General features: G+C 73.1%; 39 protein-coding genes (2 of these 39 running past the window's edge). 22 read left to right on the top strand and 17 right to left on the bottom strand.

What is annotated here, in order from left to right; genetic code table 11:
• The 3 genes from WME96_RS11910 to WME96_RS11900 form a co-directional block, all read left to right on the top strand.
• On the top strand, nt 1-161 hold the 3' portion of the coding sequence (locus WME96_RS11910; RefSeq protein WP_437290269.1) for a rhomboid family intramembrane serine protease. It extends 766 nt beyond the left edge of the window; the window shows 161 of its 927 coding nt (coding positions 767-927); its start codon lies beyond the left edge, outside the window; it ends in the stop codon at nt 159-161.
• 144 nt (nt 162-305) lie between these two features.
• Nucleotides 306-1,010 carry a PA14 domain-containing protein gene (locus WME96_RS11905; protein WP_437290268.1) on the top strand — a complete coding sequence of 235 codons (705 nt, stop codon included), beginning with the start codon at nt 306-308 and terminating at the stop codon, nt 1,008-1,010.
• A gap of 125 nt (nt 1,011-1,135) precedes the next feature.
• Nucleotides 1,136-2,455, top strand: a complete 1,320-nt coding sequence (locus tag WME96_RS11900; RefSeq protein ID WP_437290267.1) for a GTP-binding protein — start codon at nt 1,136-1,138, stop codon at nt 2,453-2,455.
• Between the two features lie 27 nt (nt 2,456-2,482).
• Here WME96_RS11900 and rodA read toward each other — a convergent pair whose 3' ends face one another.
• From rodA to WME96_RS11860, 8 genes are all read right to left on the bottom strand, one after another.
• Nucleotides 2,483-3,616, bottom strand: coding sequence for a rod shape-determining protein RodA (rodA, locus tag WME96_RS11895; protein WP_437290266.1), 1,134 nt, complete (start codon nt 3,614-3,616; stop codon nt 2,483-2,485).
• Nucleotides 3,613-5,568: a penicillin-binding protein 2 gene (mrdA, locus tag WME96_RS11890; protein ID WP_433935566.1), complete on the bottom strand. Its 1,956-nt coding sequence runs from the start codon at nt 5,566-5,568 to the stop codon at nt 3,613-3,615. The genes rodA and mrdA overlap by 4 nt, the downstream gene beginning before the upstream one ends.
• Complete coding sequence (locus tag WME96_RS11885; RefSeq protein ID WP_061608177.1) at nt 5,565-6,089, bottom strand: hypothetical protein; 525 nt, start codon at nt 6,087-6,089, stop codon at nt 5,565-5,567. The genes mrdA and WME96_RS11885 overlap by 4 nt, the downstream gene beginning before the upstream one ends.
• Nucleotides 6,090-6,093: 4 nt before the next feature.
• The gene (mreC, locus tag WME96_RS11880; protein WP_433935565.1) at nt 6,094-6,951 is read right to left on the bottom strand and encodes a rod shape-determining protein MreC; all 858 of its coding nucleotides are present in this window, start codon (nt 6,949-6,951) and stop codon (nt 6,094-6,096) included.
• 147 nt (nt 6,952-7,098) lie between these two features.
• The gene (locus WME96_RS11875; RefSeq protein WP_437290265.1) at nt 7,099-8,133 is read right to left on the bottom strand and encodes a rod shape-determining protein; all 1,035 of its coding nucleotides are present in this window, start codon (nt 8,131-8,133) and stop codon (nt 7,099-7,101) included.
• Between the two features lie 114 nt (nt 8,134-8,247).
• Nucleotides 8,248-8,409: a 50S ribosomal protein L33 gene (rpmG, locus tag WME96_RS11870; RefSeq protein ID WP_061616520.1), complete on the bottom strand. Its 162-nt coding sequence runs from the start codon at nt 8,407-8,409 to the stop codon at nt 8,248-8,250.
• 193 nt (nt 8,410-8,602) lie between these two features.
• Nucleotides 8,603-9,646 carry an RNA recognition motif domain-containing protein gene (locus WME96_RS11865; RefSeq protein WP_437290264.1) on the bottom strand — a complete coding sequence of 348 codons (1,044 nt, stop codon included), beginning with the start codon at nt 9,644-9,646 and terminating at the stop codon, nt 8,603-8,605.
• Nucleotides 9,647-10,033: 387 nt separating this feature from the next.
• Nucleotides 10,034-11,005, bottom strand: a complete 972-nt coding sequence (locus WME96_RS11860; protein WP_437290263.1) for a prolipoprotein diacylglyceryl transferase — start codon at nt 11,003-11,005, stop codon at nt 10,034-10,036.
• Between the two features lie 227 nt (nt 11,006-11,232).
• Between WME96_RS11860 and WME96_RS11855 the strand changes: the two genes are divergently transcribed.
• The 5 genes from WME96_RS11855 to carB all read left to right on the top strand — a co-directional run bounded on the left by WME96_RS11855 (nt 11,233) and on the right by carB (nt 19,696).
• The gene (locus tag WME96_RS11855; protein WP_437290262.1) at nt 11,233-11,760 is read left to right on the top strand and encodes a MogA/MoaB family molybdenum cofactor biosynthesis protein; all 528 of its coding nucleotides are present in this window, start codon (nt 11,233-11,235) and stop codon (nt 11,758-11,760) included.
• Complete coding sequence (locus tag WME96_RS11850) at nt 11,757-12,974, top strand: molybdopterin molybdotransferase MoeA (RefSeq protein ID WP_437290261.1); 1,218 nt, start codon at nt 11,757-11,759, stop codon at nt 12,972-12,974. The genes WME96_RS11855 and WME96_RS11850 overlap by 4 nt, the downstream gene beginning before the upstream one ends.
• A gap of 205 nt (nt 12,975-13,179) precedes the next feature.
• Entirely contained in the window at nt 13,180-14,898 is a 1,719-nt protein-coding gene (locus WME96_RS11845; protein ID WP_437290260.1) for a carbamoyltransferase family protein, read from the top strand.
• Nucleotides 14,899-15,253: 355 nt separating this feature from the next.
• Entirely contained in the window at nt 15,254-16,420 is a 1,167-nt protein-coding gene (gene carA, locus WME96_RS11840; protein ID WP_437290259.1) for a glutamine-hydrolyzing carbamoyl-phosphate synthase small subunit, read from the top strand.
• Nucleotides 16,421-16,423: 3 nt separating this feature from the next.
• Nucleotides 16,424-19,696, top strand: a complete 3,273-nt coding sequence (gene carB, locus WME96_RS11835) for a carbamoyl-phosphate synthase (glutamine-hydrolyzing) large subunit (RefSeq protein ID WP_437290258.1) — start codon at nt 16,424-16,426, stop codon at nt 19,694-19,696.
• Between the two features lie 146 nt (nt 19,697-19,842).
• On the opposite strand, the gene WME96_RS11830 is transcribed toward carB, so the two are convergent.
• Nucleotides 19,843-21,015, bottom strand: coding sequence for a collagen-like protein (locus WME96_RS11830; RefSeq protein ID WP_437290257.1), 1,173 nt, complete (start codon nt 21,013-21,015; stop codon nt 19,843-19,845).
• An 800-nt stretch (nt 21,016-21,815) separates the two neighbouring features.
• On the opposite strand from WME96_RS11830, the gene WME96_RS11825 reads away from it, so the two are divergent.
• The gene (locus WME96_RS11825; protein WP_437290256.1) at nt 21,816-21,977 is read left to right on the top strand and encodes a hypothetical protein; all 162 of its coding nucleotides are present in this window, start codon (nt 21,816-21,818) and stop codon (nt 21,975-21,977) included.
• Between the two features lie 67 nt (nt 21,978-22,044).
• Here the strand turns inward: WME96_RS11825 and WME96_RS11820 are convergent, their stop codons facing one another.
• The 4 genes from WME96_RS11820 to WME96_RS11805 form a co-directional block, all read right to left on the bottom strand.
• Nucleotides 22,045-22,659: an HMA2 domain-containing protein gene (locus WME96_RS11820; protein WP_437290255.1), complete on the bottom strand. Its 615-nt coding sequence runs from the start codon at nt 22,657-22,659 to the stop codon at nt 22,045-22,047.
• Nucleotides 22,656-22,943, bottom strand: coding sequence for a hypothetical protein (locus WME96_RS11815; protein WP_437290254.1), 288 nt, complete (start codon nt 22,941-22,943; stop codon nt 22,656-22,658). Before WME96_RS11815 ends, WME96_RS11820 begins: the two co-directional genes overlap by 4 nt.
• Nucleotides 22,940-26,128, bottom strand: a complete 3,189-nt coding sequence (locus WME96_RS11810) for a cation-translocating P-type ATPase (RefSeq protein ID WP_437290253.1) — start codon at nt 26,126-26,128, stop codon at nt 22,940-22,942. Before WME96_RS11810 ends, WME96_RS11815 begins: the two co-directional genes overlap by 4 nt.
• 168 nt (nt 26,129-26,296) lie before the next feature.
• The gene (locus tag WME96_RS11805; protein ID WP_437290252.1) at nt 26,297-27,394 is read right to left on the bottom strand and encodes a polyprenyl synthetase family protein; all 1,098 of its coding nucleotides are present in this window, start codon (nt 27,392-27,394) and stop codon (nt 26,297-26,299) included.
• Between the two features lie 265 nt (nt 27,395-27,659).
• Here WME96_RS11805 and WME96_RS11800 point away from each other — a divergent pair, with 265 nt between their 5' ends.
• The 5 genes from WME96_RS11800 to WME96_RS11780 all read left to right on the top strand — a co-directional run bounded on the left by WME96_RS11800 (nt 27,660) and on the right by WME96_RS11780 (nt 34,754).
• Complete coding sequence (locus WME96_RS11800) at nt 27,660-28,052, top strand: hypothetical protein (protein WP_437290251.1); 393 nt, start codon at nt 27,660-27,662, stop codon at nt 28,050-28,052.
• Between the two features lie 184 nt (nt 28,053-28,236).
• A complete protein-coding gene (locus WME96_RS11795; protein ID WP_437290250.1) occupies nt 28,237-29,490 on the top strand; it encodes a TolC family protein in 1,254 nt (417 codons plus the stop codon).
• Nucleotides 29,487-30,842: an efflux RND transporter periplasmic adaptor subunit gene (locus WME96_RS11790; RefSeq protein ID WP_437290249.1), complete on the top strand. Its 1,356-nt coding sequence runs from the start codon at nt 29,487-29,489 to the stop codon at nt 30,840-30,842. Before WME96_RS11795 ends, WME96_RS11790 begins: the two co-directional genes overlap by 4 nt.
• A 14-nt stretch (nt 30,843-30,856) precedes the next feature.
• The gene (locus WME96_RS11785) at nt 30,857-34,084 is read left to right on the top strand and encodes an efflux RND transporter permease subunit (protein ID WP_437290248.1); all 3,228 of its coding nucleotides are present in this window, start codon (nt 30,857-30,859) and stop codon (nt 34,082-34,084) included.
• A 58-nt stretch (nt 34,085-34,142) separates the two neighbouring features.
• Complete coding sequence (locus WME96_RS11780) at nt 34,143-34,754, top strand: methyltransferase family protein (RefSeq protein WP_437290247.1); 612 nt, start codon at nt 34,143-34,145, stop codon at nt 34,752-34,754.
• Between the two features lie 16 nt (nt 34,755-34,770).
• Here the strand turns inward: WME96_RS11780 and WME96_RS11775 are convergent, their stop codons facing one another.
• The 4 genes from WME96_RS11775 to treY form a co-directional block, all read right to left on the bottom strand.
• Nucleotides 34,771-36,738: a sensor histidine kinase gene (locus tag WME96_RS11775; RefSeq protein WP_437290246.1), complete on the bottom strand. Its 1,968-nt coding sequence runs from the start codon at nt 36,736-36,738 to the stop codon at nt 34,771-34,773.
• A 301-nt stretch (nt 36,739-37,039) separates the two neighbouring features.
• The gene (tsaA, locus tag WME96_RS11770) at nt 37,040-37,849 is read right to left on the bottom strand and encodes a tRNA (N6-threonylcarbamoyladenosine(37)-N6)-methyltransferase TrmO (protein WP_437290245.1); all 810 of its coding nucleotides are present in this window, start codon (nt 37,847-37,849) and stop codon (nt 37,040-37,042) included.
• A 94-nt stretch (nt 37,850-37,943) separates the two neighbouring features.
• Complete coding sequence (gene treZ, locus WME96_RS11765) at nt 37,944-39,773, bottom strand: malto-oligosyltrehalose trehalohydrolase (protein WP_437290244.1); 1,830 nt, start codon at nt 39,771-39,773, stop codon at nt 37,944-37,946.
• A gap of 1 nt (nt 39,774) precedes the next feature.
• Nucleotides 39,775-43,005 (bottom strand): malto-oligosyltrehalose synthase, encoded by a 3,231-nt coding sequence (treY, locus tag WME96_RS11760; protein WP_437290243.1) that lies wholly within the window; start codon nt 43,003-43,005, stop codon nt 39,775-39,777.
• 349 nt (nt 43,006-43,354) lie between these two features.
• Between treY and WME96_RS11755 the strand changes: the two genes are divergently transcribed.
• The 8 genes from WME96_RS11755 to WME96_RS11720 form a co-directional block, all read left to right on the top strand.
• Nucleotides 43,355-44,905: a RecQ family ATP-dependent DNA helicase gene (locus WME96_RS11755; RefSeq protein ID WP_437290242.1), complete on the top strand. Its 1,551-nt coding sequence runs from the start codon at nt 43,355-43,357 to the stop codon at nt 44,903-44,905.
• 227 nt (nt 44,906-45,132) lie between these two features.
• Entirely contained in the window at nt 45,133-46,194 is a 1,062-nt protein-coding gene (locus WME96_RS11750; RefSeq protein ID WP_437290241.1) for a sigma 54-interacting transcriptional regulator, read from the top strand.
• A 118-nt stretch (nt 46,195-46,312) separates the two neighbouring features.
• Nucleotides 46,313-48,286, top strand: a complete 1,974-nt coding sequence (locus tag WME96_RS11745) for a carbamoyltransferase C-terminal domain-containing protein (protein ID WP_437290240.1) — start codon at nt 46,313-46,315, stop codon at nt 48,284-48,286.
• A gap of 63 nt (nt 48,287-48,349) precedes the next feature.
• Nucleotides 48,350-49,612, top strand: coding sequence for an acyl-CoA dehydrogenase family protein (locus WME96_RS11740; RefSeq protein ID WP_437290239.1), 1,263 nt, complete (start codon nt 48,350-48,352; stop codon nt 49,610-49,612).
• Nucleotides 49,606-51,609, top strand: a complete 2,004-nt coding sequence (locus tag WME96_RS11735) for a carbamoyltransferase family protein (RefSeq protein ID WP_437290238.1) — start codon at nt 49,606-49,608, stop codon at nt 51,607-51,609. Before WME96_RS11740 ends, WME96_RS11735 begins: the two co-directional genes overlap by 7 nt.
• Nucleotides 51,610-51,680: 71 nt before the next feature.
• Nucleotides 51,681-52,646: a 2,3-diaminopropionate biosynthesis protein SbnA gene (gene sbnA, locus WME96_RS11730; RefSeq protein ID WP_437290237.1), complete on the top strand. Its 966-nt coding sequence runs from the start codon at nt 51,681-51,683 to the stop codon at nt 52,644-52,646.
• Between the two features lie 15 nt (nt 52,647-52,661).
• Nucleotides 52,662-53,651 (top strand): 2,3-diaminopropionate biosynthesis protein SbnB, encoded by a 990-nt coding sequence (gene sbnB / locus WME96_RS11725; RefSeq protein WP_437290236.1) that lies wholly within the window; start codon nt 52,662-52,664, stop codon nt 53,649-53,651.
• 58 nt (nt 53,652-53,709) lie between these two features.
• Nucleotides 53,710-57,671, top strand: the 5' portion of a protein-coding gene (locus tag WME96_RS11720) for an amino acid adenylation domain-containing protein (protein WP_437290235.1). 8,512 nt of this gene lie beyond the right edge of the window; only the first 3,962 of its 12,474 coding nucleotides appear in the window; its start codon is at nt 53,710-53,712; its stop codon lies beyond the right edge, outside the window.

Here is a 57,671-nt window from a genome sequence, read left to right as displayed (position 1 = left end):
ACGAGGGTGTGGTGAACGCCGGCGCGCTCGCCGGCGTGCTCGCCTGCGTCGCCGCGCTCGCCCTCGCCCAGCGCTCGCCGATCTGGCGCGCCACCGAGTCGCTCGAGGGGCTCTCGGAGCTGGATCCCCCCGGGATCGAGCAGCGCCTCGAGCAGCCCTGAGACCCGGTCGGCCGGGTCGCGCGCGCGGGCGGGCTCGGGGCGTGGCGCGACGCTGATTGCCGCGCCCTGCCCGAACGTCTAAGCGGCATCCTCGCATTCACGTGGGGGGCGGGCCCGTCCGTCCGTTCCCTCCCAGGAGACGTCATGGTCCGAACCTCATCGCGCATCGCCTCGTGCGTGCTCGCCGCGTCGCTCCTCGGCGGCTGCCATGTCACCATCCAGAGCGGCGAGCGGCCGACGGAGGCCTCGCCGCCGCCCCCGCCGCCCCCCGCCAAGACGGCCTCCCGGGGGCGCAAGCCGGCGAAGCCCGACCCGGAGCCGGCGCGCCGCAAGCAGCCGAAGTGGCGCCTGCCCGCGAGCAACGCGCCGCGCATCACCGCCCCGAACGCCTTCGGCAACGGGGAGGGCGGCGCCTTCCGGGGGCTCGCGTACGTGATCCCCGAGAACACGAAGAAGGTCCCGAGCTTCGACGGGCTCGTGCCGTTCGCGATGCTCTTCACGGACAAGTTCGAGGTGAAATCGCAGGCGTTCTCCGGCGGCTTCCCGGGCGCGCTCGTGCAGAACGAGTGGTTCGCCCTCCGGTTCGAGGGCGAGTTCCAGGTGCCGAAGGAGGGCGTGTACCAGTTCCGGCTCACCTCGGACGACGGCGCGATCCTCTACGTGGACGACAAGCGCGTGGTCGCGAACGACGGCATCCACACGGCGAAGACCGAGGACGGCGAGACGCAGCTCGCCGAGGGGACGCACCGGCTGCGGCTCGACTACTTCCAGGCGGCGCGGGGCACTGTCGCGCTGATGCTCCAGATGGGACAGAAGGACAAGTTCGAGCCGCTCGTCGGCCTCCGCTGACGACACGCGGCGCGCGGCCGCCTGGAGCGCGGGCCACGCGGCCCCGGGGGGCGCCGCGCTCCGGCGTGCGCGCGCGCACGCTCCGGCGCCCTCGATCCCCTTTTCGTGTATCGTCGCCGCCGCCCATGGCGTCGGTGAACCCACTGTCGCGCGAGCTCGTATTCAAGATCGTCTATTACGGGCCCGGTCTGGGCGGCAAGACGACCACGCTGGAATACCTGCACGCCACGGCGAAGCCGGAGTACCGCGGCAAGCTCGTGTCCCTCGCGACGCCGGTCGACCGGACGCTCTACTTCGACTTCCTGCCGGTCCGGCTCCCCCAGCTCCGCGGGATGAACGTGCGGCTCCAGCTCTTCACGGTGCCGGGGCAGGTCTACTTCAACGCGACCCGCAAGCTGGTGCTCACGGGCGCCGACGGCATCGTCTTCGTGAGCGACTCGCAGGCCGTCCGGGCCGACGCAAACATGGAAAGCCTGGAAAACCTGCGCGACAACCTCGCCGAGCAGGGGCGAGAGCTGCGGCAGGTCCCGCTCATCTTCCAGCACAACAAGCGGGATCTGCCCGATCTCCTCCCGCTGGACGACCTCGACGCGATGCTGAACCCGTTCCGCGTGTTCTCGCTGGCCACCTCGGCGAAGACGGGGCTCGGCCTGTACGAGGGGCTGGAGGAGATCAGCGCCGCCGTCCTGCGCGCGTTCGAGAGCCGGCTGCCCGACGCGATGGGGAGCGGGCTCGGCGGGTTCGACGCCATCGAGGGCGGGCTCGTCACGGCCCTGCGCGACGCGTCGCCGCCGCCGTCGGCGCCGCTCGACGCGGTGATCTCGCGCCTCGCGCCGCCCAGCAAGCCGTGGTCGACGATGCCCCCGGACTCGACGATCGGCGACCCGAGCGAGGGCGAGGCCGCTCCCGGCGCGACCGGGCTGGCGAGCCTCGGGGTCGCGCAGCGCAGCGCCGGAGGGCCGCGCAGCGCCGGCGTCCGGGAGCCGGCTAGCCGCGAGATACCGTCGTCGCTGCGGCTCGCGGCGCGGCGGCTGGCCGCGTCGGCGGAGGCGCCGGCGACCGCGCGCGCGGACGGCCCGTCCGCGGCGACGAGGCACCTCGCGCAGCCGGGCCTGTCGTTCGTGGCGCTGTGGCCGACCGCCGAGCGCGAGGTGGTCGCGGAGATCGAGGCGGCCATCGCCGCGGAGCGGTACGCCGTGGCGGTCGCGCGCTGCGACGCGATCGTCACGGAGATCTTCGACAGGGCCGCGGAGCTCGCGGGCGCGAGGGAGGCGTCGCGCGACCCCGCGGCCGTGCCGGCGCTGCTCGGCCTCGACGGGCGCCGCTACCTCGGGTTCCGCGCCGCGGTCCGGAGGGCCCGCGCCGGCGGCGAGGTCACCGAGCGCGACGCGCTCAAGGCGTTCGCCTTCGTCATCGACGCGCGCCTCGCCGAGAGCGCGGTCTGACGTGGCCGGGGGGCGCGCCCCCCGAGCTCACAGGCGATCGAGCGAGGCGACGCCGGAGTAGCGGCGCATCGACACGCTCATGAGCAGCGCGATCGCGACCATCACCGTGGTGACGCTCGATCCGCCGTAGGAGAACAGGGGCAGCGTGACACCGACGACCGGCAGCACGCCCGACGTCATGCCGAGGTTGATGACCGCGTGCCAGAAGATGATCGCCGCGCAGCCGACCCCGAGCACCGCGCCGAAGCGGTCCTTGGCCATCGACGCGATGCGGATGCCCCACACGACCAGGAACGCGTAGAGGCACACGAGGACCACGCACCCGACGAATCCCCACTCCTCGGCGAAGACCGGGAACGGGAAGTCGGTGAACTGATCCGGCAGGAAGAGGAACTGGTTCTGGGTGCCCCTCAGATACCCGTTGCCGAACAGGCCGCCGTTGCCGATCGCCACGCGCGAGTGGTGGGCGTGCCAGCCGCGGTGCAGGAGGTCCTCCTCGGGGTGGAGGAACACGAGCACGCGGGCGCGCTGGTAGTCGAGCAGCACGTACTCCCAGACGATCGGGATCGCGATGACGATGGACACGACGAACAGCGCCGCGCTCCGCCAGCGCACGCGCGTGACCGCCGCGATCGTCAGGAAGACGAAGACGAGGATGAGCGCCGTCCCGAGGTCGGGCTGCTTGAGCACGAGGAGCGCGGGCACCGCGGTCAGCGCGGCCGGGATCGCCAGGTCGCGCAGGGTGCGGCCCTCGTTGCGCGGGTCGTCGTGCAGGTACTTCGCCAGCGCGATGACCAGGAACACCTTCATGAACTCGCTGGGCTGGAAGCGGAAGGCGCCGAACTCGATCCACCGCGCGGAGCCGCGCACGTCGCGCGCGAGCACGAAGACGAGCGCGAGCGAGAAGACGCCGAACGTGTAGAGCACGTACCCGAGGCGCTCGAGGTGCCGGTAGTCGATCGCGATCAGCACGCCGCCGATGATGCCGCCCATGAACAGCCAGTAGACCTGGCTGATGTAGAGCTCCGCGCGCGATCCCGAGTAGACGCTCGTCGCGCTGTAGAGGTTGACGACGCCGAGCACCGCGATCGACACCGCGGCGATGAAGAGCGGCCAGTCGAAGTGGTCGCGATCGCGAGAGAGAGAGTCGCCCCGGATCATGGCGTGCGCCCCGACGCGGCGGGCGCGCGGCCCGCGCTGCTCTTGCCCGCGCGGGGCCCCTCGTTCGGGCCGCCGCGCCGCTCCTTCGCGAGCTCCTGGTACGCGCGCACGACCTCGAAGGCGACCGGCGCCGCGTGCTTGCCGCCGGCGCCGCCGTGCTCGACCAGCACGACGACGGCCACCTCGGGCGCGCGCGCCGGCGCATAGCCGGCGAACCAGGCGTGCTCACGGTTGAAGTACCAGACCCGCTCGGCCTCGACGCCGCGGGTGAGCCGGTGCGAGACCTGCGCGGTCCCCGTCTTGCCCGCCATCTCGACGCCGGCGACGCGCGCCTTGAAGGCGGTGCCGCCCTCCTCGTTCACGCCGGCGACCATCGCCTTGTGCACGAGGGTGAGGTTCTCCGGGCGGATGTCGATCTGGCGGCGGACGCGCGGCGTGAACTCCTGCACGACCGTGCCGGCGCTCGTCTCGACGGCCCGCACGATCTGCGGCTGGTAGAGCGTGCCCCCGTTCGCGAGCGCGGCGTACGCGAGCGCGAGCTGGAGCACGGTGACCGTCGTCGCGCCCTGGCCGATCGCCGCGTTCAGGCCGAAGCCGAGGCGGAACTGGCCCTTGTTCCGGAGCGTCATCCACGCCCGGGTCGGCATCCTGCCGCCCGCCTCGGCGTTGATGCCGAGCCCCGTGCGCGCGCCGAGCCCGTAGCGCTGTCCCATCTCGGCGATGACGTCCATGCCGACGCCGTACTCCGCCGCGAGCCGGTAGAAGAAGACGTTGCACGACTCGGCGATCGCCTTCTGCATCGCGACCGGGCCGTGCACGTGCGTGCACCGGAAGGTGCGCTTGCCGAACGTGAGGGCGCCCCGGCAGCGCGTGGACTGGCGCGGATCGATGAGCCCCTTCTCGAGCGCCGCCAGCGCGGTGAACGGCTTGAACGTCGAGCCGGGCGGGTACGCGCCGGAGAGCGTCTTGTCGAGCGCGGGCTTCAGCGGATCGGAGTAGAGCCGCCGGAAGGCGTCGCGGATGACCTGCTTGCCCGAGCCGCCCGAGAGGGCGTTCGGGTTGTAGCCGGGCTTCGAGTAGAGCCCGAGGATCCGCCCGGTGCGCACGTCGATGACCGCAACGCCGCCGGCGAGCTCGCCGCGCATCGCCTTGTCGATCGCCTTCTGGATGTCGGCGTCGAGCGTGAGCCGGAGGTCGCGCCCGGGGATCGGGTCGACCCGCCGCGGCTCCTCGATGATCCCGTCGCCGCCCGCCCGGCGCCGCCCCTTGGCGTCGACGAGCACCTTCTCCCAGCCGCGCGTGCCGCGGAGGTAGCTCTCCCACGCGCGCTCGATCCCGGTGACGCCGATGCGATCGCCCTCGATGTAGCCGACGCTCCGGAGCGCCGCGAGCCGCTCGGCGTCCACCTCGGCCATGTAGCCGAGGACGTGCGAGCCGACCTCCTCGTAGGGGTAGTAGCGCACCGGGACCGGCACCACGTCGACGCCCGGCAGCTCGGCGTCGTGCGTCGCCAGCGTCGCCACCGCATCGCGAGAGATGTCCTCCTTCAGCAGGATCTGCTGGCTCTTGCGCGGGCCGTCGTCGGCGCGGATCGCGGTGATGAGCGCCTCGAGCCGGGCGCGCTCCTCGATCCCGACGCCGAGGTACTCGACGAGCTTCGGCCAGGTCGTCTCCATGTCGAGGCGCCGCGGGACGACGTACACGTTGTACGAGGGGCGGCTCGCCGCGAGCACCTTGCCGTTCTTGTCCCGGATGATGCCGCGCGTGGTGGCGAGCGTCACCCGGCGCACGATGTTCTCCCGGGCGACGGCCTTGTTCTCGTCGGCCTCGAGGATCTGGAGGTAGAACATGCGCCCGATGAGCACCATGAAGCCGACGACCATGCCGAGCGCGATCCACCGGAAGCGCCGGCGGAACTCGCTCACGTCGGAGCGCTGGACGAGCAGGCTCACCGCGGGCTCTCCCCCGGCCGCGGGACGTTGATCGTCGCCTGGTGCACGCGCTCGGCCAGCCGGAAGACGAACGGCGCGAAGATCGCCGTCGACACCGCGTGCGGGGCGACGAGCAGGGCGAGCGCGCGCGGGCGCGCCGCGTCGCCCCCGAAGATGGCGGTGAGGATCACGATGAGCACCCCCTCGACGAGGCCGAAGACGAAGGCCAGCGCGATCTTGGTGAGCAGCGTCTGCGCGGCGAGCCGGACGCCGGCCGCCCGCGACACGACGAAGGTCGCGACGGTGATGAAGGTGAACAGGCCGACCGGCGCGCCGGCGAAGAGATCGAGCAGGTACCCGAGCAAGAACGCGAGCGCGGCGCCGCGCGCGATCGAGTACTCGTGCACCCCCATGAACACGACGAGCGGCAGGAGCAGGCTCGGCGTGGAGCCCGGGATGTTCAGCTTGCCGATCAGCCGGAACAGGTTCGACTGAACGATCAGGAGGGCGGCCCCCATGAACAGGAACGCGGAATTCCTCATCGCGTCACCTGCGCTGCGCCTGCGGCGGCGTCTCCTCCGGCGGCGTCGTCGTCACGATGAGCACCTCCTCCAGGCGGGAGAAATCGACCGCCGGCGCGACGTACACCTGCTGGTAGATGCCGAAGTCGCGGCGGACGACCTGCGTCACGGTCCCGACCGGGATCCCCTTCGGGAAGCGCCGGCCGACGCCGCTCGTCACGAGGAGGTCGCCGACCTCGATCTCGTCGGTGCGCTGCACGTACTCCACGCTGCACGAGTACTTGGTCTCGTCGCCGGTGCCGCGCACGAAGCCGCGCGCGCCGGTGCGCTCGACGACCACATCGACGCCGCTGCCGCCGTCGACGACGAGCCGCACGTCGACCGTATCGCCGGCGCTCTTCAGCGTCGTGCCGACCACGCCGTCCGCGGAGAGGACCGGCAGGTTGGAGCCGATGTCCCGCGCCTCGCGATCGAGCGTGACCCGCACCACGCGGAAGAAATCGTTGGTGCTCTTGCCGACGACCTGCGCGCTGACGACGTCCGTGCGGAGGCTCTGGCGCAGGTCGAGCAGCCTGCGCAGGCGACGGTTCTCCTCCTCGAGCGCCTCGAGCTTGCGGACGCGCTCGCGCATGCGCGCGATCTGGGAGGCCTGCCTGGCGTTGTCCTCCTTGACGTCGACCAGGTAGATGTAATCGCCCCAGAGGTTCGAGATGCCGCGCGCCAGCGTCGCGGCCGCGTACTGGATCGGCGCGGCGATGCCGATGATGATCCGGTCGGCCCCCGTGTTCTGCTTCGGGTCGCGCATGCTGGCGCGCAGGAACCAGAACGGCACCGCGAGCGCCAGCAGCACGATCACGAAGTCGCGGTAGCGTTTGAGGTTCACCGTGGCTCCCGGACCCAGGTAGTACGAGGCGCCCCGCGAGGCCACCCCTGTCGACGCCGCGCGCGGCGCCCACGCCGAGGAGGCGCGCGCCGCGCGCCCCAAGAGAGCCCCGCCGGCAAGCTCACGGGCGGGGGACGAGACGGACGATCAGCTGATCGTGACCTCTTTCAGGAGCTCGAGGTGATCGAGCGCCTTGCCGCTGCCGAGCACCACGGCGCTGATCGGGTCGTCGCACACCATGACGGGCAGCCCCGTCTCCTCGCGGAGGAGCACGTCGAGGTTCTTGAGGAGCGAGCCGCCGCCGGTGAGCACGATGCCCTTGTCGACGATGTCGGCCGCGAGCTCCGGCGGCGTGCGCTCCAGGGCGATGAGCACGGCGTCCACGATCGCGTTCGTCGGCTCGCTCAGCGAGTCGCGGATCTCGTCGGAGTTGACCACGACCGTCTTGGGGATGCCCGCGACCATGTCGCGCCCCTTGACCTCCATCGTGAGCTGCTGCTCGAGCGGGTACGCGTTGCCGATCGTGATCTTGATGCGCTCCGCGGTCTGCTCGCCGATGGCCATGTTGTACTTGCGCTTCATGTAGGCAATGATCGACTCGTCCATCTTGTCGCCGCCGACGCGCACGCTCTGCGAGTAGACGATGCCGGCGAGGGAGATCACGGCGACCTCGGTCGTGCCGCCGCCGATGTCGACGACCATGTTGCCGCTCGGCTCGGTGATCGGCAGCCCGGCGCCGATCGCCGCCGCCATGGGCTCCTCGATCAGGTAGACCTCGCGGGCCCCGGCGCCCTCGGCGCTCTCCTTCACGGCCCGCTTCTCGACCTCGGTGATGCCGAACGGGACGCAGATGATGATGCGCGGCTTGACGAGCGTGCGGCGGTTGTGCGCGCGCGCGATGAAGTACCGGAGCATCGCCTCGGTGATCTCGAAGTCGGCGATGACGCCGTCGCGCAGCGGCCTCACCGCCTGGATGTTGCCGGGGGTGCGCCCGAGCATCTCCTTCGCCTCGCGGCCGACGGCGAGCACCTTCTTGCCGCCGCGAGCATCGCGCTGCACGGCGACCACGGAGGGCTCGCACGACACGATCCCCTTGCCCTTCACGTAGATGAGCGTGGTGGCGGTGCCGAGATCGATCGCGAGATCGTTCGAGAACAGGCCGTAGAGCCAGTCGAAGATCATCGCTGCGTCCTAGAGATGAACAAGGTTAAGCCGAGCACCGCGAGGTGCGCAGACGCCTGACCCGAGGCCCACACGCGCGGGCCTCGGCGGCAGCAGCCAGCGGCGCAACGTGGCCTAGCCCTTCGAGATCTTGCCCTCTTTGTGCTCGGTGTGCTTGCGCTCGGTCGGGCAGAACTTCTTGATGACGAACTTGTCCGTCATCGTCCGCTTGTTCTTCGTCGTGTGGTAGTTCGCGCGGCCGCAGGTGCCGCACGTGAGCTTGATGATGTCGCGCATCGGAGGTCTCCGCGGACAGGGCCGGCCTGTTTCCACAGACGGCCCTGGTTGAACCCAGGCGGGGCAGCACGGAAAGCGCTGGCACCGCACCCGGCGGGGTACCAGAGGACGTGAGCGGGGTCAGCGACGCCCGACCGCCCGTCTGGAGGGCGCCTACCCTACGGGAAACGGTGCAGTTGTCAACCGGGAGAGCTCATTCGTCGTCCCAGTCGTCGCGGCCGCGATCCCAGTTCTTGTTGTTGCTGCGACGGCCACCGCCGCCGGCGCCACCACCGCCCCCGGGAGGGCCATCGCCGTCGTGAGCGCCGCGCCGCCGGCGATCGTCGAAGGTCTTGCGCGCAGGGGGCGGGGGCGCGCCGCCACCACCACCGCCGAAGCCGCCGCCGCCACCACCGCCGAAGCCGCCGCCGCCACCACCGCCGAAGCCGCCGCCACCACCGCCGAAGCCGCCGCCGCCGCCGAAGCCGCCCGGGCGCTCCTCGCGCGCCGGACGCTCGCCCTTCGGATGAGCGAGGTTGACGACCAGCCGACGGCCGCGCACGTCGACGCCGCGCAGCGCATCGATCGCGGCGCGCGCCGCCTCTGCGCTGGCCATCGTCACGAAGCCGAAGCCGCGCTTGCGACCGTCAGGGTCCATCGGGAGGTGGACCCGCACCACCGGCCCGGCGCCCGTCGAGCCGATGAGGCCCTCGACCTCCTCGACGCTCGCGTCGTAGGGCAGGTTGCCGACGTAGAGGGTGCGATCCGGCGCTGCGGCAGGGCCGCCGCCCATACCGCCGCCCGGGCCGCCGCCCGGAGCGCCGCCCGGACCGCCGCCGGGGCCCATGGGGCGACCTTCGCGTCGCGGCGGCTCGGCCTGGAAGGGCCGGACCGAGATCGACTTGCCGCCCTGAAATGAACCGTCAAGCGACTCGCGCGCGGCGTTGGCTTCGCCGGTCGTCGAGAGCGTGACGAAGCCGAACCCGCGCGGACGACCTGTCGCGCGATCTTTCGGAAGACTGACCTCGACGACGTTGCCGCCGGTGGCCTCGAAGAGTTGCCGCAAAACGTCTTCGGTGATGGAGTCGGGCAAGCCCGCCACGAACAACTTACGCGAATCTTCAGCCATTGTAGAAAAACCTGGGGTTGGCCCCTGCGTTCCCTCTTTTTTGGTCCACTCGCTCCGTGATCGATGTCGATGATGCGGAGCCTTTCGCGAGCGCGCCTCGTTCGACCCGTCCTTCGGCGGAAGGGGCAACCGAGCTCAATCGAGCGAAGGTCGGCGGGCCGACCCTCTGGTGCAAACTCCACCCCACGATATCTAGTGCCCCAGGCGCGTCAAGGGACCCGCCGCGGGCGAGCGAGCCAAATGCAGGCCCTGACGGAGCGCTCCCGACCCCCGCACCCCGAGGTGCGGGTCCGCGGGCGGGGGTCTCAGGGGGACTCAGCGCATGCCGCCCCCGTCGCCTCCGTCGCAGGCGGGCGGCGCGAAACCACGGGCAAACAGCGCGAAAACCCCGGCTGGAAGGCAAGGACGGAGCGGCCCAGCGGCGACCGGCGCATCAGGTCATTACCTGATGTCGAACTACCCGACACGACCGCGGGACGACGGCGCCCCGACCCCGGAAAACCCGGCAGGGGCGGGCTACCGTCCGGCCCGGGCGCGAGGAGCACGCGGCTCCTCGGCCCCGTCGTCCGCGTCGTCCGCGTCGTCCGTGTCGTCCGCGTCGTCATCCGCGACGCGCGGACCGCCGCTGAGCGGCCCTGCCCCGGCGCTCGACGCCTCGCCGCGCGCCGCCATCCGCAGGAAATACAGGCCCACCGCGAGCAGCCCGAAGCAGGCCCACTGCGCCGGGGTGAGGCCGCCGTAGCGCGGATCGCCGCCGAGCACCGTGCCCTCGCGCTCGCGCAGGAAGTCGAGGCCGAACCGCACCGGCGCGTACGCGGTGCACATCACGCCGGTGTAGAACCCGAGCGGGCGATGGGGGTTCCTGCGCCAGAGCACCGCGAACGCGATCGCGAGGGGGATCGTGAGCAAGCACTCGTAGAGGCCGAGATCGAACCGGCCGACGTATCCGTTCCCGAGCGGATATCGGACCGCGAACCACGCGTCGGAGAGGCGGCCCGGGTGATCGTGGACCGACGCGCAGCCGGCGCGCCCGAACACCCACGCGAGCGGGAAGGCGCTGTTCACGACCTCGCAGTACGGCAGGATCTTCTCGCGGCGATAGAAGCGCCACGAGGCAGCGCCGATCAGGGCGCCGGTGAAGCCGCCGAAGCTCGACAGGCCGTCCCAGAGCGCGAAGAGGTAGAGCGGATCGCGCGCGACCCGATGCGGGTGATAGAAGATCGCATCGAAGACGTGCCCGCCGATGAAGCCGGCCGCCACGACCCAGAAGATGAACTCGCTCATCTTCTTCTCGTCCAGCCGCCGCTCGCGCGCGTGCCGCGTCGCGACCACGGCGCCGATGTAAACGCCGAGCGCCACCAGCGTGCCGAACGGCTTGATCGAGGGCGGCTTGGCCGGATCGATGTACTGGCCCACGATCGGGATGTGCTCCAGGAACGAGAGCGGGATCTCGGGGAGCTGGATGTAAGGGATCAGGGGGCCGGACACGCCGCTCCCCTAGCGCAGCGGCGCCGCGAAAGCCATCCACCGTCGAGGGCAGCCGCGCCGATCCCCGGTTCGCGGCGCGCCGCTGACGCGCGACCGCGGCCTGCGCCGGCGAGCACAAGGCCGCGCGCGCCCGCGCGGACGCTGCGCGCGGACAGGCCAGGCCCGGCGGTCGGGCCGACGTCATCAAGTGTTCGCCAACGGCCGGCGAGCGGCGTAGATCTCGCCGCATGAGCCGCTCCACCGTGCGCGTCGCGACGCTGACGCTCAGTGATACCCGGACCCTCGAGGACGACGAGGGAGGAAAGCTCCTCGGCGCGCTCCTGACGAGCGCCGGCTTCGCCGTGACGTCCCACGCCGTCCTGCGCGAGGAGCCCGAGCTCCTGCGCGCGGCGATCGAGCAGATCGCGAGCGCAGGATCGGCCGACGCGATCGTCACCACCGGCGGCACGGGGATCGCGCCGCGCGACAGGACCTTCGAGGCGCTGGCGCCGCTCTTCGACAAGACGCTCGACGGCTTCGGCGAGGCGTTCCGACGCCTGAGCTGGGACGCCATCGGGCCGAACGCCATCCTGTCTCGCGCGGCCGCGGGCGTCGTGCGCGGGCTCGTCGTGATCGCGCTGCCGGGCAGCCCGAAGGCGGTGGAGCTCGCGGTGACACAGCTCATCGGCCCCGTCCTCGCGCACGCGGTCGCGCTCGCGTCCGGCAAGGGCGGTCACCACCACCGGCACGCGCAGGAAAGGGAGCAACGCGGATGATCCCCTTCGAAGAGGCGCTCGCGCGGCTGCTCGCGACCGCGGTTCCGGTCGGCCCCGAGCGGGTGTCGCTCGACGACGCGGCCGGGCGCGTGCTCGCCGAGGACATCGCCGCCGCCGACGCGATGCCCGCGTTCGATTACAGCGCGATGGACGGCTACGCCGTGGCGTCGGCCGATCTCGCGGGCAGCGGGCCCTTCACGCTCCCCGTGCGCGGCGAGAGCGCGGCCGGGCGGCCGCTGCCGGCGCTCGACCCGGGCACGGCGTGCCGGATCTTCACCGGCGCGCGGCTGCCGCCCGGCTCGGACGCGATCGTGCCGCAGGAGGACGTCGCGCGGAGCGGCGACGAGATCACCGTGAGGGAGGCGCCGCGCGCGGGCGCCTGGGTGCGGCGCAGGGGCGCGGACCTCGCGCAGGGCGCCGTCGCGCTGCGCCGCGGCGCGCGCCTCACGCCGGGGAAGGTCGCGCTCGCGGCCGCGCTCGATCGCCCGAGCGTGCTCGTCGCGCGCCGGCCCGTGGTCACGGTGCTCTGCTCCGGTGACGAGCTGCGCGCCCCCGGCTCGCCCGGCCCCGCCGGAACGGTCGCGGAGTCGAACAGCTACTTCGTGGCCGCGACCGCGCGCGCTGCGGGCGCGGCGGTCCGCATCGCGCCCTTCGTCCCGGACGACGCGGCGCGCGCCGCGGAGGCGGTGTCGACGGCGCTGCGCGGGTCGGATCTCGTGGTGACCGTCGGGGGCGTGAGCGTCGGCGACCACGATGTGGTCCGGCCTGCCCTCGAGGCCGCGGGCGTGACGCTCGACTTCTGGCGCGTCGCGATCAAGCCGGGCAAGCCGCTCGCGGTGGGCCGCGCCGAGCTCTCGCGGGGCGGCGCGGTGCACGTGCTCGGCTTGCCGGGCAACCCGGCCTCCGCCTCGCTCACGTTCGTCCTCTTCGGCGTGCCGCTGCTCCGCGCCCTCCAGGACGACGCGGCGCCGCTGCCGCCGCGCGTGGTCGTCCGCGCGGCCAGCGCGCTGCGGCGTCAGACAGGGCGCGCCGAGTTCCTCCGCGCCCGCCTCGAGATCTCCGGCGGCGAGCTCGTCGCGCGCATCTCCGCGAACCAGGCGTCCGGCGCGGTCACGAGCTTCGCCGAGGCCGACGCGCTGATCATCGTGCCGGCCGACCAGGATCGCATCGACGACGGCGACCGCCTCCAGGCCATCCGCCTCGCCGAGATCTGACCGCGCGCACGCGCGTTCACACGCGCACGCGCGTTCGCACGCCCCGCGCTGCATCGTCGCCTTGCAGAGCAGCGCGCGTTTTTATCTCACGAACGCAGCTTTGATCTCGTGTCAGCGCGTCATGCGGGACGGCAGATGACCGCGCGGCGCGCGCGAGATGGCTCGCCTTGACCCTCGCGCGCGGGCACCAGAAGATGGCCTTCGCATGCTCATCCTCGGGATCAACGCCTACCACGGTGATGCGTCGGCCGCGCTCCTCGTCGACGGGCAGCTCGTCGCGGCGGCGGAGGAGGAGCGGTTCAGCAGGATCAAGCACTGCGCGGGGTTCCCGCGGCTCGCTGTCGAGTACTGCCTCAGCGCCGCGGGCGCGCGCGTCGAGGACATCGACCACATCGCGATCGGCCGCGACACGAGGGCGCACCTCGGCGACAAGCTCCTCTACGCGCTGACGCGGCGCTCCCCCGCCGGGATCCTCAAGGGGTCCTTCAGCGCGAGCGATCCGAAGGTGCACCTCGGCGCCGCGCTCGGCATCGACCCGAAGCGCATCCGCGCCGCGTCGCACAGCGTCGAGCACCACCGCGCGCACCTCGCGTCCGCGTTCTTCCCCTCGGGCTTCGACGACGCGGCGGTCGTGTCGATCGACGCCTTCGGCGACTTCGTCAGCACGATGTGGGCGCGCGGCCGCGGCAACAAGCTGGAGATCCTCCGGCACGTCGGCTTCCCGCACTCGCTCGGGCTGTTCTACTCGGCGCTGACGCAGTACCTCGGGTTCCCCAAGTTCGGCGACGAGTACAAGGTCATGGGGCTGTCGGCCCACGGCCAGCCCGAGCTGCTCGACAAGCTCCGGCAGGTGGTGCGCGTCAAGGAGGGGGCCTTCGAGCTCGGGCTCGAGTACTTCCAGCACCACACGAAGGGCATCGCGATGACGTGGGAGGGCGAGCCCCGCTACGGCGCCATCCACTCCGAGCGCCTGGTCGACCTGCTCGGACCCGCCCGCAGCCCGAAGAGCCGGATGGAGGACCGCTTCAAGGCGGTCGCCGCGTCGACGCAGGCGGTGTTCGAGGAGGTCTACTTCGAGCTGCTCGCGACGGCGAAGCACCTCACCGGCTCGCCGCGGCTCGCGCTCGCGGGCGGCTGCGCCTACAACTGCGTGGCCGCCGGGAAGATCCGGCCGAAGGGGCTGTTCGACGACGTCTTCATCCAGCCCGCGGCCGGCGACGCCGGCACCTCGTTCGGCGCGGCGCTCTACGTCTACCACCACACGCTCGACAACCCGCGCCGCTTCCAGCAGACGCACAGCTACTTCGGCCCTGCCTTCTCGCAGGAGGCGATCGAGGAGCTGCTCCGGCAGGAGCAGGTCGCGTTCGAGACCCTCCCCGACGAGGACCTGATCCCCCGCGTCGCCAGGGCGCTCGGCGACGGCAAGGTGGTCGGCTGGTTTCAGGGGCGGATGGAGTTCGGCCCGCGCGCGCTCGGCAACCGCAGCATCCTCTGCGACCCGCGGCGGCAGGACACCAAGGACATCATGAACGAGCGGATCAAGCGCCGCGAGATGTTCCGCCCGTTCGCGCCGGCGCTCCCCCTCGAGCGCGTGGGCGACTACTTCGAGCAGACCTCGCCCGACCCGTTCATGGTCAAGGTCTCCAGGATCAAGCCCGAGCGCCGCGCCGAGATCCCCGCCGTGACCCACGTCGACGGCACCGGCCGGCTCCAGACGGTCACCGCCCAGGAGAACCCGCGCTACCACGCGCTCCTCCACGAGTTCGGCCGGCTGACCGGCACGCCCGTCCTCCTGAACACGTCGTTCAACGCGAGCGAGCCGATCGTTTGCACCCCAAAGGAAGCGCTGGACTGCTTCCTCCGGACGAAGATGGACGTGCTCGTCCTCGAGCGGGCGTACCTCGAGCGCGCGCAGGTCGCCTAGGCGGCGCCGCGCGGGCCGACGAGCTCGTGAAAATCACTGCGGAAACGGCCGGGAAAGCTCAGGCGATAATTCCTGGTTGACGTGGAGCGAGGGGACGGCAAATGGGCGTCCCCGGCATGTGGAAGAACGGGACGGCGGGCGCCATGCCCACCTCGACGGAATGCCGGAGCGAGCGGGTCCGGCATCCAGGGGTGCTTGAACGCCCAGCCTCGAGCATGATGCCGGCCCGCCGCGCGGCGCGCGCGCGGACCTGCTCACCCACGGGCCCACGGCGCGGCACGCGCCCGAGGCCTCCCCTGCGTAACGGTCCGCGCCGCGGCGGCCGAGGCGGTCAATGAGGATGGATGCGAATCGGATGAAGCTCGTACTCGAAGACGGCACGACCATGACGGGCCGGTGCTTCGGCGCCCCGCGCGCGGTGAGCGGCGAGGTCGTCTTCAACACCGGCATGACGGGGTACGTCGAGACGCTCACGGACCCCTCTTACAGAGGCCAGATCCTCGCGATCACGTACCCGCTCGTGGGCAACTACGGCGTGCCCGCGCCGCGGCAGGCAGGCAGCGTCGACGGGCCCTACGAGGCCGACCGGATCCAGGTGCAAGGGCTCGTCGTGCAGAGCTACGTCGAGCGCTACAGCCACCACGCCGCGGTCCGCTCCCTCGGCGCCTGGCTCGCCAGCGAGGGGATCCCGGCGATCACGGGGATCGACACGCGGACGCTCACGCGGCGGCTCCGCGAGGCCGGCACCATGAAGGGCTGGCTGTTCCCGGCCGAGATGGACCTGGAGCGGGTGAAGCGCTCGGCCGAGGCGGTGGACATGCGCGAGGAGGTGTTCCGCCTCGTGTCGCCCCGCGAGCCGATCACCTACGAGGGCGGCCCCCTGAAGGTGCTGCTGATCGACGCGGGCGCGAAGGACAACATCGTCCGCTCGCTCCTCCAGCGCGGGGTCACCGTCATCCGCGCGCCCTTCCACGCGCCCATCGCCGAGCTCGCCGAGGCCGCCGACGGCGTCCTCATCGGCAACGGTCCCGGCGACCCCAAGGACCTCGGCCAGCTCGTCGCCGCGGTGCGCGGCCTGCTCGGCACGTACACCAAGCCGATCTTCGGCATCTGCCTCGGCAACCAGATCCTGGCGCTCGCGGCCGGCGGCGACACCTACAAGCTGCCGTACGGCCACCGCGGCGTGAACCAGCCGGTGCAGGACCTCCTGAGCCGCCGCTGTTACGTCACGAGCCAGAACCACGGGTACGCGGTGAAGCACGAGTCGCTCCCCCCCGAGTGGGAGCCGTGGTTCATCAACATCAACGACGGCACCAACGAGGGCATCCGCTCTCGGCTGCGCCCCTTCTTCAGCGTCCAGTTCCACCCCGAGGCGACGCCCGGGCCCGAGGACGCCGGGTACCTCTTCGACGACTTCCTGCGCCTCTGCGGCGCGATGAAGGGGTCGGCCGATTCGCGATTCAAGACCGCAGGGACCGCCACCGCGGAACCCCGCGCCACCCCCACCGCAGGAAGGAGCTGAGCCATGTACGGCGCCTATCTCCCCAAGAAACCCCGGCGCGTCCTCGTGCTCGGCTCCGGCGCGCTCCAGATCGGTCAGGCCGGCGAGTTCGACTACTCGGGGTCGCAGGCGATCAAGGCCCTCAAGGAAGAGGGGATCGCCACCGTCCTCGTGAACCCCAACATCGCCACGATCCAGACGAGCGAGGGGCTCGCCGATCGCATCCACCTCAGCGCGGTCACGCCGGAGTTCGTCGAGCGGATCATCGTGAAGGAGGAGGTCGACGCGATCGCCCTCTCCTTCGGCGGCCAGACGGCGCTCAACTGCGGGCTCGAGCTCCACGACGCCGGGATCCTCGACAAGTACGGAGTGCGGGTGCTCGGGACGCCGATCAAGGCGATCCGCGACACCGAGGACCGGCGCCTCTTCATCGACCGCCTCGACGAGATCGGCGTGAAGACGGCCCGGAGCCGCGCGTGCCGCACCCCGGCCGAGGCCATGGCCGCGGCGCGCGAGATCGGCTTCCCGGTGATGCTGCGCGGCGGTTACGCGCTCGGCGGCAAGGGCAGCGGCATCGTCGAGAGCGAGCGCGACCTCGACGACGCCGTGCGGCGCGGCTTCGCCGGCGGCGTGCCCCAGGTGCTCGTCGAGGAGTGCCTCCGCGGCTGGAAGGAGATCGAATACGAGGTCGTCCGCGACGGGCGCGACAACTGCATCACCGTCTGCAACATGGAGAACCTCGATCCGATGGGGATCCATACCGGGGAGTCGATCGTCGTCGCCCCGTCGCAGACGCTGAACGACGAGGAGTACCAGCTCCTCCGCTCCGTGGCGCTGAAGACGATCCGCCACCTCGGCATCGTCGGCGAGTGCAACATCCAGTATGCGCTCAACCCGCACAGCACCGACTACCGGGTCATCGAGGTGAACGCGCGCCTGTCCCGGTCGAGCGCCCTGGCCAGCAAGGCGACCGGCTACCCGCTCGCGTACGTCGCCGCGAAGATCGCCGTCGGCTACACGATGCCGGAGATCGCCAACGCGATCACCCGCAGGACGACCGCGTTCTTCGAGCCGGCGCTCGACTACCTCGTCTGCAAGGTGCCGCGCTGGGACCTCGGCAAGTTCCGCGGCGCCTCGATGCGGATCGGCAGCGAGATGAAGAGCGTCGGCGAGGTCATGGCCATCGGCAGGACCTTCCCCGAGGTCATCCAGAAGGCGCTCCGGATGCTCGACATCGGGGTGAAGGGGCTCGACCCGGACGCGTTCACCTTCGAGGACCTCCCCGACGCGCTGAAGAACGCGACCCCGCTCCGGATCTTCGCCGTCGCCCGCGCGCTGCAGGAGGGCATGTCGGTCGACGCGATCCACGATCTCACCAAGATCGATCGGTGGTTCCTGAACCAGATCGAGCCGATCGTGCGGATGCAGCGGGACCTGAAGGCGCTCAAGGTCGCCGTCCCGGCGCAGGTCGACAGGGCCGCGCCGGTGCAGGAGCCCGCGATCGACGAGGCGACGCTGCGGGAGGCCAAGCAGCTCGGCTTCAGCGACCGGATGATCGGCACGCTGACCGGCGCGGCGCGCGGCTCCATCCGCGAGCTCAGGAAGCGGCACGGCGTCGTGCCGCACCTCGCCCAGATCGACACGCTCGCGGCCGAGTTCCCCGCCGAGACGAACTACCTCTATTCGAGCTACCACGCGTCGGCCACGGACGTGGCGCCGTCGTGGCGCAAGAAGATCATGGTGCTCGGCTCGGGCGCTTACCGCATCGGATCGAGCGTCGAGTTCGACTGGTGCTGCGTCAACGCGATCCGCGCGGCCTCGGAGCTCGGCTACGAGACCATGATGCTGAACTACAACCCGGAGACGGTCAGCACCGACTACGACACGTGCGACAAGCTGGTGTTCGACGAGATCAGCTTCGAGACGGTGCTCGACATCTACGAGCGGGAGCAGCCCTACGGCATCGTGGTCAGCATGGGCGGCCAGGTCCCGAACAACCTGGCGCTCCGGCTGCACCAGGCGGGGGCCCGCATCCTCGGCACGAGCGCGGGGAGCATCGACGCCGCCGAGGACCGGAAGAAGTTCAGCGATCTCCTCGACCGGCTCGAGATCGATCAGCCGCGCTGGGCCCACGTCACCGACGCGGCCGAGGCGGGCGAGATCGTGAACAGGCTCGGGGGCTTCCCCGTGCTCGTGCGGCCGAGCTACGTGCTGAGCGGCGCGGCCATGAGCGTGGCGCACGAGCCCAACGAGCTCGATCGCATCCTCGCCCGGGCCAAGGCCGTCTCCCCCGTCTACCCCGTGGTCGTCTCGAAGTTCGAGACCCACGCCCGCGAGGTGGAGATCGACGCAGTCGCCGACCGCGGGGAGATCATCCTCTGGGCGATCAGCGAGCACGTCGAGAACGCCGGCGTCCACAGCGGCGACGCGACGCTCGTCCTGCCCCCGCAGTCGCTCTACATCGCGACGATCCGCAGGATCAAGCAGATCGCCCAGCAGGTGGCGCGGTCGCTCTCGATCACCGGGCCGTTCAACATGCAGTTCCTGGCCAAGCACAACACGGTGAAGGTGATCGAGTGCAACCTGCGCGCGTCCCGGAGCTTCCCGTTCGTGTCCAAGGTCACGGGGAACAACTTCGTCCGGGAGGCGATGCGCAGGATGCTGGGCGTGTCGCAGCCGGTCGAGAACCGCGGGCTCGACCTCGATTACGTGGCCGTGAAGGCGCCGATGTTCTCGTTCTCGCGCCTCGTCGGGGCCGATCCGATGCTCGGCGTGGAGATGGCGAGCACCGGCGAGGTCGGCTGCTTCGGGGACGACATGCACGAGGCGCTGCTCCACGCGCTGCTCGCGACCGGCTTCCGGTTCCCGAAGAAGGGCGTGCTGCTGTCGCTCGGCCCGCTCGAGGACAAGTACTGGTTCGCCGACGAGGCGCGCATCATCGCCGAGCACCTCAAGCTCCCCATCTTCGCGACGCCCGGCACGGCCGAGGCGCTGCGGGCGCTCGGGCTCGCGTGCACCACCCTCGCGAAGCAGCCCGATGAGGGGGAGACGGCGATGAGCGCGATCGAGCAGGGGAAGGTCGATCTCGTGATCAACATCCCCCGCGAGTACGACCAGCTCGGCCGGCCCGACGGCTACCTGATCCGCCGGCGCGCGGTCGACGCCAACATCCCGCTGATCACGGACCTGCAGCTCGCGCGCGCCGTCATTGGGGCGATGCGCGCGAAGCGCATCGAGGATCTGCGCACCCTCGCCTACGACGAGTACATCGCGCGGAGCCCGGTGGCGCTGCGCTGACGCACGAGCCCGCGCGCCCTCGACAGGGGCGCGCGGGCGCCTCCACGAACAACGAAGCCAGCGCCGGTGTCGCTCCGCGGCGCCAGGGCGGCGGGCGCGCCCAGGTCGCGACCGGCGCCGTCAGCCCGCTGCGGCGGTCGGCGCCGTCAATCGTCCTTCGTGACGATGAACCAGCCGTTCACGATCGAGCCGGAGCCCATGCCGGAGCCGTAGATCCGGTTGCTGCCGTCATTGCGAAGGCACATGCCGATGTTCCACGTTCCCTCGCCCAGCACCGTCGTGGCAGACACGGAGTAGGTGGCGCGCGTCGACGAGAACGGGTGATGCGCGAAGCCGGCCCCGAAGAAATTCACGAGCTCGGCCGTGACGCCCCCGACCTGCTGATAGCACAGGCCCACCATGGCGATCTGGGCAGGATCGGTCGGCCCCAGCCCGAGCGGAGCGGAAGCCGAGCCGGTCACCCGCTGGCTCCCCTCCCGGATGGTCACCGATGCCGGAGGACCGACCCAGCTGTAGACGGCGCTGTTCGCCGTGAAGTGCGAGGCGACGTTGCCCGCCAGCGCGAGGGTCGCCACGACGCCCGACGGCCCGACCGGCCCCGGAGGGCCAGGCGGTCCCTCGGGCCCGGTGGCCCCCGGCGGCCCCTCGGGCCCCTCGGGCCCCTCAGGACCCCGCTCGCCAGGCGGGCCCGCCACGCCAGGCGGCCCCGGCAGCCCCTGGGGCCCCTCGGGCCCAGGAACCCCCTGCGGTCCCTCGGGACCCCGCTCGCCGGGCGGGCCTGGCGGCCCATCGGCCCCCGGCGGCCCCTGACGCCCCTCCGGCCCGGCGATGCCGCTCGGGCTGCCCACCCAGTTGCCGTTCTCGTCGATGACGACCTTGTCGCCGATCTTCACCCGCTTCGGCGTGATCTCGCCGATGGCGTTGTTCGCGACCATCGCATAAGGAACGCTGCCGATCGGCGTGCGAGGCTCCATCTCGGGATCGTTACCGACCGTGATGCCGAGGTAGCGAACCGAGCCGTCGAAGACCTTCGCGGCCTGCTCCTCGCTGAACTCGAGCACCGTGGAGAAGTAGCCGTCGTCGAACGTGATCGCGATCGACTCGCTCCAGAGAGGCTCCTCACCCTCCTCGGCGTCCGCGGAGGCGTAGACGGTGAACGTCACCGGAAGCGCGTTGTCGACCGGATCGCCGTTGGCCCCGAAGAGCCGCCCCTGATGCGTGATCTGCGTTGGCACCGCGGCGGCCGCGCCGCGCACGAGGCCGAGCGACGCGGCGAGAAGAACACCCACCGCGAGGAGACGCGGTCCCATCCCGTTCATGGCAAGCTCCCGTTCGCCCCCACCAGACCGCCCTGCATGCGGTAGCTCGGTGAGGTCGTCTTTCCCTGATTCTGAGTCGGCTGACCGAGCGTGAAGACCATGCGATAGCTGGGACTCCTCACGACCTGGCCCGCGCTGACCACATCGCTCGCGGCACGACCCCGGTCCGCGACCTCGGACACCCCGCCCTCTCCGCCCCCGCCCTGCGCAGCCACCTCAGGAGAGCCGCCCGCCCCGTCGCCGCCAGCGCCGCCGGATCCCCCGACGCCCACCGGCACCCGCGCGCCCTCCGAACCGCAGCTGCAGCCGGGCGATACGGCGACCAACGCAACGGTCAGCCCGAGCCACGCAGAAAATTGCAATCGCGCCATCAACGGGTTCCCCTCTGCTTCCGGGGCTCACAATCCGGAACACAAGGTACGCGCGCCGGCCACCAGGTTCAATCTCTATCCAGAGCCATCGCGAGGGATCAGGGCGTATGTCGAGGTCAACGGGCGCGACACGAACATGAAAACGCGCCGGCACGCCCCGGCCACGAGGAGATGTCCATAGGCGAGGTGCGCGCCGAGAATCATGTCCTCTCCGGCGGAACGCTCTCTCTCCGTCCTTTTCTCCCCGTGTGTCGTCAGGCGGCCCCGTAGTCCCCCTCCCCGGACGCGTTGAGTCGCCCTCGCCGATCAGAGGGCTGGGCTCCGGATTGGCCCGACTCCGAGGAGCATTCCGCCGCGGAGCATGCTTTTCCAGGTCATCGATCCGAGAGGCCTTCTGGCCACCTTCCGGACGGTGTTCCTGGCCGAGCTATGCGACCCGCCCTGGTGCTGAGCACGCCCATCGCGGTCGCGCTGGCCGGGGTGGTCAACTCGCGCCTGAACCCGCGCTGGACTCAGGGGCTCGCCGGCGCCCTGCTCCTCGTGATGGGCGGCATCAACCTGGTTGGCGCGCTCCGTCCGGCCGCGGGCTAGCCCCCTCCGCCGCGCCCCCCGGGCGCCGACCGCGGCCGGCGCGCGCCGCCGCGGGGGCGACGCGCAGCTACAGATCGCCGCCGGGCGGGCACGCCTCGCCGCGCTCGCCGCGCTCGCCGTCCTCGGCGCCCGGCGCGCCGCCGGCAGCGTGGCGCAGCTCCTCCGACACGGCCCCCGGGTTGAACGTCATGAACCACCGGAGCGACCACCAGAGCAGGTTGAACCACGCCGGCGCAGGCAGCCGGCGCGTCACGCCGACCTCGGCGAGCCCGGCCGTCGCGAACACGACCGGCAAGAGCGTCCCGAGATCCGCGCGGTAGTCCAGCGCCTCGCGCACGTCCGCGTTGATGCCGGCAAACGCATGCGCGAGCGCGCGGGCGACGCGCGTCGGGCCGGGGTGGGCGTCGGGCCGGGGCGGGGCGAGCAGGCGGCCGTCGTCGTCCCGCGCGTCGCTCACCAGCTCGGCGAGCCGGCCGCGGAGCCGCTCCGGATCGAGCCCGCCCTCGAAGCGCTCGACGATCACCGAGCCCGTGGCCGGGCGGGCCGTCACGACCTCGCAGCCGGGATCGGCCGCGAGCAGCGCCGCGACGCGCGCGCACGCGCCGCGATGGCCGGCCAGCGCGGGCGCGCGCAGGCGGACGCGCCGCTCCAGAGCGTGGGCGACGAGCACCGGCGCCCTCATGACGACGGCTCGCCGTGGAGCGCCGAGGCGCCGTTGCTCTTGCGCGGGGCACGCTCGCGGCGCGCCGCGCCCGCGGCCCGGTGCCGCGCGCGCTCCGCGACCTCGGCCCAGAGATCCTCGGCGTGCTCCCGCTGGCGCTCGACCAGGGCGAGGCCGAGCTTGCCGAGGTGGACCCCGAGCGCCGCGACCTCGACGATCACGGGCCGGAGGTGCTGCTTCTTGCCCATCAGGAGCACGGCGCTGCCGACCCCCAGGGCGAATGACGGCGGATGGAACCTCATCATGCGGTGCCTCCCTCGCGCGCCGCGCACACGCAGCGCGCGCCCTGATCCGCGCGCCCCGCGCGCGCGGCGTCGACGACGATCACGATGTCTCGGCCGGCGTCCGGGAAGAGCCCGAGCCGGCCGCGCAGCAGCGAGGGGAGCGCCCCCGCGGCCACGGCGAGCGCGAGCTCCCCGGCGCCGAGGCGCGTCGCCCCGAGCAGGCCGCCGAGAGAGCGGGAGCCGAGCGCGAGCGCCTGGAGCGCGGCGGTCGCGGCGAGCGCGCGGGCGACGTGCGGGTTGCCCCGACGGGGGGCGGGCCCCGGCGCGCCATCCGCGGCGACCGCGCCATCCGCGCCATCCGCGCCATCCGCGCCATCCGAAGCGCCGGCGCGGCAGGCGAGGATGTGGAGGAGCTGCGCGGTCACGAGCGCGGTGAACGCCCGCGTGCCCGCGGCGGCGCGGCCGCCGAGCGCGTACGCCGCGAGCGAGGCGCCGGACATCAGCGCCGCGTCCGCGCCCAGCGCGCGGACGTCGCGCGGACCGAACAGCCGGGCCCGGGGGTCGCGCGGGGGGCGCCGCATCACGCCCGGCTCGGCCGGCTCCAGCGCGAGCGCGAGCGCGGGCGCCACGTCGGTGAGCAGGTTGATCCAGAGGAGCTGCAGCGGCGTGAGCGGCGAGGCGCCGGTCAGGGCGCCGGCCAGCATCGCGAGGACCTCGCTCGCGTTCGTCGCGACGAAGTACGCGATCGCGCGGCGGACGTTGTCGTGCAGCCGCCGGCCCTCGCCGACCGCCTCGGTGAGGCTCGGCAGGTCGTCCTCGGCGAGGACCACGTCGGCCACGGCCCGGGCGATGTCGGTGCCGCGCTTGCCCATGGCCACGCCGACGTCGGCCGCCTTGAGCGCGGGCCCGTCGTTCACGCCGTCGCCGGTCATCGCGACGATCTCGCCGCGCCGCTGGAGCGCCCGCACGATCTCGAGCTTGGCCTCGGGCGTGACCCGGCTGTGCACGGCGTCCGCCGGGATGCCGAGCTGGGCGCCGATCGCGCGCGCGGTCCGCTCCTGGTCGCCCGTGAGCATCAGCGCGCGGATGCCCGCGCCGGAGAGCGCCGCGAGCGCCTCCCGCGCGCCGGGGCGCGGCGGGTCGCGGAGGCCGACGAGGCCCGCGAGCGCGAGCGGGGCGTCGTTGTCGGGGCGGCCGTTCTGCCGCCACGCGAGGGCGAGCACGCGCAGGCCGCGCGAGGCCATCGCCTCGTTGCGCCGGAGCGCCTCGCCCCGCGCCGCGCCGAGCGCGTCGCAGCGCGCGACCACCTGCTCGGGCGCGCCCTTCACGAGCTCGATGTGCCCGAGCTCGGGGTGCTCGTGCACCGTCACCATGAACGCGCGCTCCGCCGAGCGGCGCTCCTCGCTCACGCGCCGCGCCGCGAGGCGCCGCGCGGACACGGGGTAGCCGACCGCGAGCGCGAACTCGACGAGGGCGCGCTCGGTGCCGCTGCCCTGGACGACCTTGCCCACCTCGCTCAGCTCGACGTCGGCGTTGAGCGCGGCGATGCGCGCGAGCGCGTGCACGGGCGCGGCGCCGACGTCGACCTCGCGCCCGTCCTCGGCGAGCAGCGCGATCTCGCGCCGGGGCGCGACGCCGCCGTCGGCGCGGGCGGCGTCGGCGCGCGCGCGGCCGCCGCGCACGACGCGCAGGACGCCCTCGCCGGGGAGGAAGATCTCGTCGACCCGCATCCGGTTCTCGGTGAGCGTGCCGGTCTTGTCGGCGCAGACGACGGTCACCGCGCCCAGCGTCTCGGCCGCGGCGAGGCGGCGGATCACGATGCCGCGGCCGAGCAGGCGGCGGCTCGCGAGCGCGAGCGCGGTGGTGCCCACGGCCGGGAGCCCCTCGGGGATGGCCGCGACGCCGAGGGCGACGGCGCTGCGCGCGAGCGCGCGGATCGGCCGCCGCCGCGCGAGGCCGACCACCACCACCGCCGACGAGCTCGCGAGCGCGAAGGCCGCGAGGCGCCGGCCGATCCAGGCGAGCTCCTGCTCGATCGGCGGGGCGCGCTCGCCCTCGCGGGAGAGCGCGCGCTGGATGTCGCCGAGCGCGGTCCGCCGGCCCGTCGCGACGACGACCGCAGCCCCCTCGCCCGAGGCGACCGTGGTGCCCGCGTAGACCATGCTGCGGCGATCGGCGAGCGGCGCGGCCGCGTCGACCCGCGCGACGCTCTTCTCGGCGGGCTCGCTCTCGCCGGTCAGCGTGCTCTCGTCGGCGGCGAGGTCGCGCGCGGTGACCACGCGCGCGTCCGCCGCGACCGGCTCGCCGGCGCGCAGCGCGAGCACGTCGCCCGGCACGACCTCCGAGGCGGCGAGCCGCTGCTCGCGGCCGTCGCGCACGACGCGCGCCCACCCGACCCGGAGGTCGCCCCACGCGTGCAGGAGCTCCTCGGCCCGGGACTCGGTGTAGGTGCCGACCGCGGCGTTCGCGCCGACGACGAGGAGGACGGCGCCCGCGTCGATCACGTCGCCGAGCGCGAGCGACAGGCCCGCCGCGCCGAGGAGCAGCGCGGTAGGCACTGTAAAAATCTGCTGTGCGAGGATGTCGAGCGACGAGCGGGTCGCGACGCCCGCGAGCTCGTTCGGGCCGAGGTCGCGGAGGCGGCGCTGCGCCTCGGCGGCGCCGAGCCCGGCGCGCGGGTCGACGCCGAGGGCGCGGGCGACATCGCGCGCGTCCTCGGCGTGGGCGTCGTGGACCCCGTCCGGCGCTCGCCGCGCGCGGGGATCGTCCTCGCCCGCCGCGCCGTCGCGGGCGAGCGCGCGGGCCGTTCGACCGCGCGCCGCGCGGACGAGCGCGCCCGCGCCCTCGGCCATGACGCGCGCGGCGCGGCGCGCGGAGGGCGGCGGCGGGGCGCCCGGCACGGCGTGCGCGCCGAGCACGGCGGCGGCCGCCTCCGCCGCGTCCTCCCGGAGCCGCACGAGCACCCGCCCGGTCCGCGCGCTCGCCCGCGACGACACGACGCCGGAGATCGCGGCGAGATCCCGCTCGATGCGCGCGGCCCGCGCAGGATCCCCGAAGAGGCCGGCGACCTCCGCGCGCACCCGCGCGATCCCGGCGCGCCCGTGCAGATCGCGCCCACGCGCGCCGCGGAGCCACCCGGCGATGCGCCCGCCGCGGCTCCCGCCCTCGCCGGGGTGCCCGATCCAGCTCGTGCCCGAAAGCTCCATGATCCTCCGCGCTGGGCCGGAGACCTCTTCAAAGGTCGAGCCAAAGGTCGAGCCAGCGCCGATGTGCGGGCGGGCCACATCGATCGGACGAGCCGCGCCGGGCCGCGCCGGGCTGCGCCGGGCCGCGCCGGGCCGCGCCACGCCGCGCCGAGCCGGCCGCGGGCCGCGTCAGCCGTAGCTCTGCTTGAGCAGCTCGATCTCGCGCTCGAGCTCGACCACCGGCGGCGCGCCCCCGACCGCGGCCCGGAGCGCGGCCAGGGCGCCGCCGAGGTGGCGCGCGACGCGGATCCGCCCGGTCGCCTCGACCCGCTCGCGGAGCAGCTCGGCGACGGCGCGGAGGTCGCGCTCGCCCTCGGCGACGCGGAGCCGCCGCTGCGCCTCGGAGAACGTCCGCGGATCGGCCACCTCGGCGAGCCACGCCCACGGCCACGTGGAGCGGCGGTGGCGCAGGTCCTCGAGCCCCTTGTCGGCGCGCGCCCTGGAGGTGATGCCGCCGAGATCGTCGAGCATCTGCAGCCCCACGCCGACGTCGCGGCAGCACCGCGCGACGCGCCGCACGAGCAGCGCCCCCGCGCGCGCCGCGCGGGCGCCGACGTAGCCGCAGAAGCCCATCAGGCTGCCGGTCTTGAGCCGGGTGATGCTCGCCACCACCCCGGGCACGAGCGGCTGATCGAGGTCCGCGACGCGCACCGTGAGGTCGAGCGCCTGCCCCTCGTGGCACCGCATGAGGGTGCGGCCGAGGCGGCGATACAGCGCGAGCCGGGTCGCGGCGCCGAGGGGGGCGCGGCCGAGCAGGTCGAACGCCCAGAAATACATCCAGTTGCCGGTGTTGATGGCGAGCGGCACCCCGCAGACGCGATGGAGCGCCGGCGCGCCGCGACGCGCCGCCGAGTCGTCCTGGACATCGTCGACGATCAGCGAGCCGGCGTGGAGGATCTCCACGAGGAGCGGCAGCTCGTCGGGGAGCTTGCCCGGGTCGCCGCCGCCGAGCGCCCAGCAGAGCGCCACGAGCCGGGCGCGGAAGTCCTTGCCGGGGCGCTGCAAGAAGTCGCGCGCCGGGCCGATCAGCGCCTTGCCCCACAGCGCGTCCGGCAGCGCCGACGGGAGCGCGCCGGGCGCCGCGCCGAGCGCCCGCTCGAAGGCGCGGCTCAGGGGCGTCTGGCCCGGGTGCGCCGCCGCGGTGTGGCCGTTGACCCGTCGCTTGTCTTCAGGAGGCTCGTCGAGAAGGAGGGTTGCAGGAGGAAGGCTCGACCGCGGCTCGCTCATGGATCCATCGCTCGTGGCAGACCGGGTGACACGGCGCCGCGCCCGCCTCGCGCGGCGCCGTCGCGCTCCGAGGACCGCGCGCGCACAGCATCGATCGCATGAACCAGGAGCGCCAGCGCGGCCCCCTGCAGCGCGGGCGCGCGTTCCGGACGCCGCGACGTCGCGGCGCGCGGGACGCCGGCGCAATACCCGCGCAGGGACGTGGCCGCGCGCCGCGCGCTTCCGCCTTGACGCCCCGCCGTGGGGCGCCCCATCCTTGGCGGGCATGCTCCGCGTCCGGCACGCGCACCGACGGCGTGGCCCGCTCCTCCGCTGGCTCGGCGCGGTCGTGTCGGTCCTGCTCGTGATCGGCCTGCTGGGCCAGGGCCACACGTTCCAGACGCTCGGCATCGCCGTCGCCTGCACGCACCCGGCGGCGACCGCCCTCGCGGACGCAGACGACGACGGCGGGAGCGACGGCGGCTCGCACCGCGACTGCCCCCCCGACTGCCACGATTGCGCCTGCGGTCACGTGCCCATGACGCTGCCGCTCGTCGAGCCGCCCCTCCTGTGCGTGCTGCTCGCCCCCTTCGAGCTCGATGAGCTCGCGCCGCCGGAGACGCCGGGGCGCGCCGCGCGGAGCCGCCTCGAGAGGCCGCCCCGCCAGCCGCGCGCCTGAGGCCCCGCGTCAGGAGAGGCGCATCGCCGGGACGCGCGCGCCGCGCGTTCCGCGTGCCTCGCTTCGTGGAGCGCGCGCACGCCGTGCCGCGCGCGCGAAGCGCGGCGAACGCCCCTCGCCTCGCCTGACGACCGGGATCATCGCGGCTCTTGCACGAGCGCTGTGCGCTCGGGGTTGCCCGGCCATGTCTCTCTCGTTTGCGCGTGCTCTGTCGACCGTCGCTCCGTTGCTCGTCCTCTCCGCCCTCGCCCTCCCCGGGCCGGCCCTCGCTGCCGACCCGGCGCTCACCCGCGCCCGGGTGATCGAGCTGGCCCGCGCCTCGCCCGCCTCGCGCGTCGCCGCGGCCGAGGTCGCGGTCGCGCGCGCCGCCGCGGGCGCGTCCGGCGCGCTGTCGCTCGAGAACCCGGTCCTCGCCGGGGCGGGCGGCGTCCGCTTCAACCCCGACGGGAGCAGGCCGGCGGCGGCCATGGCGTCGCTCGCGTGGCCCGTCGACCTCGGCGGCCAGCGCGGGGCCCGCGTCGACGCCGCGGAGGCCGAGCTGCGCGCCGCGGAGAGCGCCGCCGAGGACGGCCGGCGCGGCCTGGTGCTCGCGGCGCTGCTCCAGCACGCCCTGGTGATCCGGGACGAGCGGCACGTCGAGCTCGCGCGGGCGCGGCGCGCCCTGGGCGATCGGCTCCTCGCCGCGGCGGAGCGGCGGCGCAAGGCGGGCGAGGCGCCGGAGGTCGACGTCGCCGTGGCGTCGCTGCAGCGCGGCCGCGACGCGGCGGCCGAGGCGGCCGCGCAGGGCGCGCGCGACGCGGATCTGGCGGCGCTGCAGGTCCTGCTGGGGCTGCCCGCCACGGCGGAGCCGGGACGCCGCCTCGAGGGGCCGCTCGTCCCTCCGGACGAGCCGCCGCCGCTCGCGGCGCTCCTGGACGGGCTCGCGCAGCGCACCGACCTGCGCGCCGCCGCGGCGTCGCTCGACGCGGCCCGGGCGAGGTCGGCGCGCGAGCAGGCGGCGCGGTGGCCCACGGTCACCGTCACCGCCCAGTACGAGCGCGACGACGGCGCCAACATCGGGACGCTCGGGCTCGCCGTGCCGCTGCCCCTCCTCAACGCGAACCGCTCCGGCGCGGCGACGGCGGCCGCCGAGGTGGACGTCGCCGCGGCCCGGAGCGCCGCCGCGCGCGCGGCCGCGGCCGGGAAGATCCAGGAGCTCCACGCGCGCTACCTGGCGACGCGGCGGGCGCTCGAGGCCCTGAGCCCGGCGGCCGCCCTGGGCGAGAAGGCCGCCGCGCTCGCGGCGCGCGGCTACGAGCTCGGCGAGAACGACCTGCCGAGCGTCCTGCTCGTGCGCCGCGAGGCGCTCGAGACGCAGGCGGCGCTGCTCGACGCGGAGCACGCCCACGCGGCCGCCAAGATCGAGCTGCTCGTCGCCGCAGGGAGGATGCCCCGATGAGCGCTGACAACGGAAAATTCGAGCTGTCACGGAAACGCGTCGCGGCGCTGGCCGCCGGGGCGCTCGCGCTCGTCGGCGCCGCCGTGGGGGCCACCGTGCTCGTCGAGCACCGCCTGCACGGGCACGGCCACGGGGAGGAGCGCGGCGCGGGGGAGGCGCACGACCACGACCACGGCGAGGACGACCACGACCACGGGGAGCACCAGGGGCACGGCCACGGGGACGCCGAGGATCGCCCGCGCGCCGCGCACGACGACCACGCGCACGACGACCACGCGCACGGCGGCGAGGACGAGCACGCCGGGGGGAAGCTCAGGCTCTCGCCGGCGATGATCGAGAACGCCGGGCTCGAGCTGCTGACCGCCGGGCCGGGCAAGGTCGCGGTCACCCTGCGGCTGCCCGGCGAGATCGCGCTCAACGCGGAGGCCGTCGCGCACGTGACGCCGCGCGTGCCCGGCGCGGCGCGGGAGGTGAAGAAGCAGCTCGGCGACGCGGTGAAGAAGGGCGACGTGCTCGCCGTGCTCGACAGCCGCGAGCTGGCCGAGCTGCAGCGGGAGCTGCTCGCGGCCAAGGAGCGGCTCACCCTCGCGGAGGCGAGCTACGCGCGGCAGGACGCGCTCTGGAAGGAGCAGATCTCCGCCGAGAAGGAGTACCTCGCGGCGAAGCAGGCGGTCGCGGAGGCCCGGATCGAGCACCGGAGCGCGGCGCAGAAGCTCGGCGCCGCCGCGGGCACAGGCGGCGGCAAGGCCGGCGGGTACGCGCTGATCGCGCCGATCGACGGGACCATCATCGAGAAGCACATCGCGGTCGGAGAGGTGCTCAAGGAGGACACGCAGGTGTTCGTGATCGCGGACCTGTCGACGGTCTGGGTCAACGTGACCGTGTACGCGAAGGATCTCCACCGCGTGCGCGTCGGCCAGACCGCGTGGGTCACGGCCGAGGGGACCCCGGCGGCCGCCCGGGGGGCGGTGACGTACCTCGGGCACGTGCTCGACGAGGGGAACCGCTCGGCGAGCGCCCGGGTCGAGCTCCGCGAGCCCGACAAAGGCTTCCGGCCAGGGCTGTTCGCGACCGTGGACGTGAGCGTCGAGGAGGTGGACGCGCCGGTGGTCGTCTCGGACGAGGCGATCCAGCGCGTCGACGGCAAGGAGGTCGTCTTCGTCCAGGAGGGCGACGCCTTCGAGGCGCGGCCCGTGAAGCTCGGGCGCCGGGGGGTCGCGGCCGCCGCCGGGCAGGGCGCGCCCGTCGTGGAGATCGAGGCGGGGGTCTCGGCGGGCGACCGCTACGTGGGCAAGAACAGCTTCGTCCTGAAGGCAGAGCTCGGCAAGCCCGAGGGCGGCCACGCGCACTGAGGCGCCGAACGACCATGCTCACGCTGCTCTCGCGCCTCCTCGCCTTCTCGGTCCGGCATCGCTTCCTCGTCGTCGCGCTCACGCTCGCGGCGGGGGCGCTCGGGGCCTACAACTTCACCCGCCTGCCGATCGACGCGGTCCCGGACATCACCAACGTCCAGGTGCAGATCAACACGCAGGTGCAGGCGCTCTCGCCCGTCGAGGTGGAGCGCCGCGTCACCTTCCCCGTCGAGCACGCGATGGGCGGGCTCCCGCGCGTCGAGGAGGTCCGCTCCCTGTCGCGGTACGGCCTCTCGCAGGTCACGGTGATCTTCGAGGACGGCACCGACATCTACTGGGCCCGGCAGCTCGTCGCCGAGCGGCTCGCCGCCGCGCGGGAGAGCCTGCCCGACGGCCTCGGCGCGCCGCAGCTCGGCCCGATCGCGACGGGGCTCGGCGAGATCTACATGTGGACCGTCGAGGCGGCGCCCGACGCGCGGCGGCCCGACGGCGCGCCGTACGATCTGACCGACCTGCGCACGCTCCAGGACTGGGTCGTCCGGCCCCAGCTCCGGTCGGTGCAGGGCGTGACGGAGATCAACTCCATCGGCGGCCACGAGCGGCTCTACCAGATCGCGCCCGACCCGGCGAAGCTCGTCGGCTACGGGCTGTCGTTCCGCGACGTGCTCGACGCCGTGGCGGCGAACAACGCGAACGCGGGCGGCGGCTACATCGAGCACCGGGGCGAGCAGTACCTCATCCGCACGACGGGCCTCGTCGAGGGCGACGACGACCTGCGGGGCATCGTCGTGGGCCACCACGGCGGGGCGCCGATCCGCGTCGAGGACGTCGCCGAGGTCGTCGTCGGCCGGGAGCTGCGCACGGGCGCCGCCACCGAGGACGGCGAGGAGGCGGTGATCGGCACCGCGATCATGCTGCTCGGCGAGAACAGCCGCGCCGTGTCGCGCCGGGTCGACGAGCAGATGGCGACGATCAACCGGTCGCTGCCGCCGGGCGTCTCGGTCAAGACGATCTACGACCGCACCTACCTCGTGGAGGCGACGCTGAGCACGGTGCGCAGCAGCCTGCTCGAGGGCGCCGCGCTCGTCGTCGCGGTGCTGTTCGTGCTGCTCGGCAACTTCCGGGCGGCGCTCATCGCCGCGCTCGCGATCCCGTTCTCGATGCTGATCGCCGTCACCGGCATGGTCGAGGGCAAGATCAGCGGCAACCTGATGAGCCTCGGGGCCATCGACTTCGGCCTCATCGTCGACGGATCGGTGATCATCGTCGAGAACTGCGTGCGGCGCTTCGCCGAGGAGCAGCGCCGGCTCGGGCGGACGCTCACGCGCGATGAGCGGGTCGCCCTCGCCTACGAGGCGTCGCAGGAGGTCCGCAAGGCGACGATCTTCGGCGAGATCATCATCGCGATCGTCTACCTGCCGATCCTGACGCTCACCGGGATCGAGGGGAAGATGTTCCGCCCGATGGCGCAGACCGTCGTGCTCGCGCTCGCGGCCGCGACGATCCTCTCGATGACGTTCATCCCCGCGCTCGTGGCGCTGCTCCTCACGGGCAAGGTGTCCGAGCGGGAGAGCGCGGCCTTCGGCTGGGCGAGGCGCGGCTACGAGCGCGCGCTCCGCTGGGCGCTCGCCCACCGGCGCGCCGTCCTCGCCGCGGCGGGCGTCGCGCTCGCGGCCTCGGGGCTCGTCGCGGCGCGGCTCGGCAGCGAGTTCGCGCCGAAGCTGAGCGAGGGGGCGCTGGCGCTCCAGCCGGCGCGGATCCCGTCGATCAGCCTGACCACGAGCGTCGCGATGCAGGCGCAGCTCGAGCGCGTCCTCAAGGCGCGGTTCCCGGACGAGATCGAGCACGTCTTCGCCCGGACCGGGACGGCCGAGGTCGCGACCGATCCGATGGGCCCGAACGTCTCCGACACGTACCTGATGCTGAGGCCGCGGAGCGGGTGGACGAAGGCGAAGACGCAGGAGGAGCTCGCCGAGGCCATCGAGCAGGTGCTCCGCGAGGTGCCGGGGCAGAGCTACGAGTTCAGCCAGCCGATCGAGCTGCGCTTCAACGAGCTGATCAGCGGCGTGCGCAGCGACGTCGCGGTGAAGATCTTCGGCGACGACCTCGACGTGATGCTCCGGGAGGCGCGGCGCGTGGGGGCGATCCTCGCGCGGACGCCGGGGGCGGCCGACGTGAAGGTGGAGCAGGTCACCGGGCTGCCCGTGCTCACGATCGACGTGGACCGGCCCGCTGTCGCCCGGTACGGGCTCAACGTCGCCGACGTGCAGGCCGTGGTCGCGACCGCGATCGGCGGCGTGAGCGCGGGCGAGGTGGTCGAGGGGGACCGGCGGTTCGACATCGTCGTGCGCCTGCCCGACGCGGTCCGCCGCGACGTGGACGCGCTGGCGAAGCTGCCGATCCCGCTCCGCGCCGCGCCGGAGCGGCCGGGCGGGCCCACGACCCCGGCCGTCGCCGCCGCGGCGGGGCACCGCGCGGCGTTCGTGCCGCTCGAGGCGGTGGCGAAGATCTCGCTCGAGGAGGGGCCGAACCAGGTGAGCCGCGAGGACGGGAAGCGCCGCGTCGTGGTCCAGTGCAACGTGCGCGGGCGGGACCTCGGCGGCTTCGTCGCCGACGCGCAGGCGCGGATCGACGCCGAGGTGAAGCTGCCGTCGGGCTACTGGCTGGCGTGGGGCGGCCAGTTCGAGAACCTGCTCGCGGCGCGGGAGCGCCTCGCGCTGGTGGTGCCCGTCGCGCTCGGGCTGATCTTCGGGCTGCTGTTCCTGTCGTTCGGCGCGATCAGGAACGCGGCGCTCATCTTCACGGGCGTCCCGCTCGCGCTGACCGGCGGGATCGCCGCCCTGTGGCTGCGGGGGCTCCCGATCTCGATCTCGGCGGCGATCGGGTTCATCGCCCTCTCGGGCGTGGCCGTGCTGAACGGGCTCGTGATGGTGACGTTCATCGAGAACCTGCGGCACGACGGCGCCTCGCTCGACGACGCCGTGCTCGAGGGGTCGGTGTCGCGGCTCCGCCCGGTGCTGATGACGGCGCTCGTGGCCGCGCTCGGCTTCGTCCCGATGGCGCTCGCCACAGGCACCGGCTCCGAGGTGCAGCGCCCGCTGGCGACGGTCGTCATCGGCGGGGTGCTCTCCTCGACCCTGCTCACGCTGCTCGTGCTGCCGGTGCTCTACCGGCTGTTCCACCGGCAGGGCGAGCCGGCGCGAACGGAAGCGCGAACGGAAGAAGAGGCGGCGGGCCCGTGAGCGCGCCGGTCCGAGGAATGCTCCCGCACGAAGAACGATCTCGACAGAAGGAGGCTTGATGTCCCGTCCCTGGATTGCCCTGGTCCTGTTCCTCGTCTACTGCGCGCTCGCGTTCGGGTGGCGCTCGCTGCGGCAGCTCCGGGCGACCGGATCCACGGGGTTCCGCGGCATCTCGGGCCCGCCCGGCTCGGTGGAGTGGACCGGCGGCGTGCTCTTCGTCGCCGCGCTCGTCCTCGCGGTGATCGCCCCGATCGCCGAGCTCGCGGGGTGGGTCGCGCCGCTCGTCGAGCCCGGCGCGGCCGTCGTGGGGGTCGGGGTCGCGACGGTTGTCGCGGGGATGGCCGGCACGCTGTGGTCGCAGGTCGCGATGGGCGAGTCGTGGCGCATCGGCGTCGACGCGGCCGAGCGCACGCGCCTCGTGACGCGCGGGCCGTTCAACCTGGTCCGCAACCCGATCTTCAGCTTCATGACGCTGACCGCCGCCGGGATGGCGCTCGTCGTGCCCGACGCGGTCGCGCTCGCGTCGCTGCTCGCGCTCGTCGCCGCGATCGAGCTGCAGGTCCGCTTCGTGGAGGAGCCGTACCTGCTGCGCACGCACGGCGACAGCTACGCGGACTACTGCGCTCGCGTGGGGCGCTTCGTGCCAGGGCTCGGTCTCCTGGCCCGCTAGCGGGGCGGCGCGCCGCTCACGCCGGCGGCGTGAGCGAGGCCGGGAGCTCCAGCGGCAGGTGCAGGACCATCTCCGTCCCGTGGCCGATCCCCTGGCTCTCGGCCGAGACCGTGCCGCCGTGGAGCGCGACGATGCCCTTGACGAGCGCCAGGCCGAGCCCGAGCCCGCCGCGGCTGCGCTCCCGGCTGCGCTCGGCCTGGTTGAACGGGTCGAACACGCGCGCCAGCATCGCCGGATCCAGACCGATGCCGGTGTCGCGGACGCGGACCACGGCGGAGCCCTCCGCCGTCGCCGAGAGCGCCACCGTCACGCGGCCGCCGGGGTCGGTGAACTTGCCCGCGTTGTGCAGCACGTTGCTGAGCACCTGCGACAGGCGCGTCGGGTCGCCGTGGACCCAGAGCGGATCCGGCGGCAGATCGAGCTCGAGCCGCAGCCCGCTCGCCTCCAGCGTGCTGCGGTAGTCCTCGGCCGTCTGCCGCAAAAGCCGCGAGAGCTCGCACCGCTCCCTGCGGAGCTGGACGCTGCCGCGCGCGACGCGCGAGACGTCGAGCAGATCGTCCACCAGCCGGGCCATGTGCGACACCTGCCGGTCGATCACGCCGCACGCGCGCACCAGCGGCGGCTGCTGCCCCGCGATGCGCTGCAGGACCTCGACCGCGTTGCGGATGGGCCCGAGCGGGTTGCGCAGCTCGTGCGCGAGCATCGCCAGGAAATCGTCCTTGCGCCGGTCGGCGTCCTGCAGCGCCGCCTCCGCGCGCTTCCGGTCGGTGACGTCGTGGGCGATGCTGATCACGAGGCGCCGGCCCGAGGTGTCCTCCCCGAGCGGCGCGGAGCTGAAGACCCACGTGCGCTGCTCGCCGCTCGCCGTGGTGATCGCGAGCTCGCGCTCGTCCGACCTGCGCTGCATGCCGTAGAGCGCGTCGATCACGGAGCGCACGGTGCCCTTGTGCGGCCCGTACGCCCGCTCGGTCCACGCGGCGATGGTGGAGATCTGCTCGACGGTGTACCCGCTGATCTCCGTCCACGCGCGGTTGACGCTGACGACCTGGCCGTCGTCCGCGTGGATCATGATGGGGAACGGGGTGGCCATCACGGCGCGGCGGAACCGCTCCTCGCTCTCCCGCAGCAGGAGCTCCGCCTCCTTGCGCTCGGTGATGTCGATGACCGAGCCGACGTAGCCGAGGAACTCGCCGTCCGGGCCGAGCCGCGGGGACGCCGAGTCGATGCACCAGCGGTAGGCGCCATCGCCGCGGCGCAGGCGGTAATCCAGCCGGAAGGGCTCCCGCCGCTCGTGGGCGCGCCAGAACGTCTCCGCCGCCGCCGCCTTGTCGGCGGGGTGCACCGCCGCGAGCCAGCCGAAGCCGAGCCCCGTCTCCTCCGTCTGGCCGGTGAGCTCGTACCACCGCCGGTTGAGGTACGTGCACGACGCGTCGACGCCCGTGACCCAGATCATCACGGGCGCGTGATCCGCCATGTTGCGGAAGAGCTCCTCGCTATCGGGCAGCGTCAGCTCCGACACCCGGCCGCCCGCGAGCGCGCGCCGGAGCCGCTCCTCGCCGTCGCGGAGGCCCTCGTCGGCGCGCTTCCGGTCGTCGATGTCGGTGAATGTACCGAACCAGCGCGCCGCCCGACCGCGGGCGTCCTGGATGGGCTCAGCCCGGCCGAGGAACCAGCGATGCACGCCGTCGTGGCGCCGGAGGCGGACCTCCAGCTCGAACGCCGCGCCGCGCGCGAGGGCGGCCTGCCACGCGGCGGCCACGTGCGCCGCGTCGTCCGGGTGGACGACGGCATCGGGGCCCGCGTCCCTCGCCTGCTCCGCCGTCAGGCCGGTGTACTCGCGCCAGCGGCCGTTGACGTAATCGCACGCGCCGTCGCTGCGCGCGCCCCACACGAGCTGCGGGAGGGCCTCGGCGAGCAGGCGGAACTGCGGATCCAACCCCCGCTCCACGTCGCCGCACCCGCAACCCGGCAAGGCCACGTCCATGTCAATTATCATGAATTCACCGCGATCGAACAGGAGGGCTCGCCCGTCAGCCTCCGGACGTCGATCGGGTTTCTTCCGCCGAAGCGACGTGCACGCCGCGAGCGTTCTTGTCTGCTTCGCCTCGTGCCGCAAGCGCGCCGCGCATCGCGGAGATCACCGAGAGAGCATCAAAAACAGAGAAACTGAGCAATCTGGATGCAAGGGTCACGACACCACGGCATCGGCCCATTCGCGGGTGCCTCGCGTGGGACGCGCCGCGCAGCGGCGGCCATGGAGCCGGCGAGCCGCCGGGTTCGTGGCGCTAGCCGCGGCCGAACCGCTCCACGAACTGCCGGTGCGCCGCGAGCTCGGGCGCCTCTCCGCCCCAGAGCTCCTTCTCCCGGTAGCCGGTCGACACGGACAGCACCTCGATCCGCCGCCCTTCGGCCCGGAACCGCACCCGCCACGAGGTCACGGCGAGGCGCATCGCGTCCCCGTCGGCGCGGATCCGACGGTACGGGTGCGGCTGCGGGCCGAGCGCGAGCACCCGGTCGACGCGCTCCCGCAGCGCGATCCCGTGCGCCGCGTCGAGCCACGCGGCCTGCTCGGCCGCCCGCTCGGTCCACGCCACCTCGAAGCCCGGCTCCGGGTCGGCCGGCGCCCCGGCGGACGGATCGCCCGCGAGCGGCGCGACCCAGCCGGTGCGCGCGTGCGGGTACGCGTCGGCGTACGGCACGTACGGCTTCAGATCGAGCACCGGCGTGCCGTCGATCATGTCCACGCCGCCGACGCGCAGCGAGAGCCCGTCCACGCCGAGGAGCTTGACCACGCTGAGGCCGATCGGGTTCGGGCGGTGCGGCGAGCGCGTCGACAGCACGCCGCGCCGCTTGCCGGCGCTCCGCGGCGGCAGGACCTTCGGGCGCCAGCCCTCGTTGAGGTGGAACCAGAAGACGACCCAGAGGTAGTCCCACCCCTCGATGTCGCAGAGCGCGTGCTCCAGCCCGCGGCCGGGCACGAGCTCGATCGTCCCCTCCGCGCCGGCCGCGGCGTGCGGCTGCCGCGGCGCGCTCACCCGATCGGCGAACGGCGTGCGCACCACGCCGATGGGCGTGAACGTGACCGGCTTCAGCATCACGGGAGCGACGTAATCGATGTGATCGGCGGGGTCGACGCGATCGACCTGGTGGGCCCGGCCGGCGCGACCCCCGCGGCGCGCGCGGCCGGCGTCAGGAGCGCGGCACCTCGACGATCAGCACCGCCGGGCCCTCGAACGCCGCCCGGCCGCGCTCGAGCGGGACCCGCTGCGCCGCGCCGCCGAACCGCGGCTCCTCGCTGAACGCGAGCGCCCGCGCCTCCGGGCGGCCGAGGTCGACGTCGAGCGCGCCGCGCAGGGCGACGAGCGCGACCACCGTGGTCTCGGCGCCGCGGCGCTCGATGCGGATCGCGTCCGGCGAGATCGCCTCGGCCGAGAAGTCGCCGCGCCCGCGGCGCCGCAGCGCGGGGTGCGCGGCGCGGAGGCCGAGGAGCTCGCGGTACCACGCGAGCACGCCGGCGTGCTCCGGCCGCTGCCGCTCGCTCCAGTCGAGCTTGGAGCGCTGGAACGTCCGCGGATCCTGCGGATCCGGGACCTCGGCGCCGCTGAACGACGTGAAGTACTGGAACTCGCGCCGGCGGCCCTCGGTCACGAGCCGGCCGAGCTCGGCGTTGTGGTCGGTGAAGTACTGGAACGGCGTCCGCGCATTCCACTCCTGCCCCATGAACAGGAGCGGCGTGTACGGCGTGATCAGGAGCAGCGCCGACATCGTCCGGAAGGCCGCCGGGCTCACCGCCGCGCCCAGCCGATCGCCGAGCGCGCGGTTGCCGATCTGGTCGTGGTTCTGGATGCAGTGCACGAAGCGCGGCGGTGGCACCGGCTCGGCCGGCGTCCCCCGCGGCTTGCCCGCGTGCTTCGAGACCTGCCCCTCGTAGAGCCACCCCTTGCGGATCGTCGCCGCGATGTCCTCCGCCGTGCCCCGGTGGTCCTCGAAGTAGCCGTCGCGATCGCCGGCGAAGAGGACGCGGAGCTCGTGGTGGAAATCGTCCGCCCACACGCCGTCGAGGCCGTGGCCGCCCTGCTCCGCGGGCGTCACGAGGCGCGTGTCGTTCAGGCTGTCCTCGGCGATCACCACGACGCGCCGGCCCCCGCCGGCCGCCCGCGCGCGATCGGCGATCTCGCGGAGGATGTGCGGCTCGGTGTCGTCGAGGATCGCGTGGGTCGCGTCGAGGCGGAGGCCGTCGATGTGGAAGTCGCGGATCCACATCTCGGCGTTCGAGATCGCGAGCGCGCGCACCTGCTCGGCGCCCTCGCCGTCGTAGTTCACCGCGTCGCCCCACGGCGTCTTGTGGCGCTCGGTGAAGTAGCGCTTCGTGTAGGCGCGCAGGTAGTTCCCGTCGGGGCCGAAGTGGTTGTAGACGCAGTCGAGGACGACGCCGAGCCCCGCGGCGTGGGCCGCGTCGACGAGGCGGCGGAGGCCCTCCGGGCCGCCGTAGGCCGCGGACGGCGCGAAGAGATCGACGCCGTCGTACCCCCACCCGCGCTCGCCAGGGAAGCTCGCGACGGGCATGATCTCGAGCGCCGTGATCCCGAGCTCCCGCAGCTCGGCGAGCCGCGGGATGAGCGCGTCGAACGTGCCTTCCTGGGTCGCCGTGCCGACGTGCACCTCGTAGAGGACGAGATCCTCGAGCGCGACGCCCTCCCACCCCGCGTCGGTCCACGCGAACGACGGGTCGTCGACCGCCGAGGGGCCGTGCACGCCGAACGGCTGCGCGCGCGCGTAAGGATCGGGGAACGGCCCCTCGCCGTCGATCCTCACCTTGTAGAGCGCGCCGGCGCCGAGGCCCGGCGCCGTCGCCTCGAAGTAGCCGCCGCCGGTGGGGGCCGCCGGCAGCGCGCCGGTGATCTCCTCGCCGTCCTTGCCGTAGGTGACGATCTCGACGCGATCGTGATCGGGCGCCCAGACGCGGAAGCGGACCGCGCCGCCCTCGATCCACGCGCCCATGGTGCGAATCGCTTTCATGTCACTGACCTCGCTGTGGCGCCCGCAGGAGCAGGGCGACCGGGAAATCGGAGAGCACGCGGTCGAGCGGGAGCGCCGCGCCGCCCTTCGGATCGGACGTCGGGGCCGCGTCGCGCGGCGAGGAAGCGGGCGCCGACGCCTCGATCTCGGCGCCGGTGAAGAGGTCCTTGTAGACGCCCGGCTCCACGTCGACGGAGGTGCCCGCCCACACCTTGCCGATCGGCGGGGCGACGGCGCCGCCGAGCAGCCGCGCGCTGAACCGGGGCGCGATCACGACGAGCGAGCGCGCGTTCGACGCGTCCGCCTCGGCGCGGCGCGAGAAGGCGACGACGTGGGACTCGCGCTCGCCGGTCACGGCGCGCGGCGCGTAGGCCCCGTCGGCGCCGAAGAGCGCCGGGTACCGCCGGCGCAGCTCGAGCGCGACGTGCGTGACGAAGAGCTTGATGCGGCCGTCGCGCGCCTCGGCGCAGAGCTCGCGCGCGAGCGCGGCGTCCCCGCCGCTCCACCGCGCGCGGACGTCCGCGAGCGCCTTCACGCGCGACGCGTAGTCGACCGCGCGGCGGTTGTCGGGGTCGACGAGGCTGAAGTCCCACACCTCGTTGCCCTGGTAGATGTCGGGCACGCCCGGCGACGTGAGCTTCAGGAGCGTCTGCGAGAGCGACCCCCACATGCCGTGGTACGCGACAACGCGCGCGAGCGGCAGGAGCGCGCCGATCACGTCCGCGGACGAGATCGCCTTGCGCACGAACGCCTCGACGGCGGCGTCGTACTCGGGCTGCGCGTCGATCCACGACGTGTTGACCTTCGCCTCCTTCGTGGCCTTGCGCATGTAGTCGACGAGGCGGCCCGTGTAGGCCTCGAGCGCGTCGCCCTCGGGCGCGCGCGGCTCGCGCTGCTCGCGCGGTTCGCCGGATGAGCCGAGCAGCGGCTCGATCGGCAGGCTCCCGAGGACCGTCTGGTAGAAGAGGTACTCCTCGTTGCTGTCCGGCGCGACGCGCCCCTCGATCTCGGCCTTGAGCGGCGCGGCCGCGGCGGCCGCGCGGTGGAGCGCCTCCTCCCAGGCCGACGGCAGCTCCGAGAGCACGCTGATGCGCGCCCGCACGTCCTCGCTGCGCTTCGTGTCGTGCGTCGACGTGGCGAGCATCGAGTAGGGCCACGTCCTGTGCCGCTGCACGTTGCCGCGGTGGAACGCGAGGACGCTCGCGCCGTAGCGCTCGGGCTCGCCGCCGACCTCGTTGAGCGAGACGAGCCGGTTGTAGATGTAGAACGACGTGTCCTCGAGCCCCTTGGCCATCACCGGCCCGGTGAGCTGCTGGAACTTCATCACGAAGTCGCAGAAGAGGTGCCTGTCCTCCTCGCGGAAGAGGTCCGTGCTGTCGAGCATCAGGACCGAGCGCACGAACGTGAAGATCGAGGCCTCCATCGTCGGGTTGCGCCGGCGCGCGAGCGCGACGGCGCGGCCGATCGCGACCCGGTCGTGATCGGAGATCGTCGGCGTCCGCTCGTTGACGTACGTGCGGTACACCGGGAAGCACGCGATCACCTCGCGCAGCGCGTCGTTGAGCGAGCCGAGGGTGAAGTCGCGGAAGCGACGGTCGCGCTCGGTGAGCCGGTTCAGGGCGTGGCTGAGCACGTTGAGCTCGCTCGCGAGCGCCGTCCGGAGGATGACCTTCTTCTTCTCGTAGACGAGCGTCTCGAACTCGATCCGGTCGCCGAGGAACCGCTCGTAGATCGAGGTCATCGCCGCCTCGCTCGACGCATCGACGAAGAGCTCGCCCACGGCCGCGGTGAAGTCGTACCCGCTCGTCCCGTGGACGGTCCAGGCCTCGGGCAGCGTCTCGCCGCGGGCGAGGATCTTCTCGACGACGACGTACATCGGCCGCGCGAGGCGCGAGCCGCGCCCTCCGGCGCTCGCCCGCTCCGAGAGCGCCGCGCGGAGCGCCGGCTCCAGCCGGGCGAAGCGCGCGCCGGCCGAGGCGCGGCGGCGTGAGTCCTGGAGGCTCCGCGGCTCCGGCTCCTGCGCGGCCTCGGCGAGGAAGCGGCGGCGGCAGCGCTCGATCAGGTAACCCTGCTGGAGCTCCTCGAAGTAGCCGATCGGATCCCAGAGGCCGTCGGGGTGGTCGATGCGCAGCCCCGTGACCTGGCCCCGCTCGCAGAGCTCGAAGACCAGCCGGTGCGCCTCGGTGAACACCGGCCGGTGCTCCATCCGGATCGCCGCGAGGTTGTTGATGTCGAAGAACCGCCGGTAGTTGATCTCCTCGGCGGCGGTGCGCCAGAAGCTCAGCCGGTAGGCCTGCTCCGCGATCAGCGCCTCGAGCGGGTCGAAGCTCCGCGGGTCGCCGACCTTGCCGTTGATGCGCTCGACCCCCTCCTCCACCGCGGCCGCGACCTCCGGTGAGTCCGCCACGAGCGTCGCGAGCCGCCGCTTGAGGACCTCCTTCTCGCGCCGCCGCTCGATCACCTTGGCGCGCTGCGTCTCGGTCCGCGGCGGCAGGTTGCGGAGCCCGGTCAGGATGCTCTGCAGCTCGAGGAGCGCGTCGTGCTCCTCGCCGAGCGCGGCGGTGAGCCCGGGCACCATCGGCCCGATGACCATCCCGTACGTCCGCGGGTTCACCGGGAACACGTGGTCGAAGTAGCGGAGGACGAACGCGCCGTTCTCGAAGGCGATCTTGAGCTCGCCGCGCTCGAGCACGCGCCCGTAGTGATCGCCGAGCACCGGGAGCAGCACCATGTTCCTGAGCTCCGTCTTGAGCGGCGCCCAGTCGATGTCGAAGAACGCCGCGTGGAGCGAGCTCGGGCCGTTCTCGAGGACGTCGTTCCACCAGAGGTTGTCGGAGTTGCCGACGCCCATGTGGTTGGGCACGAAGTCGAGCAGGAGGCCCATGCCGCGCTCGGCGAGCTCGCCCGTGAGCCGGTCGAGGTCGCCGCGGTCGCCGATGGCGGGGTTCAGCGTGTTGTGATCGACGAGGTCGTAGCCGTGCAGGCTCTCGGGGGGCGCCTTGAAGAAGGGCGAGGTGTAGAGATCGCTGACGCCGAGCGCGTCGAGGTAAGCCACGATGCTCCGCGCCTGCTCGAACGTGAAGTCCTTGTTGAGCTGCACGCGGTACGTCGCGCGCGGCAGCCGCGGCGCCACGCCCTCGGACGCCGTCTCGACGAGGCGCGCCACCGTCGCCTGCTGCGCGGCGCCGTCTGCCTGGCTGTTCCTCTTCTGATCATCCGACGCTTCCGTCATTCGTCGTGTGCCTCCGCGGCAGAATCTACTTCAAACGAGGCTTCGTGAAGGAGGGGATTTGCCAGAATCGCCGCGTGCGCGCGTCGCGCCGACTCGGCATACGAAGGAAGAACCTGAGGCGCATAGGGAACCGCAGCAGAGGCGCGCCCAGCGGCGCCCGGACACGCGCTGAGCGCCTGGAGGCCGTAACCAACATTCAACCCGGTTTGCCGGCGCGGGGCGCCGGCGGGCGTGTGGCTTTTCGTCTCAATGGATACAAGGACTGGCCACCGCGGAGCCCCGCTGAGAGGGCGCGAGTTCCGGCGCGCGAGCATGGCGCGCCCGGCGTGTGCGCGCCATGCTCGCGCGCATGGAACAACAGCGGAGCGCGCCGAGCTGGCAGGAGATCCGGCAGATGGCGCGCGAGCGGTTCGGCGTGAAGACGTTCCGACCGGGCCAGCGTGAGCTCATCGAGGCGGTGCTCGCCGGGCGCGACGCCCTGGGGCTCCTTCCGACGGGAGCGGGCAAATCGCTCTGTTATCAGCTCCCGGCGCTGCTCCTGCCCGGCCCCGCCGTGGTCGTCTCACCGCTGATCTCGCTGATGCAGGATCAGCAGGAGAAGCTGGCAGAGGCGGACATCCCCGCCGCGAAGCTCAACTCCACGCTGAGCGCGACGGAGGAGCGGGAGACCGTCGACGGGATACGGCACGGCGATCTCCCGCTCATCTACGTGACGCCCGAGCGGCTCGAGAACCCGGAGTACCTCGATCTCCTCCGCCGGTCGGGCGTGTCGCTCTTCGTGGTCGACGAGGCGCACTGCGTCTCGCAGTGGGGCCACGACTTCCGCCCTGCGTACCTCGGCCTCCGCGACGCGGTCGCCGCCCTCGGCCGGCCGCCGGTGCTGGCGCTCACGGCGACCGCCACGCCCGAGGTGGCGAACGACGTCGTGGAGCAGCTCGGCATGCGGGCCGCCGCGGTCGTGAACACCGGCATCGACCGGCCGCAGCTCTCGCTGGAGGTGATCCGCACCCCGAACGAGGAGCGCAAGCGCGAGCGCCTCGCGCGCCTCCTCGAGGAGGAGAGCGGCGTCGGCATCGCCTACGCGGCGACGGTCCGGATCGCGAACGACCTCCACCGCTGGCTCGAGGGGCGCGGCGTGCCGGTGGGCCAGTACAACGGGCAGATGCGCGCGAAGGAGCGGGAGGAGACGCAGCAGCGGTTCATGAACGACGAGTACCGCATCATCGTGGCCACGAAGGCGTTCGGCCTCGGCATCGACAAGCCCGATATCCGGTTCGTCGTGCACTACAACTTCCCCGACTCGCTGGAGAGCTATTACCAGGAGGCCGGCCGCGCCGGGCGCGACGGCCGCCCGGCGCGGGGGATCCTCCTCTACCGCGTGGAGGACCGGCGCATCCAGGCGTTCTTCCTCGGGGGCAAGTACCCGCGCCCCGACGAGAGCTACCGTGTCTACGAGACCCTCGGCCGCCTCGAGGCGCAGCGGGCCGACGGCAAGCGGCGGGCTGGCATCCCTGTGAAGGCCCTGGCGGAGGTCGCGGACCTGCCCGAGCGCAAGGTGAAGGTCGTGGTCGCGCTGCTCGAGGCGGCCGGGATCATCGACAGGAGCCGCGGCGTGCGCCGGTTGCGCGACTTCGCCGACGAGGCGGAGCTCGACGCGTTCCTGAAGGCCTACGAGGAGCGGCGGGCGGGCGACCGCGAGCGCCTCGAGGCGGTGATGCGGTACGCCGAGAGCCCGGAGTGCCGGATGGCGGTGATGAAGGCGTACTTCGAGGACACCGAGGCGCCTGCGGGGAACGGCGGCGCGACCGTGGAGGCCTGCGGCCGCTGCGACAACTGTCGCCACACGGAGGACTCGAACCGCGCCGTGGTCGACCGCCTGACGGCCGCGGCGCCGCCCTGATCGATCGGCCGCCGCGGCGCGCCGCGAGGCGCCGGCGGGGGGCGCGCTCCTTCATCTCCTCTCATTTATTTCATCTCCTCTGAACTCCTCACCATCCTCCGGCCAACGGCGTTGTCCGGCGCGCGGCCAATGGCGTTCGGCGTTCTCCGTTATGTTCGCATCGGCTCCGTCCATGCGGGCGGAGCGGGGCAACAGCGTTCGCCATCAAAGAATCAGGAGACAGAGTGATGACCAGCTCTTGGAGATTCGTCGCGCACTCGGAGGCTCGGCGCAGAGCCCTGGAGTTCGCGAAGCAGGCCGCGGCCGCGGACTGCTCGGTCTTGATCGTCGGGCCCACCGGGGCGGGGAAGGACATCCTCGCGCGCGACATCCACCAGCACAGCCGGCGCTCGAAGCACCGGCTCATCACCGTCAACTGCGCCGCCCTGACGCAGACGCTGTTCGAGAGCGAGCTGTTCGGACACGTGCGCGGGGCCTACACGGGGGCGACCGCCTCGAAGCGCGGGCTCGCGGAGCTCGCCTCCGGCGGCAGCCTGTTCCTCGACGAGATCGGGGAGCTGCCGATGGAGGCGCAGGCGAAGCTCCTCCGCTTCCTCGCGGATGGCTCGTTCTGGCCCGTGGGCGGCAGCGAGGAGCGGAGCGCGGACGTCCGCATCCTCGCCGCCACGAACCGGGACCTCGCCGCCGGGCTCGACGCGACGTTCCGGACCGACCTGTTCTTCCGGCTCAGCGTGTTCACGATCGTCGTGCCCCCGCCGAGCCCGGACGATCTGCGCACGCTCGCGCGGGTGCTCGCCCTGGAGATGGGCGAGCGCTACCGCGCGCCGCTGCCCGCGCGCGAGGTGAGCGCCGTCGGCGAGCTGGCGAGCGGCGGGGTGTACCGGGGCAACGTCCGCGAGCTCCGCAACGCCGTCGAGCGGTACTTCCTGGTGCGAGACCCGGCGCGGACCCCCGAGGAGAACTGGACGGCTGCGTGCGGGCTCGACCTGCTCGCCCAGCAGCTCGGGCCCGCGCCGGACGCCGCGGCGGCTCCCCAGCTCCACCTGCGAGGGATCGAGAAGCTCGACGACCTGCTGTTCCTGAAATGCGCCAGGGAGACGAGGAGCGCGCGCGAGCTGTCACGGCGGATCAATCGGTCGCTGCCGTACGTGTACAGCCGCCTCGCAAAGCTCGGCATCAAACCGAAAGACCTTCAATGCACCGAGAGCCTCGAGCGCACCTCGGCGAAGGTCCGCGCGTCGCTCGCCCCCTATCGGTCCTCGTTTCTTCAGCTTCTTAAAGAAGCTTAACAAATAGATCACTCCCTCCCGGTGCCGCCGCCGGAATGACCGCACCGCTCGATGGAACGGCCGTTGCGATAGGGCGGCGAGGACGGCGAACGTCCCAACCGAAAGGATGGAGGAGCGCATGCTGACTCTGGGCCTCGCAGGGGGCTTGGACCCTGTCTACGACTGCCGTTACGACGCGCCGCAGTACTTCACGTACGACGCGGCGGCCGTGCTGGTCGAGGACGGGCAGGTCGTGGCCGCGGTCGAGGAAGAGCGGCTGAACCGCGTTCGCCGGACGAACAAGTTCCCGTTCGACGCGCTGCGGGCCTGCCTGAGGCAGCGGGGCGTCGCGCTCGGGGACGTGGACCGGATCGCCTATTATTCGGGCGAGGAGACGGCCAATTTCCTCGTGGGGCGCCTGCGCGCGGCGTTCCCCGAGCTCGCCGGCATCCCGGACGCGCGCGGGCTGCTCCGGGCCGCCATCCAGCGGGAGATGCGGTGTGAGATCGATCCAGCGCGGATCGTCTTCGTGCCGCACCTGCTGACGCACGCGGTGAGCGCCGTCGCGATGTCGGGCTTCGAGCAGGCGCTCGTCTACGTGATCGACAACGAGGGCGGGGTCTTCACCGGGACGTCCGCCGCGGGGAGCCGGTCGTGCCTCACGCAGCTGGCGGCCTTCTCACCGCAGAAGTCGCTCGGGGAGCTGTGCCATCGCGCGATCCGCGCGCTCGGGTACAGCCCCTTCGAGGAGGCGGAGGCGATGGAGCTCGCCCCGCAGGGCGACCCGGCCGCGCTCCGCGCCGCCATGCGCGGCGTGTACAAACTGCTGCCGGACGGCGACTACGAGCTCGCGTTCCAGGGCCTGCCGGCCGTGCTCGCGAAGGCGCCGGGCAGGCTGCGCGGCGAGCCGGTGGAGCAGGCGCACAAGGACGTGATCGCGGCGCTGGAGGAGGCGATCTCCGAGATCGTGCTGCACGTGCTGCGGCACCACCGCACGACGAGCGGCGTCCGGCGGCTGTGCCTGGCCGGCGGGGGCGCGCAGATCTGCGCGGTCAACTCCCGTGTCCTCGCGAGCGGCCTGTTCGATGAGGTGTTCGTCCAGCCCGCGGCGCACGACGCCGGGTGCGCCCTCGGCGCGGCGCTCTACGCGGGCGACGCGCCGCCGCGCCGCGCGCCGCTCGATCACGTGAGCTGGGGGACGGACCTCGGCACCGCCGACGCGGTGCTCCCCGCCCTGCGCCGCTGGGGCGCCCTCGTGACCGCGGAGCGCCCCGCGGCGCCGGCCAGGAGCGCCGCCGAGCTCATCGCCGGGGGCGCCGCCCTCGGGTGGGCGAACGGCCGCTCGGAGATGGGGCTCGTCGCGCTCGGGCGCCGCGTGATCGTCGCGGATCCGCGGGACGAGCGGCAGCGGGGGGCGCTGAACGCGATGAAGCGGCGCGCGCCGCACCGGCCGCTCTCGGTCGCGATGCTCGCGGAGGACGCCGCCGAGCACCTGATGCTGCCGTGCCCGCCCGACCAGCTCCGCTGGAAGAGCTTCGCGCTGCGCGTCCGGCGCGAGCGCGGCGCGGCGCTGGCGGCGGCGCTGCACGCGGACGGCACGGTCCGCGCGCAGGTGGTGCGGAAGGAGGCGGATCCGAGGCTGTTCGCGCTGCTCGGCGCGTTCAAGGAGATCTCCGGGGTCGGCGCGCTGCTCGTAACGTCGCTCGACAACGGGGCGGAGCCGCCCGCCGAGACGGTCGATGACATCGTCGCGCTGCTCCTCACGAGCGGCCTCGAGGCCGCCTTCGTGGACGACGCGCTCGTCCGCAAGCAGCCCGCGCCGCTCGAGGAGCGGCTCCGCCTGGCCGTGGAGGTCCCGCGCTCGACCCAGGTGTGCCGCACGCGCGGCTGGCACGACGGCGCGCGCGCGGGCGACGCCTGGGAGCTGCGGACGAGCTACGACCGCGGGCTCCGCCGCAAGATCTCCCGATCGGCGTACGACGTGCTGGTGAACGCCGACGGCAGGCGCCCGGCGGCGGCGCTGCTCGACGGCGCGGGGGCCGACGTCGCGGACGAGCTCTGGGCTCTCTGGACAGAGCGGCTCGTCCGGCTCGCGCCGGCCGAGCGCGCATGAGGGGGCCCGCCGGACGGGGCGGCCACGCGGGCGTGGGACACGACGGACGCAAGGAGAAGAGCCGTGAGCTCGAATGACATGACCATGGGCGCTGGACGCAAGGCGCGTATCAGGCTGGATCTCGCGCGGCAAACGCAGCTCGCGGCCGACGCCCTGAAGAAGGCGCTCGCGGAGCGGGATCTCCCGGCCTTTTACCGGGTGTTCCGGTCGACGGATCTGCCGTTTCTCGGGCTCGTCTACGAGGGGGACGCGGCCGGGCTGTTCCGCGCGTGCGCGCACGTGCTGCACCGGCTCGGGGGCATCTCGCCGGCTGTCGCGCTCGCGGTGGAGAACCACTTCTATGTGAGCTCCGCGATCGCCACCTTCCCCATCAGCGATGACGAGCGGCTCGACGCGCGGCGGCGCGCGCTGCTCTCCGAGATCGTCGAGGGGCGCCGGCTCGTCGCGAACACGAACTCGCGGGTTCACGCGGACCGCGTGGGCGCGGTGGGCACGAGGGCCCGGAAGGTCGCCGGCGGCCACGTGGTGAGCGGCGCCGCGTCGTACACGTCGCTCGCGACCGAGGGAGATCTCCTCATCTTCACGACAGCGCTCGAGGAGGGCTTCCCCGCTGTCTTCATGACGCGCCCGCGGGGCAACCCGGCCGTGGAGATCGGCCCGTACCTGTTCCCGGACGCGATGATCGACTCGGACACGCGCAAGATCGTGTTTCACGATCTCTTCGTCCCGGACGAGGACCTCCTGCTCGGCGGCCAGGGGCCGGAGGTGATGCAGCTCCTCCTGTTCGAGATGGTGTGGCACCAGGCGCTGATCCCGGCGCTGTACCTGGGCGCCGCGGCCCAGGCGATCGAGGAGTCGCGCCGGTTCCTGCGCGCTGTCCGCGCCCGGGAGGGCGCGCCGCTCGCCGAGCTCGACGGCATGGTCGTCGACGTCGGTCGCCTGGTGATCCGCTACCGCGCCGCGTGCGCGGCGGTCCGCGAGGCGGGCGAGGCGATGGGCGCGATCCGCGGCGCGAAGGACCGCGCCGAGCGGCTCCCGCGGCTCTACGAGCTCGCCGGGGCGGCGAAGTACACGGGCACGCGGTGCGCCGAGGAGATCGTCGCCGCGGCGCGCGGCGTCGTCGGGGCGCGCGCGTTCGCGGGCGACAACGTCCTCGAGCGCCTGTCCAGGGAGGTCGTCTTCGGCCCGCTCGGGCCGGAGGTGAACGCCGTCATCGAGCGCGCCCACGGGCGGCGAGCGCTCGGAGAGGGCGAGTTCGACGGCGCGGCGTCGTCGCCGTGGCTCGATGGCGCGATGAGCGCGAGCGGCAAGGAGGAAACATGCTGACGCTGGGGCTTTCTGGCGGGTTGAGCTTCGCCCACGAGGAGATGTACGACATCCCGCAGAGCTTCACGCACGACGGCGCGGCGGTGCTCGTCGACGACGGGGAGATCGTCGCGGGGATCGAGGAGGAGCGGCTCAACCGCATCAAGCACTCCAACAAGTTCCCGATCGAGGCGACGCGCTTCTGCCTCGCCCGGCGCGGCGTGAGCATCGATGAGGTCGACCGGATCGCGTTCTACGCGAGCGAGGAGTACTGCAACGCGCTCCTCGGGCGGGTGCGGCTCCTGACCGGGGGCACGCTGCCGCGGATCGACGCGCGCACGCTGCTCGCAGCGAAGCTCGGCCAGGGGCTGGGGCGCCCGATCAATCGCGACAAGATCGTGTTCGTGCCGCACCACCAGGCGCACGCGGCGAGCACCTACCTGCTGTCCGGCTACGACGACAGCCTCATCGTGGCCATCGACGGCTCGGGAGACTTCCTGTCCGGGCTCGTGGCCGTGGGCTCGGGCGACCGGATCGAGGTCCTCTCGACGATCCCGGAGTCGAAGTCGCTCGGGAACTTCTACGTCTCGGTGATATCGCTGCTCGGCTACGGGGTCTTCGACGAGTACAAGGTGATGGGCCTCGCGCCCTACGGCGATCCCGCGAAGTTCCGCGCGCAGATGAGCGCGCTCTACACGCTGCTGCCGGACGGCGACTACGAGGTTCACCGCGATCGCGTGGGCGCGCTCGCGCAGGTGATCGAGGTGCGCAGGAAGGGCGGCCCCTTCACCCAGCAGCACCGGGACGTCGCGGCGTCGCTGCAAGAGGCGCTGGAGGCGATCGTGCTGCACGTGCTCCGCCACCAGCGCGAGGCGACGGGCAAGACGCGGCTGTGCCTGGCAGGCGGCGTCGCGCACAACTGCACGATGAACGGGAAGATCCTGTATTCCGGGATGTTCGAGCGGGTCTTCGTGCAACCGGCGGCGCACGACGCGGGCTGCGCGCTCGGGGCCGCGCTGCACGTGACCCTCGCCGAGGGGGCCTTGAAGACGCGTCGGCGGCTCGAGCACGTGTCCTGGGGCAGCGACGTGGGCGGCGAGGCGGAGATCGCCCGCGAGCTCGCCGCCTGGTCCCGCTTCGTGCGCCACGAGCGCGCCGAGGATCTGCCGGCGCGCGTCGCCGACGTGATCGCCGGCGGGGCCGCCGTCGGCTGGGCGCAAGGAGCATCGGAGTTCGGCCCGCGCGCGCTCGGCCAGCGGAGCATCCTGGCCGACCCGAGGCCGGCCGCGAACAAGGACCTCGTCAACGCGATGGTCAAGAAGCGCGAGGCATACCGGCCGTTCGCCCCCGCCGTCCTCGCGGAGGACGCGCGCGAGTACTTCGAGCTGCCGCCCGGAGAGGACGAGTTCCCGTTCATGATCTTCGTCATGAAGGTGCGTGAGGACAAGCGGGACGTCCTCGGGGCGACGACGCACGTGGACGGCACGGCCCGCGTCCAGACCGTGTCGGAGCGGTCGAGCCCGCGGTTCTGGAGCCTCCTCAAGGCGTTCAAGGACAGGACGGGCGTGCCGGTGCTGCTCAACACCTCGTTCAACAACAACGTGGAGCCGATCGTCGACTCGGCGCACGACGTGGTGACGAGCTTCTTGACGACGGGGCTGCATTACCTCGCGATCGGCGACTTCTTCGTCGAGAAGCGCCCGTGGACGTGGGAGGACCTCGCGACGCTCGCGCTCGAGATCCCGAGGCACGTCCGCGTGGACCAGATACGGCGATTCGTGGCGATGGATCGCGCGGCCACGGTGTTCGAGCTGCGGAACACGTACGACGCCGGGGTGCGGGTGGGCGTGTCGCCCGACGTGGGCGAGGCGCTGGTGCGCGCGGACGGCGCGCGCTCGATCGGCGAGCTGCTCGGCGAGGCGGGCGCGGGCGATCCCGCGCGCATGCAGAAGGCGGTCCTCGAGATCGAGGGGCTCTGGTCGCAGCGGCTGGTCTGCCTGCGCCCGCGGGCGGCCTAGCGCGTCATCGCCTGTCCGTCATCGCCTGTCCGTCATCGCGTGTCCGTTGCCTTCAGGGTGGTAAAGCTTGCATGCTTAACGAACAGCAACTCCTGGCGCGCGCGGCCGCGCTCGCCAGCATGCTCCGCGGCACGCCGGTCGTGCGGCTCGATCACGAGCACCTCGAGCTCTTCGTCAAGCTCGAGTACTGCAACGCGGTCGGGAGCATCAAGGACCGCCCCGCGCTCTGGATCCTCAAGAAGGCGATCGAGCGCGGCGAGATCGGCCCCGGGACGACGGTGGTGGAGTCGTCCTCGGGCAACTTCGCGATCGCCCTCGCCGCGTATTCGCAGCTCCTCGGGCTCGACTGCATCCCGGTGATCGACCCCCACATCTCCGCGGTGAACGAGCACGTGCTCCGCTCGCTCTGCGCGCGGGTCGTGAAGGTCGAGGAGGAGGACGACACGGGGGGCTTCCTCAAGACGAGGCTCGATCGCGTGCAGTCGCTCTGCGCCGCGCTCCCGAGATCGTACTGGCCGAACCAGTACAGGAACCCCGACGGGATGATGGCCCACTTCCACACGACGGGCCGGGAGATCTGCGACGCGTTCCAGGAGCTCGACTTCGCGTTCGTCGCCGTGAGCTCGGCGGGGACTGTCGCGGGCCTGTCGCGTCGGCTGAAGGAGCATTTCCGGGGGATCAAGATCATCGCGGTGGACGCCGAGGGATCGGTGATCTTCGGCGGACCGCCGCGGCCGCGGCGCATCCCGGGGATCGGCGCGGGGGTCGTGCCGGACCTGCTCCGGGAGGCGCTGATCGATGATGTCGTGATCGTGCCAGAGGTCGAGTCGATCGCCGCGTGCCGCACCCTCCTCGACCGCCACCGGCTGCTCGTCGGCGGCTCGACGGGGACTGTCTACGCGGCGATCCAGCGGTATTTCAGCCGCGCGAGCGGCCTCACGAGGCCGAAGGTCCTTTTCCTCTGCGCCGATCGCGGCGTGCCTTATCTGGACACCGTTTACAACCCCGCGTGGGCGTCGCGTTACGCCGAGGGATGAGCGATGCGCTTTGGTGTGGTCTCTGGCAGTGTCATTCGTCGCCTCATCGAGGGTAACCCCGAGGAGTGCGTCAAGGCGGTCGAGGACGTGTACCTCGCGGGCCACCGGGGCGAGGTGGTCTGTCCGAACAGCTATTTCCTCCGCTTCCCTGACCGGCCGGACGCGCGGATCATCGCGCTCCCGGCCCACCTCGGCGGTGGTGAGCCCGTATCGGGGATCAAGTGGATCGCCAGCTATCCGGCGAACATCCGGCAAGGCGTCCCGCGCGCGTCGGCGGTGATCGTCCTGAACCGCGCGGACAACGGGTATCCGTTCGCGTGCCTCGAGGGGTCGATCATCTCGGCGGCGCGCACCGCGGCCTCCGCGGTCTCCGCCGCGGCGGCGCTCTCCGGGGGGCGGCGCGCGGGCACGCTGGGCATCGTCGGGACGGGGCTCATCGCCCGGTACGTCGTCTCGCTGCTGTCGCGCCTCGGCTGGGAGATCCCGGAAGTGCTCCTGTACGACACGAACCCCGCCGAGCCCGAGCGGTTCATGGAAGGCGCCTTCGATCCGGCCTGGCGCCGCCGTGTCCGGGTGGCGAAGGACCTGGAGACGGTGGTGCGGCAGAGCGATCTCCTGGTGTTCACGACCTCGGCCGGGGCGCCGCACGTCCACGATCCGAGCTGGTTCTCCCACAGGCCGGTCGTGCTGCACCTGTCGCTCCGCGACCTGTCGCCCAGCATCGTCCTCTCATCGTTCAACGTGGTGGACAGCGTCGAGCACGTGATGAGCGCCGGGACGTCGCTCCACCTCGCAGAGCAGGAGTCCGGCCGGCGCGACTTCGTGACGGGGACGCTCGCCGAGGTGCTCCTCGGTGAGCGCGCGGTGCCGCGGACGAAGCCCATCGTGTTCTCGCCGTTCGGGATGGGGACGCTCGACCTCGCCGTGGCGAGGTGGGTTTACGCGCGCGCCGAGTCGGCGGGCGACGTTGTGTGGATCGACGACTTCTTCGACATGACGCGCTGACGCCGGGCGGGCCTCTCGCAGAGCGCGACGGAGCGCGACAGAGCGCTGGAGCTTTTCGATGAACGGTGACGTGTTGCGTGATCTGGGTCGCTGCGCGACCCTGGTGGATCTCCTCCGCTCGCGCGCGGAGGCCCAGGGCGACGCCCTCGCCTTCCGGTTCCTGACGACAGGAGACGTGGACGGCGGCGCGGAGGAGTGGACGTATCGAGATCTCCACGCCCGCGCCACGGCGATCGCCGCGTCGCTGCAGGCGGCGGGGGGCGCCGGGGAGCGCGCGCTGCTCCTGTACGCGCCGGGGCTCGACTTCATCGCGGCGTTCATGGGCTGCGTCTACGCCGGCGTGGTCGCGGTCCCGACCTACCCGCCGAACCCCGCCCAGATGGATCGCACCCTGCCGCGGCTCCGCGCGATCGCGCGCGACGCGGGCGCCAGGTTCGTCCTGTCGACAGCGCAGATCGCCTTCATGGCGGAGGCGCTCGGGCAGCAGGCGCCGGAGCTCGCCGAGCTGCGCTGGATCGCCACGGACGCGATCGATCCCGGCGCGGCCTCGGCGTGGCGCGCGCCGGCGATCTCGGGGGAGACGCTCGCGTTCCTCCAGTACACGTCGGGCTCCACCGGGCACCCCAAGGGGGTGATGGTGAGCCACGCGAACGTGATGGCCAACGAGCGCGCCATCCTCGCCGGCTTCGAGCACGACGCGGGCTCGTCGGGCGTCGGGTGGCTGCCGCTCTTCCACGACATGGGGCTGATCGGCAAGGTGCTGCAGCCGATCTTCGTCGGCTTTCCCTGCACGCTGATGTCGCCGCTCGCGTTCCTGGAGCGGCCGATCCGGTGGCTCCAGGCGATCTCGCGCTTCCGGGCCACGACGAGCGGCGGGCCGAACTTCGCGTACGATCTCTGCGCGCGCAAGGCGACGCGCGAGGACCTGGCGGCGCTCGACCTCCGCTCGTGGACGGTGGCGTTCAACGGCGCGGAGCCGGTCCGCGCCGAGACCCTGGACCGGTTCGCGGCGACGTTCGCGCCCTGCGGCTTCCGCCGGGAGGCGTTCTACCCGTGCTACGGGCTCGCGGAGGCGACGCTGCTCGTCTCCGGCGGCCTCCGCGCCGCGCCGCCCGCCTGCGTGAGCGTCGACGCGGGCGCGCTCGCGCGGGGGGTCTCGCTGGAGGTGGACCCGGCCGCCGCTGGAGCGCGGCGGCTCGTGTCGTCGGGGGCGCCGCGGTCGCGCGTCGCCATCGTGTCGCCGGAGGGCGGCGAGCGCCGCGCGGACGGCGAGATCGGCGAGATCTGGGTCGCCGGCCCGAGCGTCGCGGGCGGGTACTGGGGCCGCGCCGAGGAGACGGCGCGCACGTTCGGCGCGCGCCTCGAGGGCGACGACGCCGGGCCGTACCTGAGGACAGGGGACCTCGGCTTCCTCTCGGGAGGGGAGCTGTTCGTCACCGGGCGCATCAAGGACCTCATCGTCATCCGCGGGCGAAACCTGTACCCCGACGACATCGAGCGGACGGTGGAGGCGGCGCACCCGCGCGTTCGCCCCGGCTGCGCCGCGGCGTTCTCGATCGAGGTCGGCGGGGAGGAGCGGCTCGCCGTCGCGGCCGAGCTCGACACGCGGGGCGGGGGCGAGGCGCCGCCGGACGTCGTGGAGGCGCTGCGGTCGGCGATCGCGCGGGAGCACGACGTGCAGCCGCACGCGGTGGTGCTGCTCCGCCCGCGCACCATCCCGAAGACGTCGAGTGGAAAAATCCAGCGGCACGCGTGCGCGCAGGGGTTCCGGGACGGGACGCTCGAGACGCTCGCCGTGTCGGTCGCGCCGGAGGCGCCGGCGGGGGCGGAGCGGGCGCGCGCCGCGGCCGATCCGGCGCGGATGATGCGCCTCGCGCTGCGCGCGGTGCCCGCGCCGGAGCGCGCGGGCCTGCTCGTGGAGGTGGCGCGCGAGGAGCTCGCCCGGCTCGCGCGGGTGGACGTCGGGAGCGTCGCCCCGACCTCGAAGCTCATGGCGCTGGGGCTCGACTCGCTCGCGGGCGTCGAGCTGCAGGCGCGCTTCGAGGAGCTGCTCGGCGTCGCGGTGCCGGCGCAGCTCGTCTGGCAGGCGGGGACGGTCGAGGAGCTCGCGGCGGCGCTCGCGTCGGCCCTCGACGCGCCGTCGCCCGCGCCCGCCCTCGCGCCCGCCGCGGCGGCGGGGGAGCCGATCGAGCTCTCGTCCCACCAGCTCCGCCTGTGGTTCTTCTGCCGGTTCGCGCCGGAGAGCCCGCTCTACCACGTGGTGTTCGGCGCCCGGATCGTCGGGGCGCTCGACGAGGCGAAGCTCGAGGAGAGCCTCGCGGCCGTCGTCCGCCGGCACCCGGCGCTGCGCACGGTGTTCCGCGAGATCGCCGGGGAGCCCCGGCAGATCGTGCTCCCCGAGGTGGCGGTGCCCCTCGCCCGCGCGCGCGTCGAGGGCGCGGGGGCCGAGGAGCGCGAGGAGCGCCTGCGCGCGCTCGCCGCCGCGTGGGGGCAGCGGCCGTTCGCGCTCGAGGAGGGGCCGCTCCTCCGGGTGTGCCTGGTGTCGCTCGGCGAGCGCCACCACGTGCTCCTCTTCGCGCAGCACCACCTCGTGACCGACGGCCGGTCGATCGAGGTGCTCGTGCGCGATCTCGCGGCGGCCTACGCCGCGCGCGCGGCCGGCCGGGCCGACGCGCGGCCGGCGCCGCCCCTCGGGTACGCCGACTACGCGCGCGCGCAGCGGGCCGCGCTCGCGCGGATGGACGCGGAGCGCGCCTACTGGAAGGCGAAGCTCGGGGGGCTGCCGCGGCTCGACCTCGGCGCCGAGCGCCGGCGCCCGGCGGCGTCGCCGTTCGCCGGCGGGACGGTGCGCTTCTCGCTGCCCGCGCCGCACGTCGAGGCGGCGCTCGCCGCCGCGCGCGCGGAGAACGCGACGCTCTTCGTCGCCCTGGCGGCAATCTACGCGGCGCTGCTGCACCGCACCACGGGGCAGGAGGACCTCGGCATCGCCGTCGTCGTCGCCAACCGGAGCCGCCCCGAGCACCAGGAGATCGTCGGCTTCTTCGCGAACACCGTCGTCCTGCGCGTCGATCTCGGCGGGAGCCCGAGCTACCGCGAGCTCGTCCGCCGCGTGCGCCGGACCATGGCCGAGGCGATGGAGCACGCCGAGCTGCCGTTCGACGAGATCGCGCGCGCCGCCGGCTTCCGGCGCGAGGGGGATCGGGACGCGCTGGTCCAGGCGAGCTTCGTGCTGGAGAGCCCCTCGGAGCCGCCTGCGGGCGTCGAGGGGGCGCTGTGGCGGCCCGTGCTCTGGGCGCCCGACGGGGCCGTGGAGGGCACCGCGAAGTTCGATCTGGGGCTCAGCGTGGCGCGCCTCCACGGCGAGCTCGTCGCCGCGCTCGAGTACCGCGAGGACCGCCTCGCGCGCGACGAGATCGAGCGCATGGCGGGTCACCTGGGCGTGCTCCTGCGCGCCGCCGCGGAGGCGCCGGACCGCCCGATCGACGAGCTCCCGCTGCTCACCCCGGACGAGGAGCGCACCCTGATCGCGGGCTGCAACGAGACCGCGGCGCCCCTCCCCGACGCCTGCTTCCACGACCTCTTCCGCGAGCAGGCCGCCCGGACCCCCGCGCGGATCGCCGTCGCCTGCGGCGAGCAGCGGCTCTCGTACGCGGAGCTCGACCGCCTCTCCGACCAGGCGGCGCAGGCGCTCTGCGCGCGCGGCGTCGGCCCGGATCGCCTCGTCGGCCTGCTGACGCGGCGCGATCTCGACTTCGCTGTGCTCGCGCTCGGCGCCCTCAAGGCGGGCGGCGCGTACGTGCCGCTCGACCCCGGGCACCCGGCGCACCGCAACGCCGACATCCTCGCGCGCGCGGGCGCCCCGCTCCTCCTCGTGGGCGACGCGATCCCGGGCGCGCTGCGGGGCGAGATCGCCGCCGCCGGCCCGGCCGCGCCGGAGGCGCTCTCGGCGGGCGAGCTGCTCGCCGCGGGCGCGACGGCGTCCGGCGCCGCCGCCGCTCCTGCCCGCGCGCGGCCGGAGCA

Source organism: Sorangium sp. So ce406, from assembly GCF_051474675.1.
Taxonomy (GTDB): domain Bacteria; phylum Myxococcota_A; class Polyangia; order Polyangiales; family Polyangiaceae; genus Sorangium; species Sorangium cellulosum_G.
Note: the sequence above shows the minus strand (reverse complement) of the source record. Positions and strands in the feature narration are given on the sequence as shown.

Excerpts from the sequence above, each read along its gene's own strand:
- WME96_RS11810 (WP_437290253.1), bottom strand. The coding sequence starts at position 26,128 with ATGGAGCTTTCGGGCACGAGCTGGATCGGGCACCCCGGCGAGGGCGGG.
- WME96_RS11790 (WP_437290249.1), top strand. The coding sequence starts at position 29,487 with ATGAGCGCTGACAACGGAAAATTCGAGCTGTCACGGAAACGCGTCGCG.
- WME96_RS11735 (WP_437290238.1), top strand. The coding sequence starts at position 49,606 with ATGCTGACGCTGGGGCTTTCTGGCGGGTTGAGCTTCGCCCACGAGGAG.
- WME96_RS11745 (WP_437290240.1), top strand. The coding sequence starts at position 46,313 with ATGCTGACTCTGGGCCTCGCAGGGGGCTTGGACCCTGTCTACGACTGC.
- carB (WP_437290258.1), top strand. The coding sequence starts at position 16,424 with ATGTACGGCGCCTATCTCCCCAAGAAACCCCGGCGCGTCCTCGTGCTC.
- WME96_RS11905 (WP_437290268.1), top strand. The coding sequence starts at position 306 with ATGGTCCGAACCTCATCGCGCATCGCCTCGTGCGTGCTCGCCGCGTCG.
- WME96_RS11825 (WP_437290256.1), top strand. The coding sequence starts at position 21,816 with ATGCGACCCGCCCTGGTGCTGAGCACGCCCATCGCGGTCGCGCTGGCC.
- tsaA (WP_437290245.1), bottom strand. The coding sequence starts at position 37,849 with ATGCTGAAGCCGGTCACGTTCACGCCCATCGGCGTGGTGCGCACGCCG.
- carA (WP_437290259.1), top strand. The coding sequence starts at position 15,254 with ATGAAGCTCGTACTCGAAGACGGCACGACCATGACGGGCCGGTGCTTC.
- rpmG (WP_061616520.1), bottom strand. The coding sequence starts at position 8,409 with ATGCGCGACATCATCAAGCTCACGTGCGGCACCTGCGGCCGCGCGAAC.
- WME96_RS11850 (WP_437290261.1), top strand. The coding sequence starts at position 11,757 with ATGATCCCCTTCGAAGAGGCGCTCGCGCGGCTGCTCGCGACCGCGGTT.
- WME96_RS11800 (WP_437290251.1), top strand. The coding sequence starts at position 27,660 with ATGCTCCGCGTCCGGCACGCGCACCGACGGCGTGGCCCGCTCCTCCGC.
- WME96_RS11820 (WP_437290255.1), bottom strand. The coding sequence starts at position 22,659 with ATGAGGGCGCCGGTGCTCGTCGCCCACGCTCTGGAGCGGCGCGTCCGC.
- WME96_RS11900 (WP_437290267.1), top strand. The coding sequence starts at position 1,136 with ATGGCGTCGGTGAACCCACTGTCGCGCGAGCTCGTATTCAAGATCGTC.
- WME96_RS11775 (WP_437290246.1), bottom strand. The coding sequence starts at position 36,738 with ATGGACGTGGCCTTGCCGGGTTGCGGGTGCGGCGACGTGGAGCGGGGG.
- WME96_RS11885 (WP_061608177.1), bottom strand. The coding sequence starts at position 6,089 with ATGAGGAATTCCGCGTTCCTGTTCATGGGGGCCGCCCTCCTGATCGTT.
- WME96_RS11855 (WP_437290262.1), top strand. The coding sequence starts at position 11,233 with ATGAGCCGCTCCACCGTGCGCGTCGCGACGCTGACGCTCAGTGATACC.
- rodA (WP_437290266.1), bottom strand. The coding sequence starts at position 3,616 with ATGATCCGGGGCGACTCTCTCTCTCGCGATCGCGACCACTTCGACTGG.
- WME96_RS11780 (WP_437290247.1), top strand. The coding sequence starts at position 34,143 with ATGTCCCGTCCCTGGATTGCCCTGGTCCTGTTCCTCGTCTACTGCGCG.
- WME96_RS11815 (WP_437290254.1), bottom strand. The coding sequence starts at position 22,943 with ATGATGAGGTTCCATCCGCCGTCATTCGCCCTGGGGGTCGGCAGCGCC.
- WME96_RS11755 (WP_437290242.1), top strand. The coding sequence starts at position 43,355 with ATGGAACAACAGCGGAGCGCGCCGAGCTGGCAGGAGATCCGGCAGATG.
- WME96_RS11785 (WP_437290248.1), top strand. The coding sequence starts at position 30,857 with ATGCTCACGCTGCTCTCGCGCCTCCTCGCCTTCTCGGTCCGGCATCGC.
- WME96_RS11805 (WP_437290252.1), bottom strand. The coding sequence starts at position 27,394 with ATGAGCGAGCCGCGGTCGAGCCTTCCTCCTGCAACCCTCCTTCTCGAC.
- sbnA (WP_437290237.1), top strand. The coding sequence starts at position 51,681 with ATGCTTAACGAACAGCAACTCCTGGCGCGCGCGGCCGCGCTCGCCAGC.
- treZ (WP_437290244.1), bottom strand. The coding sequence starts at position 39,773 with ATGAAAGCGATTCGCACCATGGGCGCGTGGATCGAGGGCGGCGCGGTC.
- WME96_RS11845 (WP_437290260.1), top strand. The coding sequence starts at position 13,180 with ATGCTCATCCTCGGGATCAACGCCTACCACGGTGATGCGTCGGCCGCG.
- WME96_RS11750 (WP_437290241.1), top strand. The coding sequence starts at position 45,133 with ATGACCAGCTCTTGGAGATTCGTCGCGCACTCGGAGGCTCGGCGCAGA.
- WME96_RS11875 (WP_437290265.1), bottom strand. The coding sequence starts at position 8,133 with ATGATCTTCGACTGGCTCTACGGCCTGTTCTCGAACGATCTCGCGATC.
- WME96_RS11795 (WP_437290250.1), top strand. The coding sequence starts at position 28,237 with ATGTCTCTCTCGTTTGCGCGTGCTCTGTCGACCGTCGCTCCGTTGCTC.
- WME96_RS11830 (WP_437290257.1), bottom strand. The coding sequence starts at position 21,015 with ATGAACGGGATGGGACCGCGTCTCCTCGCGGTGGGTGTTCTTCTCGCC.
- treY (WP_437290243.1), bottom strand. The coding sequence starts at position 43,005 with ATGACGGAAGCGTCGGATGATCAGAAGAGGAACAGCCAGGCAGACGGC.